This is a genomic window from Petralouisia muris, assembly GCF_004793545.1.
GTDB classification, from domain to species: domain Bacteria; phylum Bacillota; class Clostridia; order Lachnospirales; family Lachnospiraceae; genus Petralouisia; species Petralouisia muris.
The window spans coordinates 1-57671 of record NZ_SRYA01000028.1 but is presented as its reverse complement, the minus strand read 5'-3'; the positions used below and the strand labels follow the sequence as shown (position 1 = coordinate 57671).

Genomic DNA, 57671 nt, shown 5'->3' with positions numbered 1-57671 from the left:
TCGAAATGCGAACAAAATTCACAAATGTGAATTTTACTCCGAACACAGGAAATACAAGGGGTTCCAGTCCCCGCCGCAGTCCTCTGCAGGAGAATAAGACGTCCTCCTGACAGGAAGGCAGCAAGGCCGCTGATTACTGCCATCCGCCGTCTAAGGTTATCACCTGGCCGGTCAGATAAGAGGGGGCGCTGACAATGGACAAAGCAAGCTCTGCCGCTTCTTCTGGGGAACCGAATCTCCCTGCTGGAATTTCATCGGCAAGCTGCCTTTGTTCTTCTTTGGAAAAACATTGGTTCATACTGGTGTCAATGACTCCGCAGGCAATGGCATTGACGGAGATGCCGCTGGGAGCAAGCTCTTTTGCCAGAGCCTTGGTAAAAGAATTCACGCCCCCCTTAGAAGCAGAATAGGCAACCTCGCAGGAGGCCCCCACAGCTCCCCATACAGAGGAGATATTTAAAATAGAACCTGATTGGTCCTGAACCATGGCAGGAATGGCGTATTTGCAGCAGCAGAATAAGGAGGTAAGGTTAACCTGTATCACCCGGTTCCATTCTTCCAGGCTCATGTCAGTAAGCAGACCGATATGAGAAATGCCTGCATTGTTGATCAGAACGTCTGCTTTTCCAAATTCCTGCTGTATGGTCTGAAACGCCTGATTTACAAAGGATTCGTCGCTGACGTCTCCGATTAAGGGCAGGCAGGGAACATGGAAGGTATTGTGAAGGCGGCAGGCAAGGCTGTCAAGCTCCTGGCGGGAAACGCGGCAGTTGAGGGCGAGGGAATAGCCTGCCTGGGCAAATTTTTCAGCGATTGCACGGCCGATGCCCCGGGAGGCACCGGTGATAAAGACAGTTTTTGGTTTCATAATAATAGGTAAATCCTTTCTGAGAAGCTTCCATTTTGACATGTTGTATAATTTATTACCATGGATTGAGCAAAGTGTCAAGAATTCCCAGAGATTTATTGTATTCAGATTGGGGGTGTGATATAATATACTTTACAGAGAGACTTCGAGAACTTTCTGAAACACCAAAATAAGCAGAAAAGGGGTTGGACACCATGCGTATTACAATCAGCGGTAAAAATATTGATATAACAGAAGGATTGAGAACAGCGGTAGAGGACAAGTTGTCGAAGCTGGAGCGGTACTTTACCCCTCAGACAGATATTGTTGTAACCTTAAGCGTGGAAAAAGAACGTCAAAAAATCGAGGTTACGATTCCGGTAAAGGGAAATATTATCCGTTCTGAGCAGGTCAGCAATGATATGTATGTTTCCATAGATTTAGTGGAAGAGGTTATTGAGAGGCAGCTGAAGAAGTACAAGAATAAGATTGTAGACCAGCAGCAGGCGCCGGGGAATTTTCAGCAGGAATTTATCGAGAAAGAGGTAGAGGATGACGAAGAAATCAAGATCATCCGCACCAAACGTTTTGGAATGAAGCCTATGTATCCAGAGGACGCCTGCATCCAGATGGAACTTCTGGGACATAATTTCTTTGTTTTCCAGAATGCAGAAACAGAGGAAGTGAATGTGGTATATAAGAGAAAAGGGAATACATACGGCCTGATTGAGCCGGAGTTCTAGAATATTTTCAGGCATGCCCAAATCACAGCAAGAAGGCAGAGAACTGCTGCAAAGGAAAGAATTTTGCAGCAGTTCTTTTCGTATACCGGCAGCTTTCAGGGAGGAGGAAAGAGGGAAAAATGCTCTGTCCCTGGCAAAAAGTGCGGAAATAAGTGGAGGTTATTGCCAGTGGGAATAATATAGTATAAGATATCGGCAGGAGATTAATATGCAAGGAGGATTCTCAATATGAATATCGTAGTGTTGGCAGGCGGCTTAAGCGCCGAACGCGACGTATCATTTGTCACAGGAAAAAATGTGGCGGATGCGCTGAGAGAAAAAGGACATAAAGCAATTTTACTGGATGTATTTATGGGCTACAGTGACAAGCCGGAGGAATTAACCGGGATTTTTGAGCGTTCTGAAGAGGTCAGCGCAGCAGTATCCGGAATATCCCAGGAAGCGCCGGATTTAGAAACTGTGCGAAAGAGCAGAAAGGATCAGAGCAAAAGCTTATTCGGCCCCAATGTGATTGAATTGTGCCGGATGGCAGATATTGTGTTTATGGCCCTTCATGGAGCAAACGGGGAAGACGGCAGGATTCAGGCGGCATTTGATTTATACGGAATTAAATATACCGGAACCGGATATTTAAGCAGCGCAGTTGCCATGGATAAAGGATTGTCGAAGCGGCTGTTCCTTGCCAATCAGATTCCCACGCCAAAAAGCGTTTCCATGGACCGAACAGCCTGCCAGTGGGAGTTTTCAGAGACAGGGCTGACACTGCCCTGCGTGGTAAAACCCTGCTGCGGAGGTTCCAGTATCGGGGTATCCATCGTACGAGATGAGAAAGAATATCAGCAGGCGTTAAAAGAAGCGTTCCGGTGGGAAGAAAAAGTGATTATAGAAAGCTATGTGAAGGGAAGAGAGTTTTCCGTAGGGGTTATGGATTTTCAGGCATTGCCGGTAATAGAAATCGCCCCCCTGGAAGGATTCTACGATTATAAAAACAAATATGCGGCAGGAAGCGCAGTGGAAACCTGTCCTGCACAGCTGTCTCCTTCCATTACGGAGAAGATGCAGCATTATGCTGTGGAAGTGGCGAAGGCGCTGGGATTAGAAACCTATGCCCGCATGGATTTCCTTCTGGATGAGCAGGAGAATATTTACTGTCTGGAAGCAAATACGCTGCCGGGCATGACGCCGATGAGCCTGCTTCCTCAGGAAGCACAGGCCGTTGGTATGGATTTCCCAAAACTTTGTGAAGAAATTATTCGGATTTCTTTAAAGAAATATGCATAAATTGAGTAGGAAACACAACATAGAATCGTAAATCAAAATAGAAAACGGCGGAGGCAGCTATGAAAAATATGACTTTGGAAAACATTGCAGAAGCATGCGGCGGCAGTTATTTTGGGAAGGAACAGGAGAAACAGACTGAGATCCGGGGAGCGGTGACAGACAGCAGGCAGGTGGAAGAAGGTTTTTTGTTTATCCCCGTGAAGGGAGCCAGGGTGGACGGCCATGATTTTATTCCGCAGGTCTGTGAAAAGGGAGCGGCGGCAGTTCTTACCGAGAAAAAACTGGAGAATTGCGAGAAGCCTTATATCCTGGTGCAATCCTGTCTGAGGGCGTTGAAGGATATTGCAGGATTTTACCGCAGCCAGCTTAATATTCCCATTGTGGGAATTACCGGCAGTGTGGGAAAAACCAGCACCAAAGAGATGATAGCATCTGTTTTATCAGAAAAGTATCATGTATTGAAAACGGCAGGGAATTTTAACAACGAAATCGGCCTGCCCCTGACATTGCTTCGGATTCAGGAAGAACACGAAGCGGCGGTGGTGGAAATGGGAATTTCTGATTTTGGGGAAATGCATCGTCTGGCCAAAATGGCGCAGCCGGATATCTGCGTGATTACGAATATCGGAATCTGCCATCTGGAAAATTTGAAGACCAGGGATGGAATTTTGAAAGCAAAAAGTGAAATATTTGATTATCTGAAGCCAGAAGGGCATATTATCCTAAACGGTGAGGATGATAAACTGTCCACACTGACAGAAGTGAAGGGAATCCGGCCGGTGTTTTATGGATTCGGTGAGATGCAGCCGGATATCTGCAGAAGCGGCGAAGAAGGGAAAGAAGGCAGGAAGCCTGGAATGCAGAAAGTACAGCAGGATATTTACGCGGATCATATCCAAAACTGCGGTCTGAAGGGAATGGAAGCGGATATTCATACCCCGGCAGGCACAATATCCGTCCATATCCCGATTCCGGGCCGGCATAATATTTATAACGCTATGGCAGCCGCAGGAGCGGCGCTTGCCCTGAATATGGAGTTGGAAGATATTAAGTCAGGCATAGAGAAGGCGGAAGCGATAGGCGGGCGCACCAACCTGATAGAAACCGGCGGCCTGATGTTGATTGATGACTGCTACAATGCCAATCCCGTATCCATGCGGGCTTCCCTTGACGTGCTCAGCAACGGCCTTGCCCGGACAGTGGCGGTATTGGGCGATATGGGAGAGTTGGGAGAACACGAGAAGAGGCTTCATTATGAAATAGGTGTTTATGCTGCCGAAAAGCAGATAGACACGTTGTTTTGTGCCGGAGTTCTGTCAAAAGAAATGGCAGAAGGCGCTTGTGATACCAATGACTGGTGTGAAGTGTTCCATTTTGACACAAAAGATGAGATGCTTCCCCAGTTGTTAGAGTATCTGCAGGAAGGAGATACCGTGCTGGTGAAAGCATCCCATTTCATGGATTATCCCAAGATCGTAGAGGCTGTCAGAGAGAAGTTTCATTCTGCATCATAGCCTTATGCTTTTCTAACATTTCTTCAATCTTGGACTGGGTATAGGCGCCGGAGAATTTCCGCTGCTCCTTATCCAGTTCTTTGATTAGAATCGGTTCCCCGTATTCCACAATTACATGGCATTTTTTGATCCAGGGTATATGGCTTTCAAAGATATTGTTGGTATTTGTAATGGCGATGGGAATAATGGGGCATCCGGTTTTTTCAGCCATTTTCAGGCTTCCTTCTTTAAAAGGCAGCATTCCGTTCTCCGGATGGGGATTTCTTGTGCCCTCCGGAAAAATACATACAGAAATGCCGCGCTTAATCTGATCAATTCCCGTTAAAACCATTTTCAGCCCTGCCTTCATATCATCCCGAACCAAAAACAGGCAGTACAGCCGTTTCATCCAGTTGGAAAGCAGAGGATAACGTATCATCTTGTCTTTGGCGATGTAGCCGGTAAGGCCGGGACATCTGGAATAAGTAATGACAATGTCAAAATAGCTCAGATGATTGGGAATGTAGAGGACGGCCTGATCCTTCGGCACATGCTCTTCCCCGAGCACAGTGATCTTGGTGCCGGCCAGAAAGAGAACCACCCGGAAAGCCCATTGGACAATTCGCAGGCTGCTGATATCTGCAGCATAGGGATTAAATTTTTTTACAATCCATTCTATTATCAGAATCGGAATCGAAAGAACCAGAAAAGAAATTAAAAAAACTGCAACCAAAATTATTCGTATCATAGTATCGTACCTTTTCCTTAAAAATAAATATTTATTTGTTATATTATACAGACTGAACTGGGGAAATACAATCATAATTAGAAGAAATTTTTCATAGAATTCAGGAAGAATGTAAAAAAATCAGGAAACGTGAGTATGAAAAAACAGAAGCAATGGTATCATGGTATTGTTATGTATGGGCTGGCTCTGATTACGGTAATTGCCGCATGCGTTGTCCAGGGATGCGGGCTGGAGGAGACGGACACAAAAAAATTAAAAGATTTATCCTATGAAATACTGGAGGAAAAAGAGATCCCAGAAGAGTTTCTGACGGTTATTGAGGAGAAGAAAGAGACGATTTTCAAGCTGACTTATACAGATAAAGAATATCTCTACATTGCTGCAGGTTATGGGGTACAGGAAACCGGCGGTTATAGTATCGCTGTCAATGACTGTTATCTGACGAAAAATGCGGTGTATTTTGACACTACATTGATTGGTCCTTCCAAGGGAGAAAAAATAAATCAGGTCAAGTCCTATCCCTATATCGTAATTCGGACAAAATATTTGGAGAAAAATGTGGTATTTGAGTAACGGAGCCCTGCTTTAGAACAGGAAAATCTGAAGGACAGAATAAAAAACAGTAGGAATTTTGAAGTGAATGTGGTAAGATAAGAAACAGAAATTATTTTCCGGCTTTGGAACGATGATATTGTAAAGCGGAAGTGATTTCTGTTTCCTTTTGCAGAAATCCGGCTGTTTTGCCTGGCTTTGGACAGGCTGTAGGTTGGAAAAAGAAATCTCCTGTGGCTTGCAGCGAATAATTGAAAAATAATGGATCAGTGAAAAGAACGAATGATTTTTTCCGGAATCGTCCATACTACAAACAGAGACTATCAGACAGAAAAGAGAAGGCTATTTGTAAGGGTTTTTATAGCATTTGCACAAAATTCTTTTTCAGGGTCATGCACGGATTATGTAATCCGACATAAAATAAGATAGACTGAATTACTGAAACTGCCCAGGGGAGAAGATACGGAAAGCAGGAGACTTTCATAGTATAGATTTACAAATCGACAAAGTGTGTTATAATAGTACATAAAGATTTTTTAAACTTGACAAAGAGAAAAGAATGTTACTATAATAACTTCTTGTACAAATATATAGCATAGAGGTGCGATATGGAACAGTATGTAATCAGAGGAGGGAATCCGTTAGTTGGCGAAGTGGAAATCAGCGGAGCCAAGAATGCGGCGCTGGCAATTCTGGCAGCAGCCATTATGACGGATGAAACCGTAACAATAGATAATTTACCCGATGTCAGAGATATCAATGCGTTGCTTCAGGCCATGGGAGACATAGGAGCCAGAATTGACAGAGTAGACGCTCACACTGTTAAGATCAACGGTTCTTTTGTAAAGGATATTCCGGTGGACTATGATTCTATGAAGAAAATAAGAGCTTCTTATTATCTTCTGGGAGCAATGCTTGGAAAATATAAAAGGGCGGAAGTAACTCTTCCCGGCGGATGCAACATTGGAAGCCGCCCGATGGATTTGCATATCAAGGGTTTTCGCGCTTTGGGAGCCCATGTGGAGATCCGAAACGGAGCAGTTGCGGCAGAAGCAGAGAGGCTGAAGGGAAGCCATATTTATCTGGATAAGGTATCCGTAGGCGCTACCATTAATATTATGATGGCGGCAGCCATGGCAGAAGGGAAAACAACCATAGAAAATTCGGCGAAGGAGCCCCATGTGGTGGACGTAGCCAATTTTCTCAACAGTATGGGAGCAAATATCCGCGGCGCCGGAACTGATGTGATCCGGATTGTAGGGGTGGAGAAGCTTCACAAAACTGAGTATTCCGTAATTCCGGATCAGATTGAGGCAGGAACCTTTATGTTTGCGGCGGCGGCTACCAAAGGGGATGTTACGGTCAAAAACGTGATTCCGAAGCATTTGGAAGCTACCACTGCCAAGCTTTTGGAGGCCGGCTGTGAAGTGGAAGAATTTGACGATGCTGTCCGTGTGGTAGCGTCGAAACCGCTGCGCCATACACAGGTTACCACACTGCCCTATCCGGGATTTCCCACCGATATGCAGCCTCAGATGTCTGTGGTACTGGGAATTGCCCAGGGAACCAGTACCGTGACAGAGAGTATCTTTGAGAACAGGTTTAAATATGTGGATGAATTGACCCGCATGGGAGCGGATATTAAGGTAGAGAGCAATATTGCCATTATTAATGGCGTGAAAGGATATACCGGGGCAAGAGTCAGTGCACCGGATTTGAGGGCAGGAGCGGCGTTGGTGATTGCCGGGCTTTCTGCAGAGGGAATCACCATTGTGGATGATATTCACTATATCCAGCGGGGATATGAAGCCTTTGAAGATAAGCTGGAATGTTTGGGGGCCCAGATCGCGCGGGTCAGCTCTGAAAAAGAGATACAGAAGTTCCAGTTTAAAGTAAGCTGATATGACAGAAAAGCTGTTTTCCATAATTTTACTCATTTGTTAAGAAAGAAATACTTGACAGAACAGCAAAAAGAGAGTATCTTATTGGATGAAAGAAGATTGAAAAACCAAATATTGTTGTACTGGTGAAACCCCTTGATGTTTCATCAGCTATTAATTTCTCTTATTCAGAGTGGTGGAGGTACATAGGACCTGTGAAGCCACGGCAACCCCTCTACGGAAGGTGCCAACCTGAGCGAGTAATCGAACAATAAGAGGATTTGATAATCTTTTTTTGGAATCAGGTCCGCTTATTTTTGAATAAGCGGATTTTTTACGTTAATAATATTCGAACAACCAGGAGGAGAAAAATGGAAAAAAGATTATTTACTTCAGAATCAGTAACCGAAGGGCATCCCGATAAGGTTTGTGATGCAGTGTCTGACGCAATTTTAGACGCATTGATGGCTCAGGACCCCATGAGCCGGGTGGCATGCGAGACAGCGGCGTGTACGGGATTTGTACTTGTAACTGGAGAAATTACAACTAAGGCAAATATAGATATTCCGCAGATTGTAAGAGATACTGTCAATGAAATTGGTTATGATGACGCAGCCACCGGATTTGATGGAAATACCTGCGCCGTGATGGTAGCATTGGATCAGCAGTCTGCCGACATTGCAATGGGTGTGGACAAGGCATTGGAGGCAAAAGAGAACAAAATGTCCGAAGAAGAGCTGGAGGCAATCGGAGCCGGAGATCAGGGCATGATGTTCGGATATGCAACCAATGAAACGCCGGAACTGATGCCCTATCCCATTTCACTGGCTCATAAGCTGGCGCTGCAGCTGACAAAGGTCCGCAAAGACGGCACATTAAAATACCTGCGCCCGGACGGAAAGACACAGGTTTCTGTGGAATATGATGAGGAGGGCAGGCCCAGAAGGCTGGAAGCAGTGGTGTTATCCACCCAGCATGATGCGGATGTGACCCAGGAGCAGATCCATGCTGATATCAAACAGTATGTGTTTGAGCCGATTCTGCCTCAGGAAATGGTAGACAAAGAGACGAAATTTTTCATCAATCCCACCGGACGTTTTGTAATCGGCGGGCCCCATGGAGATGCAGGGCTCACCGGCAGAAAGATTATTGTGGATACATACGGCGGATACGCACGTCACGGCGGCGGCGCTTTTTCCGGAAAAGACTGCACTAAAGTAGACCGCTCCGCAGCCTATGCAGCACGCTACGTTGCCAAAAATATTGTAGCGGCGGGCCTTGCGGATAAATGTGAGATTCAATTATCCTATGCCATCGGAGTAGCGCAGCCCACCTCCATTATGGTGGATACCTTTGGCACCGGCAAAATTTCCGACGAGAAGCTGGTGGAGATGATTCGGGAGAACTTCGATCTGCGTCCGGCAGGAATCATTAAGATGCTGGATCTAAGACGTCCCATCTACAAGCAGACAGCAGCTTACGGACATTTTGGCCGGGATGATTTGAATCTGCCCTGGGAAGCAACAGATAAAGTAGAGATTTTAAAGAAATATTTATAATTGCAAGGATATATTATAAGGGTATTTTAAGTAGAAGAAGGCCGCTGCTTCGGTTGAAAAGGAACCGGGCAGCGGTTTATTCTCTTATGAAAAATTTCGTGATGCACTTGACATTTACGATGCAATGGCTGCTCCGGGAGTTTCTGTAGATGAAATATTAGAGTGGCAGGAGATAGCATACGATGCATTTTTAAAACAGGCATTGAAAGAAGAGTGGAACAGGATGAATCAGAAAACGTTAATCGTTTATAAAAGCACAACAGGCTTTACCAGAAAATATGCAAAGTTGGCAGGAAAGGAAACCGGAAGCAAGGTGATAGAATATCAGAAGGCGACAGCAAAACTTGTGTCGGGATATGATACAGCGGTTTTTGGCAGCCGGGCCCATGCCGGCAGGATGAACGGATATCATAGAATAAAGAAAATGTTCCAAAAAAGCGGGGCAAAGCAGATGGTTTTTCCTTAGGGAGCGTTTATGAACCTGGAAGATATGCAGAGGTGAAATAGAAGGAATGATTGTATCAGACATACTTGTATCAAATCGAAAGAAACATCAGGAAACAAAAAAGCCTGCCGTGTACGAATATGAGTCAATGGTCTGTCCGGCAGAGCAAAAGGGCGGCGCTTATGTGATTTTCCCCTGGGATATCAGGGAGGAATTCGGAAAAGGACGGGTGAAAGTTCATGTCACCTTTGACGGGGAACCTTATGAGGGAAGCATTGTAAATATGGGAGTGAAAAACGAGGACGGCGGCATTTGCTATATTATCGGACTGCGAAAGGATATCCGCAGTAAAATAGGCAGGCAGCCTGGGGATTGGGTGCAGGTGACAGTGCAGGAACGTGAAAGTCCGCAGCAAGGAACTGTTCGAAAATAACTTTTTAAAAGTTATTTCTGAACAGTTCCTAAAAGTGTTTTACATATTTTTATAAGAAAAAATATTTTTCTTCCTCCCTTTTCATGCTATAATAAGAAAAAAGTACGTGCAGAATTAACAGAAACAGCTTTGGCCTGAAAGGGGAGACTGCCTTGATCTATACACCATTGACAAAGAAAGCCATGAAAATTGCCTATGACGCCCACCATGGGCAGGAGGATGCCGGCGGGGTTCCCTATGTGCTCCACGCAGTCCATCTTGCGGAGCAAATGAAAGAGGAAACTACAACATGCGCAGCGCTGCTGCATGATGTGGTGGAGGATACTGATATTACGATGGAACTGCTGGAAAAAGAATTTCCCCCGGAGGTCACGGAACTGGTGGCGCTTTTGACTCACGATCCCGGGGAAGATTATTTCGATTATATCCGCAGAATACGAGGGAACTATGGAGCAAAAATCATAAAGCTGGCAGATTTAGAGCATAATTCAGATGAAAGCAGATTATCAGGATTTGCTTCTGTAACAGAGGCCAAGAAGGAATACTGGCGCAAAAAGTACGCAAAGGCACGGAAAATACTAATGGAAAACTAATGAAAGCATGGATGTGACTGTAATTTCAATCACAGTTTTTTATACAAATTTTATAAAAATTTAGAAAATTTCCATATGTTTTTATAAGAAAACTGTTATAATAGAATTTGTCGGAGGTTGTAGCAGTTTATGAAGTTGAGAACCAGATTAATAGTATCATTCTGCCTTATTATTTTTGTGCCGGTATTGCTGGCAGTGGCAACCGTGTGGGGATTTGGGCAGTATCAGATGAAAGCAGTGCGCCAGATTTATAATATGGACGGAAGCGCTTATGACTATTTTATCAATTCTTTTAAAGTACTCAGTCATTTTACCAAAAAAGATTATGAAAAACTGCAGAAAGTTGCGGCAGAGACGCCGGAAAAGCTGGAAGATGCAGCATATCTGGATCAAATCAATCTTGAACTGGAAGAAAAATATTCTTATTTAATTCTGCGTAGGGACAAAGAATTGATTTATATAGGCAAAGAGAAGGAAACCTTTCCGGAAGAAAATCTGCCGGAATATGACAGCGACGCCATTCAAAGCGCAGGTTCCGGATTCTATATTGAAGGGGACGAGCAGGCGTTGGTGAAACAGATTGATTTTACTTTTCCAGGAGGGGAGCCAGGGAGCGCATTTATTATTACGGCTATGGAACAGATTTTGCCGGATGTGAAAGGCGTGCTTTTGGATTTGATGATTTCTGTGGTTTTGATCTTGATTTTTACGGCGGGAATGCTGACTGTCTGGATTTATCAGGGAATTATCAATCCTATCCGCAAGTTGGAAGCGGCGGCCCAGAATATTAAGGCTGGAAATCTGGATTTTACCATAGAGGCGGACGGCCGGGATGAGATAGGAGAACTATGCCGGAGTTTTGAAGAGATGCGTTATCGTCTGAAAGAATCAGCAGAAGAGAAGGTATCCGGAGAAAAGGAGAATAAAGTTCTGATCAGCAATATTTCCCATGATTTGAAGACCCCCATCACAGCCATTAAGGGATATGTGGAAGGGATTATGGATGGCGTGGCAGATACGCCGGAAAAGCATGACAAATATATCCGGACCATTTATAACAAGGCAAATGAGATGGATATGCTGATTAATGAACTGACCTTATATTCTAAGATTGACACGAATCGAATTCCTTATAATTTCAACCGTATCAATGTAGCGGATTATTTTGATGATTGTGTGGAGGAGGTTGGCCTGGATCTGGAGGCCAAAAATATTAAGCTTACTTATATCAATTATGCAGATAAGGATGTGCTGATTATTGCAGATCCGGAGCAGCTTCGGCGCGTGATTAACAATATTATCGGGAATTCCGTCAAATACCTGGACAAAGAACAGGGATTTATCAATATCCGTATCCGGGATGTAGGGGATTTCATTCAGGTGGAAATTGAAGATAACGGAAGGGGAATTGCGGCCAGAGATCTGCCATATATTTTTGACCGTTTTTACCGTACCGATGCATCCAGGAATTCAGCCACTGGAGGCAGCGGAATAGGTTTGTCCATTGTGAAGAAGATTATCGAGGATCATGGAGGACAGATTTGGGCGAACAGCAAAGAAGAAACCGGAACCATTATGTATTTTGTGATCCGGAAATATCAGGAGGTAATAAGTTGAGCAAAGTATTGATTATCGAGGATGAAGTGGCAATTGCTGATTTGGAGAAGGACTATCTGGAATTAAGCGGCTTCCATGTGGAAATTGAAAATAATGGCAATCAGGGGCTGGCAAGGGCCCTGAGCGAGGAATTTGATATGTTCATCCTGGATTTGATGCTGCCAGGGGTGGACGGATTTGAGATCTGCAAGAAAATCAGGGAGAATAAGAACACCCCCATATTGATGGTGTCGGCCAAAAAAGATGACATTGATAAAATCCGAGGGCTGGGGCTTGGAGCGGACGACTATATTACGAAGCCTTTTTCCCCAAGCGAGCTTGTGGCAAGGGTGAAAGCGCATCTTTCCCGTTACGAGCGTCTGATCAACAGCAGTGTTCAGGAAAATGACGTGATTGAGATCCGCGGACTGAAAATAGATAAAACGGCAAGGCGTGTATGGGTAAATGAAGAAGAGAAGCAGTTTACCACGAAGGAATTTGATTTGCTGACTTTTCTTGCCCAGAATCCCAACCATGTGTTTTCTAAGGAAGAGCTCTTCAGCCAGATTTGGGACTTGGAATCGGTAGGCGATATTGCAACCGTTACGGTTCACATTAAGAAAATACGTGAGAAAATTGAGTTCAGCACTACCAAACCGCAGTATATAGAGACAATCTGGGGCGTAGGATATCGCTTTAAGGTTTGATGGGTTTTACAGGATGAAAATTATTTACGAGGACAATGAAATCATCATCTGCCATAAAATGCCGGGCGTTCCCGTACAGACAGCAAGAACAGGACAACAGGATATGGTGAGTATGCTGCGCAATTACTTTGCGGACAAAGGAGAATCCACGGAAATTTTTTTAATCCGGCGCCTGGATCAGCCAGTGGAAGGAATTATGGTATTTGCAAGGAGTTCGAAAGCAGCAGCGATATTAAGCCGGCAAGTTCAGGAAAAGAGCGTGGAGAAACAGTATCTTGCTCTGGCAGAAGGGCAGTTCAAAGAAAAAACAGGCGAATTGGAGGATTATCTTTTAAAGGATGGAAAGAATAATACTTCTCAAGTTGTTCCAAAAGGAACCAAAGGCGCCAAGCCAGCCCGACTTTTTTATGAAGTAAAAAAAGTATTTTCAAAATCAGAACAATCTGCAGGTATTTTGGCAGCCGCTTGTCAGAGCGAGACAGTCAGTCTGGTAAAGATCCGGCTGGATACCGGACGGCATCATCAGATTCGTGTGCAGATGGCTCATGCAGGCCATCCTCTTGTGGGAGATAAGAAATATAACATAAATTGTCCATCAGGTTATCTGCCGGTGGGTTTGTGCTCGGTTCAGACATCCTTCTGTCATCCTCGGACCGGAGAGCGAATGGAATTTACAGTAGAACCTATGGGCAGATTATTTACAGAATTGCTCTGATTATGGATGGCATAGCCCATAAGCGTTTTATGAAATGAACAGGCTGTCCTGCATCCATTTTAAATATTTGGCACATGAGGACAGACAGATTTTTCCGGCATAAAAAACAGAAAACACCGCATACTGATTTCATGAATAGAGAAGCGAAAGAAAGCATGCAAAGGATCGGGAGAATTCTGGGAATTACCATTGCAGTTTATATCAGTATCCGCTGGCTGTTCCCTTTGGTAATTCCTTTTTTAGCCGCATTTTTACTGGCAAAGCTCCTGAATCCAATTGTTGAAAAACTGGAGAATAAATTAAAACTGAAAAGAAGCATCTGGTCTTCGATACTGGTAGGCTTGCTGCTGCTGCTTTTGGGTCTGGCAATATTCTTTTTTCTGAAAACCCTGATAGAGCAGATGAAAAATGTCATAGACAATCTGGAACTGTATAAAAGGCAGGCAGGGGAATTTTGGGAGGAATGCTGCTGTCAGATTGAGAATATTACCGGAATAGAAGCTAAGGTTATTCAGGATGGAGTGCAAAAGCAGATACCGGAAATGATGAAGCAGATGAAAACAAACGCATTTCCAACAGTAATGAGTGGGACAATTGTGTATGCAAAAAACATGTTTGTGTTTTTGGGCGTTTGTTTTGTGGTGGTAATCAGTACAATTCTTATTTTGAAGGATTATAAGAAAATGCGTGAGACCCTGGAGCGGCACCCCATTGGAAATATGGCGCTGAAAATTTGCCGAAGAACTTATGAAGCAGGCGGAGCTTATATAAAATCTCAGATCATTATTATGGTTATCATTACGATTATCTGTGTGGCAGGACTGTTTTTTTCCGGCAATGAATATGCGCTGCTGACAGGATGCGGAATAGGCATTTGCGATGCGATGCCTTTCCTGGGAACCGGAACTATTTTTGTGCCCTGGGCTGTGATTGAATTGATTCAGGGAAGGTACATGTTGGCAGCCATATATACTATCATCTACACCATATGCAGCCTGATGCGCGAAATTTTAGAACCGAAGCTGTTGGGAAATAAACTGGGAATGCATCCTCTGGCGGTGATTGTAAGTATGTACGTGGGTTTAAAAATCTATGGCCTGTGGGGATTTGCCCTTGGTCCCCTTTCTTATATTCTGATCAAAGAAATCTATTATGAAACTTTGCTTGACAATCAGGAGGAATTGTCTTAGAATAGCCATTAGCAACGTATTACCTGAATGCAGGAGTTTATATGGGAATTGGAGCAGAATAGGATCGGCGCACAAGTCCCAGAAGAAAGAAGCATACATGAAAATCAGCGAGGAAGAGGAACAGTACAGACAGGAAGATGCACAGAGAAGAAATCATTGGTGAGAGATTTCCCATATGAATATCTGGAACCCGCCTTGGAGCTGCGTACGAAAGTACGACGTGAAGCCGCGTTAAGGCAATTGAGAGAATAGCGTAAAGTTATTAATCAGGGTGGTACCGCCGGATGTCCGGTCCCTATCGGGATTCGGAGATCCGGCTTTTTGATGTCTCAAAAGGAAGAACAGCTTTAGTAAAGGAGGAAGAAATTATGGCAAAGGACAAAAAGTTAGTGGAAGCCATAACGTCCATGGAAGTGGATTTTGCCCAGTGGTACACAGATGTGGTGAAAAAAGCGGAATTAATTGATTATTCCAGTGTAAAAGGATGTATGGTAATTAAGCCGGCAGGTTATGCTATTTGGGAAAATATTCAAAAAGAGCTGGATCGCAGGTTTAAAGAAACAGGGGTAGAGAATGTATACATGCCGATGTTTATTCCGGAAAGTTTGCTGCAGAAGGAAAAAGATCATGTAGAAGGATTTGCACCGGAGGTAGCCTGGGTCACTCATGGCGGATTAAATCCCCTGCAGGAGAGAATGTGTATCAGACCTACCTCAGAAACGCTGTTTTGTGATTTTTACGCCAATGATATTCAGTCCTATCGTGATTTGCCTAAATGTTATAATCAGTGGTGTTCAGTGGTGCGGTGGGAGAAAGAAACCAGACCATTTTTGCGATCCAGAGAATTCTTATGGCAGGAAGGGCACACCGCTCATGCAACGGCAGAGGAGGCAGAGGAGCGGACCCTTCAGATGCTGCGGCTGTATGCTGATTTCTGTGAGGAAGTACTGGCAATGCCGGTGATCCGGGGAAGAAAAACAGAGAAAGAGAAATTTGCGGGAGCAGAGGCGACTTATACCATTGAAGCGCTGATGCATGACGGAAAGGCATTGCAGTCCGGCACCAGTCACAATTTCGGGGATGGTTTTGCAAAGGCTTTTGGAATCCAGTATACCGATAAAGATAATAAGCTTCAGTATGTTCATCAGACTTCCTGGGGAATGACAACCCGTCTGATTGGGGCAATTATTATGGTGCATGGAGATGATTCCGGATTGGTTCTTCCTCCTGAGATTGCACCAGTTCAGGTTATGGTAATTCCTATTCAGCAGCACAAGGACGGCATCCTGAACAAAGCGTGCGAAGTGAAGGAATTGCTGGCTCAGGCAGGAATCCGGGTGAAAATGGATGACAGTGAAAAGAGCCCTGGATGGAAATTTTCAGAACAGGAAATGCGGGGAATTCCAATTCGTGTGGAACTTGGGCCAAAGGACATGGAAGCGGGAAAATGTGTGTTGGTGCGCAGAGATACCAGAGAAAAAACAGAGTGTCCACTGGAAGAAGCGGCAGCGGCAGCGGTAGAATTATTAAAGACGATCCAGAAGGATATGTTTGAACGGGCAAAGAAGCATCAGGAATCTCATGTCACAGAAGTGAAATCTTATGATGAGTTTAAGGATGCAGTGGAACATAAGCCTGGATTTATACGTGCTATGTGGTGCGGGGATGTGGAATGTGAGAATAAGATCAAAGAGGACACCACGGCGACTTCCAGATGTATGCCCTTAGAAGCTCAAAAAGCAGTTTCTGATGTGTGTGTGTGCTGCGGAAAACCTGCCCATAAACTGGTTTATTGGGGAAAAGCATATTAAACTGTTTTTGCCTTGAAATAGTGAAAACTTGTTGGCAAATCATTTAGCTCACGGGTATAATCGGCAGATTTGGCAGAATAGAAATTTATGCAATTAAAAGGCTGCACCGATATCAACTTCATCTGATGCAGCCTTCTATACTATGCTGTCCATGGGACTTTTACCTCATTCTTTCTGAAATCCTGATTCATTTCTCTGGAAATTTTGCCACCTCTGAATATGATGGTATGTATCCATATAATGAACGTATCCTACTGGAATATCATACACTGTTTTCTTTTGATTGCTGATTCAGGGCTTCTTTTGAAACTCCTCTTGATTTCTGTCTAATCTTAAACTTCTTTGTTCTGAACTTATCAAGTGGTTCATCCCTTGACTGAATTCCTTGTAAAAAAACTTAATATCTGCTACTGGAGTTCTTTCATCTTCCCATTCCGAAAATATAAGGTCGGATATTATTACGTCTGTTAATATAATTCAAATGCTATCAAGTTGAACAATAACCTTATTATAATTTCCCATTCCGAAAATGTAATTTTCCACCTAAGCATCTAAAAAAATTCTTCTGTTTTAAAATTCAGCTTCCGTTCTCTGCACTCTCAAAACTCTTCACTAAGAAAGTTTAATTCTGATGTTAAGTTCTGTACCTGGTGTCATTTGAGAGTAGTTCACTTAATATTTTGGTGGTCCGTACCTCGCTTTCTTAAATTAAGAGATATTTCATGTCGTTCCCAATGGTCTGTACCTCCTTTTCTGAAGTTGTGTTTCTTTTGTTTTGTTGAGTTTATTATATCTAATAAAAAGAAAAATGTCAACAATTATTTTTAAAAAAATATATTAAAGCTTCTTATAATTGGAATAATATAAATAAGTTATAAAATATTCTGAAAATTCAAAGAAAAATGCAAAAGGATGCGAACAGAAACCAGGAAAAACAGGACAGAAACAGAAAAGCTGCCCATTCGCTGGAAAAACAGCGCAATAGTCAGCTCTTTGGTTCTGCCGCTATGCAATTATACTTCAGCAAGATAATTTGCTGGTTTTCTTAAAGTAATTTGAATATGTTGGCAAATAATTTGACTCATGGGCGTATTTTCCAAGAGCAAATTATTTAACTCTGGGAAGCTTCCAAAGCTGCACGGCAGGCTTTGGCAAGCTGGTCTCCGCAGGAGGTGGGTCTGCCGTTGCAGGAAATGCCGCCTATTTTTTCTTCTACCTGTTCTACGGTAAGGCCTTCCACCAGCTTGGGAATTGCTTTCAGATTGCCATTGCATCCTCCGGTAAACTTTACATATTTCACAACGTTGCCTTCTAATTCAACTTCAATCAATGTGGAGCAGGTTCCTCTGGTTTTATAAACATAGCTCATGTGATTCATCTCCTTTTGCAGTAAATATAGAAATTAATTTTGAAAATCCGTAAAGAATACAGAAAGTATAGCATAAAAGGGGCTGCAGGGAAAGGGAATTTCATAAAAAATTCATAAATCGTTCATGGGATTAAGTATTGTGAATCAAATCATTCAGTGGTACAATATAAGAAGTTGTCCGCGTAGGCGGAATAGAATCGACGGCGGTTTTTCTGCTGAAATGAAAACAGGAGCATAGTATATGGGTATTATTAATAAAGTATTCGGGACTCACAGTGAACGGGAGCTGAAGAGGATTAATTCAATCATAGATAAGATCGAATCCTATCGTCCGTCATTGATGGAGCTGCCCGAGGAAGAATTGAAAGGTAAGACGAAAGAGTTCAAGAAGCGGCTGGAGGAAGGGGAGACTTTAGATGGAATTCTTCCGGAAGCTTATGCAGTGGTGCGGGAAGCGGCAAGGCGTACCCTTGGAATGGAGCATTACCGCGTGCAGTTGATCGGCGGCGTGATTCTGCATCAGGGCCGTATTGCAGAAATGAAGACTGGTGAAGGAAAAACGTTGGTATCCACCCTGCCGGCTTATCTGAATGCACTGGAAGGAAAGGGCGTCCACGTTGTTACGGTGAATGATTATCTGGCGCACCGTGATGCGGAGTGGATGGGAAAAGTGCATGAATTTCTCGGTTTGACAGTAGGCGTCGTACTGAATTCTATGGATAATGATGAACGGCGGGAAGCCTATAGCTGTGATATTACTTATGTCACCAACAACGAATTGGGGTTTGATTACCTTCGTGACAATATGGTGATTTATAAGGAACAGCTGGTGCAGCGTGATTTGAATTATGCGATTATTGACGAGGTTGACTCCGTATTAATTGATGAGGCCCGGACCCCATTGATTATTTCTGGTCAGAGCGGGAAGTCTACCAGTCTCTATGAAGCCTGCGATATTCTTGCAAGACAGCTGGTCCGCGGAGAGGATATGCCTGAATTTTCCAAGATGGACGCTCTAATGGGAGTGGAGCAGGAGGAAACCGGCGACTTTATTGTGAGTGAAAAAGATAAAGTAGTGAATCTGACTGCAGAAGGCGTGAAGAAGGTAGAGAATTTTTTCCATATTGAAAATCTTGCTGATGCGGAAAATCTGGAGATTCAGCATAATGTAATTCTTGCTCTTCGCGCCCATAATCTGATGTTCCGGGATCAGGATTATGTAGTGCAGGACGAGAAAGTGCTGATTGTAGATGAATTTACCGGACGTATTATGCCGGGCAGACGATATTCCGATGGTCTTCATCAGGCGATTGAGGCAAAAGAGCATGTTAAGGTAAAACGGGAAAGCCGGACTCTTGCCAATATCACGTTCCAGAATTTCTTTAATAAATATGCTAAGAAAGCAGGTATGACTGGTACTGCCTTGACAGAAGAGAAAGAGTTTAGGGATATTTACGGAATGGACGTTATTGAGATTCCCACTAATATGCCGGTCATCCGGAAAGATTTGCAGGATGCGGTGTATAAGACCAAAAAGGAGAAATTCCATGCAGTTGTGGAAGAAATTGAGAAAGCCCATGCCAAGGGACAGCCGGTTCTGGTGGGAACGATTACCATTGAAACGTCTGAATTAATCAGCGGAATGCTGAAGCGCCGGGGAATCCAGCATAAAGTACTGAATGCGAAGTTCCATGAACTGGAAGCTGAGATCGTGGCAGAGGCAGGGCAGCACGGAGCCGTTACTATCGCCACCAATATGGCAGGTCGCGGTACGGATATTAAGCTGGATGAGGACGCCAAGGCAGCCGGGGGGCTGAAAATTATCGGTACGGAGCGTCATGAATCCAGACGTATTGACAATCAGCTCCGGGGGCGTTCCGGTCGTCAGGGCGATCCGGGAGAATCTCAGTTTTTCATTTCTCTGGAGGATGATCTGATGCGCCTGTTTGGTTCGGAGAAGCTGATGGGTATGTTTAATGCTTTGGGCGTGCCGGAGAATGAGCAGATTCAGCATAAGATGCTTACCAGCGCTATTGAGAAGGCCCAGATGAAGATTGAGAGCAATAACTTTGGAATCCGTAAGAATTTGCTGGAATATGATCAGGTAATGAACGAACAGAGAGAAATTATTTACGCAGAACGCCGCCGTGTGCTGGATGGAGAAAGTATGCGTGATGTCATTTATAAAATGATTACAGATCGGGTAGAGAATACGGTGGATACCTGTATTTCAGCAGATCAGGACAGCGGAGAATGGGATTTGAAAGAACTGAACCAGCTTTTGATTCCGATTATCCCGTTAAAGCCGGTTGCACCGCAGGACGTGAAAGGAATTTCATCCAATGAACTAAAGCATAGCCTGAAGGAACAGGCAGTGAAAGCCTATGAGATGAAGGAAGCGGAATTTCCGGAGCCTGAGGCAGTGCGGGAGCTGGAGCGCATGGTGCTTTTGAAAGTAATTGACCGAAAATGGATGGATCATATTGACGATATGGACCAGCTGCGGCAGGGAATCGGCCTGCAGGCTTATGGACAGAGAGATCCTCTGGTGGAGTATAAGATGAGCGGTTATGATATGTTTGACGGCATGATTGCTAATATTCAGGAGGATACGGTGCGATTGCTGTTCCATGTAAGAATTGAGCAGAAGGTAGAGCGTGAACAGGTGGCGAAGGTAACGGGAACCAACCGTGATGATTCTTTACAGAAAGGCCCTAAGAAACGTGCCTCCGCCAAAGTGTACCCCAATGATCCCTGTCCATGCGGAAGTGGTAAGAAATATAAGCAATGCTGTGGCAGAAAATAGAAATCTAAGGGATACTCAAATGATTTGCCGTTCCTCTTAAATCTTATAGTGAGAACGACGAATCATTTGGCTCACGGAGATTACAAAACGGCTGCTGTATTAAGGCAAATGGATACAGGATATGGTAGGAACGAAAAGGAATTTCTTCATATCCTGCCATACATTTCCTTAATACGGCAGCCATTTCATATTTGTATAGAAGTTCATAAAGAGAAATTCTTGATTTGTTCCAGTAATTCCAGATCTGACTGGGAAATCTTCAGATTAGAACAATAAGTTTTTCCTTCCGGCGTGGTGACGCTGATTTCTATAATGGTATTCTCTTTCACGCCTTCAGCGGTAACTGCCTTCATGAATTTGGGAAGCTTGGGGTGGTTCGCGGTGAATTTCTGCCATGCTCCCATGAACTGAAAAATTTGCGTGGGATTCATTCCTGCCATAATAATTTGTCCTTTCTGAAATTAATTTTGAAATGTTTTTGGGCATTGGCGTTCTTTCCGGTTTGTTTTCTTTTCGGCCAGTCTGGTATATGGGCAGACCTGACCAAACAGTAAACACATTATAGCACACTTTCCAGGAAAAAGAACAGATTCTTTTCATTTCTCTGTCAGGTATGGTATAATAGCAATGATCATCTTAAAAAGTCGGCGGGGTTACGGAAAGGAGAATAAATATGTATAAATTTACAGAGGATTGTCTGACGGGAATAGAGCAGATTGATAAAGAACATGAAAAGCTCTTTGAATTGATTAACAGGACCATGCAGCTGCTGAACAATAAGTTGATGGAGGACAAATATCATCAGGTGCGGGAGGTAATGGAAGAGCTGAAGAGGTATGCAGACACTCATTTTGCCAATGAGGAGGCGTATATGGCGGCTATCAACGATCCGGAGCTGGAGCTGCAGAAGAAACAGCACGCTGCATTTCGGGAGAAGATTAATGTGATGGATTTTTCTAATATTGATGAACTAACAAACCAGCATGAGATGCTGGAGGAATTGCTGCAGTATCTGGTGCGCTGGCTGTATCAGCACATTTTGAGCAGCGATATTCTGATTGGGAAAATGCCTTCTTTGGAAGAGTGGAAAGAGAACGGAAATCCCTGTGCGTTTACAGAAAAATATATGACAGGAATTCCTTTGATTGACGGAGAGCATGAGACATTGTTTGAAATTATCGGGGATGCAGACAAGCTGGTGAAGGCGGAGCTTCTGCATGATAAGTATGATGAGATCGTGGGAATTTTGGAGAAACTGAAAAATTATACCAGTGAACATTTTCAGGATGAAGAAGAGTTTATGGAAAGTATTCAGTATTCGGGGATTGGAGCGCAGAAGATGGCCCATCAGGCATTTATATCCAAGCTGGAAGAGATAGATTTAGATCAGGTTGATCAAAATCAGCAGGAATATCTGGAAGAACTGGTAGAATTTCTGTTTGGCTGGCTTTCTAACCATATTCTGAAATCAGATAAACTGATTGCAGAATCTTTGTATATAGATATAGAACGGAATGCGTAAATTTTAATTCAGGGAGCATTTCTGCCGGACGGCGGATAGAGGATAAGAATTTTAAGAAGGAGGAAAGAGTTATGCAGACAGTAGCATTTGGGCAGAATCAAAAGGGGGAGGAAACATCACTGTACATATTTGAGAATGCAAATCATGGAGTGATGAAAGTGTCAGATCATGGCGCAACCTTGGTATCTTTATTGGTGCCGGATAAAGAGGGGACGATACGGGATGTGGTGCTGGGATATGACGAGGCGTCAGAATATGAGAAACATACTTGCTATTTCGGCGCGACTGTGGGAAGAAACGGTAACCGTATTGATAACGCCAGATTTGTGATAGAAGGGAAAGAGTACAAGCTGACTCCCAATGAAAGTGAACACAATCTGCACAGCGGCCCCAATGGCTTTGAAAGAGTTTTATGGGAAGTTAAGGGACATACGGAAAACAGCATTACATTTTATCATTTAAGCAAAGAGGAAGAGCAGGGATTTCCAGGTGATTTGGAAGTGGAGGTTACCTATACCCTGACAGAGGATAATGCAGTGGAAATTTCTTATCAGGGAAAAGCGGATAAGACAACGGTTATGAATTTTACCAATCATTCCTACTTTAATCTGGGCGGCCATGACAGCGGAACGGTTGAGAAACAGAAGCTGCAGATTCTGGCTGACAGCTATAATCCGGTAAAAGATCGGAAATCCATTCCTACCGGGGAAATTGCGCCGGTAGAGGGAACGCCGATGGACTTCCGAAAGATGAAAGCAATTGGACAGGATATAGAGGCGGATTTTGAACAGCTGAAATTTACCGGCGGATATGATCACAATTATGTGCTCAGTGAAACGTCAGGAGAGATGAAGGTAATGGCAAGGGCTTTCTGTGAAGAGACCGGAATTGCCATGGAAGCTTCTACGGAGTGCTGCGGCGTACAGCTTTATGCAGGAAACTTTATTGGAGATCAGACCGGAAAGGGAGGGGCAGCTTACTGCAGCAGATGCGGATTCTGTCTGGAATCCCAGTTCTATCCCAATGCGGTGAATCAGGAGAATTTTCCCTCTCCGGTTGTGAAGGCGGGAGAGATTTTCACAACGAAAACGGTTTATCGTTTTTATACGGAATAGAAGGAAACAGTTATGAAAGAGAATCAATTGTCTGATGATTTTACTCAGGGAAATATTGCAGGAAAGCTATTGAAATTCATGATTCCCATTCTGGGAGCCCTGATTTTGCAGGCAATGTACGGAGCGGTAGACCTTCTGGTGGTGGGACAGTTTGGAACCGACGCCGGTATTTCGGCAGTGTCCACAGGAAGCAATATTATTAATCTTGTCACATTTGTGATTGCCGGATTGACCATGGGGGTGACGGTTTTAATCAGCCGCTATCTGGGAGAGCAGGCCATGGAGAAAATTGGAAAAGTAATTGGCGGAGCCATTGCCTTCTTTTTTCTGCTGACGGCGGTTCTGATGGCGCTGCTGTTGCTGTTTGCGCCCAATTTTGCCGGATGGCTGAATGCTCCTCAGGAGGCATATGATTTAACCGTAACTTATGTGCGTATTTGCGGAGCAGGGCTGGCGTTTGTAGTAGCCTACAATGTAATCAGTGGGATTTTTCGGGGACTTGGCAATTCAAGACTGCCGCTGATTTTCGTTGCCATTGCCTGTGGGGTGAATATTCTGGGAGATTTGCTGTTTGTGGCAGTTCTTGGGATGAATGTGGCGGGGGCTGCCCTTGCCACGATCCTTGCCCAGTTTGTCAGTGTGGTAATGTCCCTGGTGATTATCCGGCGTCAGCAGCTTCCTTTTTCTGTGTCGGGAAAAGATATTGGGTTTCATCCTGAAATTAAAACATTCCTGAGGCTGGGATTTCCAATTGCGCTGCAGGATATGCTGGTGAATATTTCCTTCCTGATTTTGTGTGCTATAGTAAACGGAATTGGTCTGGAGGCTTCTTCCGGATATGGAATTGCTCAGAAAGTGACGGCCTTTGTTATGCTGATCCCATCTTCTCTGATGCAGTCTATGTCGGCGTTTGTAGCTCAGAATGTAGGAGCCGGCAAAGAGGAACGGGCGAAAAAAGCAATGCTGGCAGGAATGGCGATTGGCGCATGCATCGGCGTTTTTATTTTCGCATTCAGCTTCTTCCGGGGCGATTTGCCTTCGGCTTTGTTTACATCAGATTCAGGCTATATTGCCAAATCTGCAGAATATCTGAAGGGATTCAGTCCGGAAGCAATTCTGACCTGTCTGGTATTCAGCTATATTGGATATTTTAACGGCCATGGGAAAACCATGCCGGTGATGGTGCAGGGAATTACTTCATCCTTTCTGGTGCGTGTGCCCTTGTCCTATCTGTTCAGCATTCAGCCAGGAGCAAATCTGGTTACCATAGGGCTTGCAGTGCCCATTACCTCTGTCTATGGCATTTTGTTTTTCACGGTGTGTTATGTGAAATTCCAACGGGAACTGAGTGGATAGCCATGTGATAGCCGACAGATTTTCATGATTCAGGAAGAATGGCAGAGGATTTGCCGAATAAGTATGTTCTTTCGAAATAAGTGCAAATTTTATTTTGGCAGAAAAGGAGCGGGACTAATCTCTGAATGTTCAGAGGGGTCCCGCTCCTTTTCTGCGTCCTTTCTTTTCAGGGAAAAGATCCTTTATTTATTGCTTCTTCTCCAGATATGCATTTTCTCAGCCTCTTCAATCAGTTCATCCCTGAAGTCAGGATGTGCCACCGAGATGATCGCTTCGCATTTCTGCCAGGTGGATAGTCCTTTCAGATTTACCTTCCCGTATTCGGTTACAAGATAATGGATGTTGGCGCGGGTATCTGTCACGACAGAGCCCGGATGCAGGGTGGGAAGGATTCTGGATTTTAATTGGCCGTCCTTTGTTTTGAAAGTGGAGGAACAGCAGATAAAGCTCTTGCCGCCGTTGGAAAGGTATGCGCCCAGCACAAAGTCCAGTTGTCCGCCTGCGCCGCTGATATGCTTAATGCCGGAGGACTCAGAGCTTACCTGTCCGAACAGGTCAATGTCTACCGCATTGTTGATGGACATAAAATTATCCAGTGCGGAGATGGAACGGATATCGTTGGTGTAGCTTACCGGGGCGCTTAACAGTTCTGGATTGTCGTCCAGATAGTCATACATTTTTTTGGTTCCTGCGCCGAAAGCGTAAGCCTGGCGGTAACGGTCGATATTCTTTTTGGAACCGTTGATTTTGCCAGCTTTTGCAATATCCACAAAAGCGTCTACATACATTTCTGTGTGAACGCCCAGATCCTTCAAATCAGACTCTGCGATCAGGGAACCTACTGCATTGGGCATACCGCCGATTCCCAGCTGCAGGCAGGCGCCGTTTGGAATTTCTTCTACGATGAGCTTGGCTACGGCTTTGTCCACGTCTGTGGCTGGTCCGCCGGCTCCCAGTTCACCAATAGGCGGATTCTCGCCTTCCACGATGAAATCCACATCGGAAATGTGTACGCCGTTTTCAAATCCGCCCAGGCAGCGAGGCATATTTTCATTGACTTCCACGATAATCTTTGCAGATGTTTCGCAGACTGCAGCCAGATGGGAAGCGTTTGGCCCAAAGTTGAAGAATCCGTGCTTGTCCATTGGTGCAACCTGGAGCATGGCAACATTATTTTTATCTGACAAATCTCTGTAATAGCGGGGCAGTTCCGAATAACGGATAGGCGTATAGTAAGCGCATCCTCTGTTGATCATTTTGCGTTCGATTCCGGACATATGCCAGGAATTCCAGGTGAAATGTTCCCCGGCGTCTTCACGTTCAAAAATTGCCAGGGGTTTTAGGAGAATTCCGCCGCGAAGATTGATATCCTTCAGCTCATCTGTGCGTTCTGCCAGCGCCCGATCCAGCGCATCCACCGTGCCGTTGCACCATCCGTAATCTATCCAGTCACCGGATTTGACAATTTTAACAGCTTCTTCAGCGGTTACAAGCTTCTGCTCATATTCCTGTGTGTAATCCATGGTTAAAACCTCCCTGAGATAATAGTGAATAAATGAATTGATAAGTAGTAAAGATTGAATTGTTATACCTGTAAGTATAAAATTTTAACATATGTTCATCTTAGCATTTTTCCTGACAGGGGTCAATACATGGCTGCACATATTATAGGCTGCTTTTAAAAAATAAATTATTGTGAAAATAGTTATGGCTGAATTGATGTTTTTGTATTATAATTAAAAATAAATCGGTTTGTAGATGGAGGATGAGCGGATGGGAGAGGAAAGATACAAGTACAGAAATAAAGACGAACGGTATAAGAAAATGAACCGTTTTAACCTGATAACAATCACGGCCGCTTTAGTGATAATTCTGTCGTATCTTTGGATGAAATTATTGGCAGGCAATATCAGCAGGTCAACGGTGCTGGGCAATACGGTGGTGATTTTTCTTTCAGTGATTGCAAATCTGGTGATTTACAGCAGAAATCAGGCGGGAACGCAGCTGAGACTGATGATTACCATTGAAATCGGTTTTGAATTTCTGATGCTGGCAGCCCAGACAGACGCCAAATTTATTGATGTTACTTTAATTGGCATGCTTGCCATTGCAATACCTTATTATGATAAGAGGTTCTGTAAGAGACTTGCGGTTACTTACGCAGTCCTCTATGCGCTGGAGGGGACAATCCGGGCAGTAAAAGGCATTTTGGTATTGGATGTGGATTCCGTATGCATGACGGTGATTTGTTACAGCATTTTCATTATCCTGGCGAGAGTGGGAAGCATTTCTCAGGATTTCAGTGATCACGCCCAGGGAGCCATTGCGGAACAGAGCGGGAAACAGGCGGGAATGCTTGAGGATATCATATCCATTTCCAGGACGGTGAAGGAGGAGTCAGATAAGAGCACGGGACTGGTGAATGAACTGGTGGATTCTACCCGGACCGTTTCCCGCAGTATGCAGGAAATTTCGGACGCCGCCAATACAACGGCAGAGAATATATCGGAACAGAGCATTATGACCCAGAGCATTCAGGAATCTATTGAAGAAACCAGAAGCCGTTCCGGACAGATGGTGGATATTGCCAGGGAGTCTAATGTCAGCATTCAGGAAAACATGCAGATTATGGAGAAGCTGAAGGTGCATTCTGCCCAGATTGCAGCCACCAATGAGCAGGTGACGGATTCCATGGGCAAGCTGCAGAATAAGACCAGGTCTGTGGAAGAAATTGCTGGAATGATTCTGGATATCTCTGGCCAGACGAACCTGCTGGCGCTGAATGCATCCATCGAAAGCGCCCGGGCAGGAGAAGCAGGACGCGGATTTGCAGTGGTGGCGGAACAGATCCGGCAGCTTTCAGAGCAGACCAAGGCTTCCATGGAAGATATTACCAGAATTGTAAATGAACTGAACGAGAACGCTGATGAAGTGGTGCGTTCTGTGAAAAGCTCTGTTGGGGCCACAGCCAATCAGAATGAGATGATCCGCACTGCAGCAGACAGCTTTGAAAAGCTGGATCATAATATTGCGGAATTGATTACGGATATCCGGGAAATTGATGACAGAATTGGCAATCTTTCAGACTCCAACAATAGAATCGTAGAGAATATTGCCCATTTGTCAGCGACTACCGAAGAGGTAACGGCCAGTGCGGAGCAGGCAAATCTGCTGAGTGAAAAGAATATGGAATATGCCCAGCAGACCAAAGAGACTATCGGCCTGATTAAAGACACTACGGCAGGAATGGAACAGTACATATAGAAGGTCACTATCCGGTGAAACGGATTGACATACATCTTAAATTATAAACACATAAAGGAGAAGAAGTTATGAGATATCAGGTAATTGGCGACACTATGCCGGCAGTAGAAGTTGTATTTGATGCAGCAGGAGAGACCATGTATACCCAGTCCGGCGGAATGGCATGGATGTCAGAAGGGGTGTCTATGGACTCTAATATGAGGGGAGGCCTTGGGAAAAGCATTGGAAGAATGTTTTCCGGAGAATCCTTGTTTATGGCTACTTATAAAGCAGAACGTCCCGGCAGTATGATTGCTTTTGCCTCTACTGTGGCAGGAGAAGTTCTTCCTGTGGACGTGGGAGTAAGCGGAGGCATTATTTGCCAGAAAGGCGCTTTTCTGTGCGCAGAAGAAACCGTGAACCTGAGCGTTGCCCTTACAAAGAAGATGTCAGCAGGTTTCTTTGGCGGTGAAGGATTTATCCTGCAGGATATTTCCGGCAAGGGAATGGTTTTTCTGGAAATTGATGGAAATAAAGTGGAAAAACAGCTTGCGCCGGGAGAAGTAATTAAAGTGGACACAGGAAATGTGGTTGCTTTCGAGAAAACCGTAAAATATGAAGTGGAGACAGTAAAAGGTTTAAAGAATATTTTCTTCGGCGGTGAGGGATTGTTCCTGACAAAGCTGACTGGTCCGGGCAGAGTGGTGCTGCAGACTCAGAACTTTAACGAATTTGCCGGAAGGATTGCCCGTATGATCCCGGGAAAATAACAGAATTATACAGTGACAGCCCTCCTGTTTTCCCTTCTCTGCTGGATAAAAACAGAGAAAGGAAAACAGGAGACAAAAATTGACAAAATATATTGAATAAAAAAATTAAAAAAGGGTATTGACATTTTTTTGATTTTCAGGTAGAATAATATCGTTGTTGGAAAACAGCAGGCCCAGTTAGCTCAGTTGGTAGAGCAGAGGACTGAAAATCCTCGTGTCTCTGGTTCGATTCCGGAACTGGGCATTGTGACTGACAGATTGAGTGTGCGGGTGTAGTTCAATGGTAGAACACTAGCCTTCCAAGCTAGATACGTGGGTTCGATTCCCATCACCCGCTTCTGCGATAGTGGCGTAGTTGGTAACGCGCGACCTTGCCAAGGTCGAGACCGCGGGTTCGAGCCCCGTCTATCGCTCTGAGAGAAGCTTTCGGTAATCCGAAAGCTTTTTTTGATTAATAAAGATACAAATGCGTTTCACTATTCCACTTTTCCCGGAAATATGATAAAATATGGCCTGAGGGCTAGAGCGTTTTGAAAAATACTCTTGCAGAAGGGGACCTGTTGGGGACGGAAGGAGAAGTAGATGAAGCTTTTAAGGTTGCATTTAGCAGAAGTGACAGTTGCAGTTCTCTTTGTGATATTAGTGCTCTGCTTTTTTAGAATAGAGGAAGAAGGGAAAGAAAATACTGGAAATATTCCCTATAATGATAATTGGATCTGTATGATAGAAGAAGAAAGCAGAGTATATCAGCAGCTTCCGGAGCGGATTGAAATGCCGGAAGGCAAAGAAGAGATTGTGCTGAGGAAGGAGTTGGGGGAAGAAGTTTACAATATCAGCTCTGTTGGCTTTTATACTTCTCATCAGGAAGTGGTTGTATTTGTGGGGGAAGAGCTGATTTACAGAAAGGAAATCCCTGAGCTTGTAAAAAGTAAAACGCCGGGGAACTGCTGGAATTTTATTCCGATACAGGAAAGCTATCGGGGGAAAACGCTGGAAATTCACATCAGGAACTGTTATGATTACAATTATGTAAAAATACCGAATTTCCTGTACGGCCATCAGTCTTCGATTGCAGTGCAGCAATTGGAAGCAAATGCATTGTCCCTGCTGGCTGGAATCAGTATGTTGGTGGTGGGACTGCTGCTTGTAATCAGTTGGGGAGCAATTGGAAAGAAAATGCATTTTCATGAAGGAATTCTGTGGCTGGGGCTTTTTACCGTGTATTTTGCAATATGGTCTACCATGGAGACCCAGATGCCGGCGCTGATATTTGGACGGGAGCTTTTGTGCAGCCAGATAACCTTTATGAGTTTGAAGCTGATGGCGCTGCCTGTGGTATCTTTTATACAGGTGGTATATCAGATGAAGGGCAATCGGTTGTGGACGCTGTTTGCCTGGTTGGGAATTCTGGATTTTACAGTAAGCTTCACGGGGCAGTTTTTTGGCTGGTTTGATTACCGGGAGAGTATTTGGTTTACGCATTTTCTGGGAGTTGCCATAATTCTTGCAGCGCTGGTATACGGCGGTAAGAATTTTATTGAAAAAAGGCGGGAGATTTTTAGCCAGGGGCGCAAGGTATATCGGAATGTCATTGGCGTCTGCCTGTTGGCTGTATGTCTGCTGATGGATGCGATAAATTATTACCACGGATTTTATGAGGATGTGGCGACCTTGTCCAGAATCGGCTGCCTGCTGTTTATTCTTATTCTGACAGCAGATTTTCTGGAAGATTCCATGGAGTTGATTGAGGCGGGAAAACAGGCGGAAACATTGAAGGAGGAAGCGGAGCGGGATGGGCTTACCATGCTGAAAAACCGCAGGATTTTTGAAATTGATTTAATCGGGGTTCCCGAAGAACAATTAAAAAAATATGCAATTGTCATGTTTGATTTGAATAACCTGAAACGAATGAACGATGAGTACGGACACCATATGGGAGACTATTATATTATTTCGGCAAGTGAAATTATTCAGGATGTATTCGGCTCCCGGGGTGAGATATATCGGATTGGCGGAGATGAGTTCTGCCTGATCTCTGCCGGGCTTACCAAACAGGATTATGCAGAAGGGGCAGAGCGGATGAGCAGCTGGATGGCAAGCCTGAAGGGCGCTCATGTGGATGGGCTGATGCAGATTGCTTCCGGCTTTGCAGCGTTTAACCGGAATACAGACAGGAATTTGCTGGATACTATGGAACGGGCCGATCAGGAAATGTATCAATGCAAAAGGAAACAGAAAGCACAGAACATGTAGGGAGGAGGTTATTAGAGAATGCGTTATGTACCTATCACAAAGGTAGAAGAAGGAATGAGCCTGGGGCAGAACATATACAATGGAGAAGGCAAGGTTTTGCTGGAGCAGGGGACAATACTGTCTAAGGAAGATGTGCGGCAGCTGTTTGCCCTGGGAATGTCGGGAATTTATGCGGAGGACGACATTAGCTGGGATTTGAAGGTTCCCAGGCTGATTAGCCCGGATCTGGAGCGGGAGGCGCTGGAACTGGTGCATAGCCTGTTTCAGCAAGAAAGCATTCGGGAGATAGCGCAGGAGGATATTCAGGAAACAGTAAAGAAGATTACCCGTCAGGTTCTTGCAGGCAGAGATAAGATGCATCATATGATTAATGTAAGGGCGGCGGATGACTATACTTTTTTCCACTCGGTAAATGTGGCGGTGCTGTCTGTCATGCTGGGAGTGAAAACCGGGAATCTGGATCTGGAACAGTTGAATCAGTTGGCGGCTTCGGCTCTTTTGCATGATGTGGGAAAATGCTATGTGGAAGCGGATGTGCTGAATGCAAAGCGCACACTGACAGAGGAAGAGCGGATTCTTGTGGTGCAGCATCCGAAGCTGAGCTATGATTTTCTAATGGAGCATTATGATTTTTCACCGGAAATCTGTGACGGGGTTTTGGAACATCATGAATGGTATAATGGATGCGGGTATCCCATGCGTAAGTCAGGGTATGAGATTTCTTATTTTGCCAGAATTATCAAGGTGGCAGATGTATTTGACGCATTGACCTCTAAATTGCCTTATCATGATCCCATTTCTCCTTCTGGCGCGGTGGATTACATTTTGGCCAATATTGGTTCAGAGTTTGATCCGGATCTGGCGGAATTGTTTACCGGGAAAATCGCAATTTATCCGGCAGGGTGTGAAGTGACCCTTTCTGATGGCAGAAATGCCCTGGTGGTGGAGAGCGATCCGGAATCCGTGCTTCGGCCAAAGGTTATGACGCTTCCCGATGGAGAGATGCTTGATTTGAAATCCGAAAAAGATCTGGCGGTATTGGAATTATTTGTATAACAGGAAGTGAGAGTGTGACAGGACAGAAGGAAACGATAGATCTTCTGCTGGCAGAAAGTTTTAAGGAACTTGCATGCCGGCAGCCCATTGAGAAAATTACAATTAAGGCTATAACAGATAAAGCGGGCGTGATACGTCCGACCTTTTATAACCATTTTCAGGATAAATATGAATTGTTAGAGTGGATTATCCGGGTTCAGATTTTAGAACCAACCAAGCCGCTGATTCAGGCGGGGATGGTGGATGAGGCTTTTCTGCTGGTTTTTACATCGGTGAAAAAGGAAAAAGAATTCTATGAGAAAGCGGTTCGGCTGGAAGGGCAGAATTCCTTTGAGAATATTATCAGAAACTGTATCGGGGATGCCTTTCTGGAAGTGATCCAGAGCAGGAAGCCTACCCTTCATAAACGGCATCCCTGGCTGACGCCGGAGCATATTGCCCTGTTTTACGCTCAGGCCATGTCTTTTGTGGTGATACACTGGATCAAAAGCGGTATGGAGGTGGAACCCAGGGAGATTACAGATATTTATAATTATATGATTACACGCTCCATGACTCAGGTGATTGAGGAATTATAATTTCGATACAAAAAACTGCATTTGTTTTTCAAAAACTACAGATCCGCCAAAATGTATATTTGAAAAATACAGAGGGAAAAGATTGAATATGTATTTATTCAGTCTTTTTTTTTATACTCTTAGTGAAGTTAAATATGTGAAACAACAATGTAAGAAAGAGGAGCGCGAGGGAAAATATGATTAAATTTGGAAAAGGAGTCGTAAAGTTAAGAGTACCGATTTTTATTATCAGCTTACTGCTTTTGATTCCGGCAGCAATCGGTATGATAACCACCAGAGTAAATTATGATATTCTGACGTATCTGCCCGGGGACATTGAAACCATGATCGGGCAGGATATCCTGGTAGAGGATTTTGGAACCGGAGCCTTTTCTATGTGCGTGATAGAAGGCATGGAAAATAAGGATGTGTCAGAACTGAAAAAAAAGATTGAGGAAGTGGAGCATGTCAAAGCGGTTGTTTGGTATGATTCCATTGCAGACCTGTCAATGCCCATGGAATTTCTTCCGGAAAATCTGGTAGATCAATTCAATTCCGGCGACAGTACACTGATGGCTGTTTTGTTTCGGACTTCCATGTCTTCCGATGAAACGATGGACGCCATAGAAGAAATTCGCAGCCTTGCCGATAAACAGTGCTTTGTCAGCGGCATGTCAGCCATTGTAACGGATACCAAGAACCTGTCGAATCAGGAGACGCCGATTTATGTATTGATTGCAGTTGCGCTGTCTTCTCTGGTATTGGCGTTAACCATGGATTCTTTTTTGGCTCCGGTGTTCTTCCTGTTAAGTATCGGAATGGCGATTCTTTACAATCTTGGAAGCAATATTTTTCTGGGTGAGATATCTTATGTGACAAAAGCCCTGAGCGCGGTGCTTCAGCTGGGCGTCACCATGGACTATTCTATTTTCTTGTGGCACAGCTATGAGGAAAACCAGGAGCGGTATCCGCAGGATAAGAACCGGGCCATGGCCTATGCAGTATCCAATACCCTGACCTCTGTAGTGGCAAGTTCCATTACAACAGTGGCGGGATTTGTGGCATTGTGCTTTATGAGTTTTACACTGGGGATGGACCTTGGCGTTGTGATGGCAAAGGGTGTGGTATTCGGAGTAATTGGATGTGTTACCATATTGCCTTCTATGATATTGATTTTTGATAAAGCCATTGAAAAGACAAAGCACAGGCCGGTGATACCGGATTTGGGAGGCATCGGTAATTTCGTCACAAAGCGTTTTCCCATATTTATTGCAGTGTTTTTGTTAGTTCTGGGGCCTGCAATTTACGGGTATACCCATACAAGCGTGTACTATGACCTGGCAGGAACATTGCCGAAAAATTTGCTGAGCGTGCAGGCCAATGCCAAACTGGAGGAAAATTACAACATGAATTCCACCCATATGGTGCTGGCGGACAGCAATTTGTCCAGCAAAGACGCTTCTGCAATGATTAAAGAAATGAAAGAGACAGACGGAGTAAAAACCGTTATGGGTCTGGACTCCATTGTGGGCTCCGCTGTTCCTAAGGAAATGATACCGGACGATATCAAGGAAGCGCTGATGAACGACGACTATCAGCTGATGCTGGTAAGTTCTGAGTATTCTGTGGCGTCAGATGAAGTAAACGCCCAGATAGATGCGTTAAACAGGATTATCAAAAAGTATGATAAAAACGCCATGCTGATCGGCGAGGCGCCCTGCACGAAAGATTTGATTACCATTACAGATAAGGATTTTAAGACGGTAAGCGTGGTTTCCATCGGAGCAATTTTTCTGATTATCCTGTTGGTATTTAAATCAATTTCATTGCCGGTGATTCTAGTGGCGGTGATTGAATTTGCAATTTTCATCAATATGGGAATTCCGGCCTATACGGGAACAACGCTTCCCTTTATTGCATCTATTGTAATCGGAACCATTCAGTTAGGGGCAACGGTAGACTATGCAATTTTAATGACAAACCGGTACAAAAAGGAAAGAAACCGAGGGGAAGATAAGAAAACATCCGTTACAATTGCCCTTTCCACATCGGTGCAGTCTGTGTTTGTCAGCGCATTAAGTTTCTTTGCAGCCACTTTTGGAGTTGGCATGTACTCCAACATTGACATGATCAGTTCGCTGTGTATCTTAATGGCGCGAGGAGCTTTGATTAGTATGTTTGTGGTAATCTTTATTTTACCGGCTATGTTCATGGTATTTGACAGGGTTATCTGCAAAACCAGCATGGGATTCGGCTTAAAGAAAAAAGAATCTGCAGCAGCCGTAAAAACAGTATAATAACAGGATTGGAAAATACAGGAGGCAGGAAAAGCATGAAAAATCTGGAATTAAAAAAAGTATTTAAAAATAAATATATCATCCGTGTGGCAGCAGGCGCAGTTACCATTGCAGTGCTGGGCACCAGCGCAGGCGTCAGTTCATACACTGTAAAGGCGGAAAAGAGCTCTTCTGTTCAGGAATCTCAGAAGGAAGATTCCGAAGTGGAAGAAGCCAAAGAGACACTGGAAAAAGCATTAACTTCCGGTACAGAGGATCGGGAAGCCGGAAAGGAAGAAACGGTGTATATTGTGGCAAATCCTGACGGCAGCGCTAAGAATGTGATTGTCAGCGAATGGTTGAAAAATGAAGACGGGGCAGCCGTCATTGAGGACGCTTCTGATTTGAAGGACATTGAAAATGTAAAAGGCGATGAAACCTTTACCCAAAACGGTGATCAGCTTACCTGGCAGGCGGAAGGCAAAGATATTTATTATCAGGGAACTACAGACAGGGAGCTTCCGGTTACGGAAAAAGTAACGTATTTCATGGACGGCAAAGAACTGACGCCGGAGGAAATGGCAGGAAAGAGCGGAAAAGCAACCATCCGTTTTGACTATACCAATCATGAAAAGACCACGCAGGTAATAGACGGCAAAGAGCATGAGGTTTATGTGCCTTTTACTGTGATGACAGGCATGATTCTGCCGGAGGATTACACTAATGTGGAGGTTGCCAATGGAAAAGTAATTTCCGATGGAGATAAAAAAATTGTTGTAGGCATGGCGATGCCTGGCCTGAAAGAGAGCCTTGGAATTGAAGAGGGAGATTTGGAGGAAGATCTGGAAATTCCGGAGTATGTGGAAGTGACTGCAGATGTGGAGAATTTTTCGCTGGAAATGAGTATGTCCATTATTATGAACGACTTGGTAAGCGAAGCAAATCTGGCAGACAGCTTTGATTTGAGCAGTCTGGATGAGGAGATGGATACGCTGACGGATGCATCGGAGCAGTTGTTAGACGGCACAGAAGAATTGTCAAAGGGGCTGGGAACCTTAAAGGACAGCATGAAAGAATTTGCTTCTGGCGTAGGAACCTTGAAGGACGGCATTACAAATTATACCAACGGCGCATCCCAGTTAAATGATGGAATCAGCACATTGGCAAATTCTTCCGGCGCATTGACGGAAGGAGTGGGAACATTAAATGACAGTGCGGCAACTTTGAATCAGGGCGTGGCAGAACTGGATAAAACACTGAAAGCCAAAATGACAAAAGAAGAGAAAAATTCTCTGATCAAGCAGGCAGACGACGCCATTGACAGTACCTTTAACAATGCCGAGAGCGGAACGGAGGCTATTAAGAACCAGGCGTCCGCAGTATTTTACAACAGTCTGGCAAACAATGACGGGGCTAAGGCCCAGGTAGCGGCAGGGCTGAACGCTTATACGGAAGGAGTTCTGAATCAGGTATTAAGCCAGGCGTTCGCTGCGGCAGTGCCGGAGATGGCGAAAAACCAGAAGATGGTGGAGAATGCTCCTGCAGCAATTCAGCAGGCGCTGGGCCAGGTGGCGGAAGGAGTGGAAGCCGGAACCCAGAGTGCAACGGCAGACGCAGCGGCTTTGGCTATCTCAGCCGCATTGTCGGAAAACCTGGTTCCGACTCTGAATGCGTTGGCTGCAGCGGGTCAGCCTTTGAATGAAGAGGTGATCAATGGGGTGATTCAGGAGGTTTGCGCCCAGGTAGCTGCAGGCGTAAAACAGAATCAGCAGATACATGACGGGGTTTTAGGCCAGGTGGACACTCAGGGAGCGGCAGCCCAGACTATGGCTCAGTTAGAAAGCGCTGTCAATGCCGGATTACAGTCAGAGGAAGGCAAAGCCCAGGTACAGCAGACGATAAATGCCCAGGTACAGCAGGCAGTTGCCGCAGCTATGGGCAATGAAGCTCTCAAGGCAAGCATGAATGACGTAGCATCCCAGATTGTGGCAGGCATTGCTGACGGAGCTAAGGATACCGTAGGCGCAGCCGTTGCAGATACTGCGAAAACCGCAGCTAAGACAGCGGCGGAATCGGCAACTTTAACTGCAGTTTCTGCTACAAAATCACAGATTTCCCAGGCAATCAATGCCAAAAGTGAAAGCGGCCACAGCCTGGTATCCGGGATGCAGGCGCTGAGCGATGGGACACGGACCATGAACAACAGTATTCCGGCGCTGACCGCAGGAATTTCACAGTTAACCAATGGAGCGGCAACGCTTGTTTCCAATAATGGCGCGCTGGTAGAGGGCGCAGGCAAGCTTTCCGGCGCAACCACGCAGCTTGAGGAAGGCGTAGATAAGCTGGCAGAAGGCTCTGTGAAACTGATGGATGGCATGGTTCAGTTTGATGAGGAAGGGATTCAGAAATTACTGGATGCTTATAATGGTGATATCAAGGAACTTTTAAGTAAATTGGAAGCCGTGGTAGAGGCAGGAAAGGAATACCAGACATTTACCAGGGTTGCAGAAGGAACGAAAGGCTCGGTAAAATTCATTCTCCGTACAGAAGCAATCAAAGCTGAGGATACGGAAGAAGAATAACGAGTTAAGCTAAAGGCGCAGGGGTAACGTTATGAATATTGCGGAAGAATTGATGATTATATTAGGCATATCTTTGGATATCTTTGCAGTGATGGAGTGTCAGGGCTCACTGGTTGCCAAAATAGAGAGGAAACAATTGCTGACGTTTTGCGGTATTCTGGCGGCCGGTCAGGGATTGGCTTTGGGAATCGGCAAATTCATTTCTACACTTCTGCGCCAAAGCGTGGCAGAGGGGGATGAAATTTTTCTGGGGCAGGTGGTTGCAGCGGCAATTTTTCTGTGCCAGGGCATGCGCTTCTTTCTGAAAGCATGGCAGAATGAGCGGATTGTGGAACGCCGGGAGGAAAAGGTTGATGTGGCAGAATTTATAAAACTCTATGCTAGAACCAGCATTTTTACATTGCTGACCGGAATTGCCTTTGGTTTTCTGGAAAGCAGTATGTGGATGCTTCTGGCCTTGATTATGGTTCTGACGGTTCTGGTTACGGTCTTTGGGATGTACACCGGCTATCGGCTGGGATTTGAGCATAAGATGAAAGCATATCTGGCGGGAGGGGCGCTGCTGGTGGCAGGAGGGATAGACGTTATCTGTATTCATATAGGGAAGTTTATTTTCTGATAATTATTTGCAATTTATTGTAATCTAACCGGGTATCATATATAATGAAAGAAGAGAAAGAAAGTGGAAAGCGTGAATTCACAAGAGAATATGTAGGATCAGCAATCGCCAGAGAGGACCAAAGAGTTAGATTATGAATAAAAATATTGCATACGTAAGTATAACGGAATGGAACCAAAAAGTCATGCGTTGGATCTGGATCAGCATAGGGCTTGTTATTTTTATACAACTCCTGTTGTATCTGTTTTATCAGCCAGTTCCGGAATGCAGCAAAAGAGAATATCTGGATATTTTTGTTTTAAGGCCCAGTATTATGATTGTGATGTATGCAGGCTGTATGGAACTGATTTTCCGTTTCTTTGGAGAGGCGTTGGGGGAATATGTGACGACTATCCTGTTTCTCCTGATTCAGTTTCTGTTGTTGGGAACCGTGGTGGCAGTGCACAGCTCGGTTCCCTTTATGTGTATGATATTGACTTATCCGGTGATTTTTGCCAATGTCTACCGGGAGAAAATATTCCGTTATGCGGCGCTTATCATCTGCATTCTGGTGTATGCAGGCATTCGATACGGCGTCATTCCCTCTACGGAATTTTACCCTGATAACAGCAGGGAAGTGTATCTGGTGATTTTTGTGGGATTTACAATCGCTGCATTTTCTTTCAGCAAAGTACTGACTTCGGTAGTTGTAAATTTTGAAAAAGAAAATCAGAAGATTTATGAGGAAAACAAGAAGGTTCATGAGGAAAATCAAAAGATTTATGAAGAAAAGGAAAAGATACTGGAAATTTCTCAGAGAGATTCTATGACAGGACTGTACAATCACAAAATCTTTTACGACAAGCTGGAGGAGTATCTGCAGCTGTGCAGTGAGGAATATCATCTGTCCCTGATTATTATAGATATTGATAATTTTAAACGGATCAACGATACCTTCGGACATGCGATGGGGGATAATGTCATTTTGAAAATTGTGTCTGTTATCAGGAACAATGTAGATGACAAAGATATTGCAGCCCGGTACGGCGGAGAGGAATTCGGCCTGATTCTGGTGGGGAAAACGGAGATGGAAGCCTATAATGTGGCAGAGAGAATACGGCGGGAGGTGGAAGCGGCATCAGTAGAAGGGGTTACGGGGAATATTACTATTTCTCTGGGTATGCTGGAAGTAAAGCCGGGGGATAAAAATGGAATTCTGCTGTTTAAGGAGGTGGATTCTGCTTTGTATGAGGCAAAGCGGACAGGGAAAAATAAAACCGTCTGCCGGGGCTGGAGAAAAGGAGACGACAATGAGTACAGTTACCAGAATTTCAGCAGCAGCCAGTAATGTGAAGGGCCTGTAAGGGACTGCCTGGCCTACGGAACCGTTCTGAAAGCGCCGCATGCTGCAGGCGGGATTGGTTATTCCCGAATATGCTCCAGGCCCTGAGCGATAATGGTAAGCACGTGGGAATCCAAAAGAGAATAGTAAATGGTTTTTCCATCCCTGCGGTTTTTCACCAGCCGGCTCTGCTTTAAGATGCTGAGCTGGTGGGAAATGGCACTTTGGGACATTCCCAGTTCATCTGCAATATCATACACGCATTTTTCTTTGTCCACCAGAGCGTACATAATCTGAAGCCGGGTGGGAGTTCCGAATATCTTAAATAATTCTGCAAGCTTTTCAAATTCATTCTGATTCATGGAAATTCCTTCTTTTTGTCCTTATTTTATTGAGGTTAATATGGAAATTCGTATATAAAAAAAAATAACATAGAAGAGGAAGGCTGTCAAAAGAATTATGAAAAACTTTAAATTAGACAGTTTGGCATTTTTGTTGGATTGCGGATTGTATCATGGATGTGATATAATCTAAAAAGAGATATTGGAGAAAAACAGAGGTTATGGTGAAATTTTCAAACAGATATTTTACCGGGAATGAGACAGGAGGATTTATATGGCAAGCAAAATATATCAATGTATGCAGAAAATCGGGGAGGATATCATTGCAAACAAGGAGTTTTTAACAGATTTGGATTCTGCAATCGGAGACGCTGATCACGGCATTAATATGGCAAGAGGATTTACAGAAGTGCTGCAGCAGCTTCCGCAGGAGGAAGAGGATATCAGTGTGATTTTGAAGAAAACGGGAATGGTGCTGCTGTCAAAGGTAGGCGGCGCTTCCGGGCCTCTATACGGAACGGCTTATATGAAAGCAGCCGGCGCCGTAACAGGCAAGAAGGAAATTACTCTGGAAGATGGCAAGAATATAATGGAAGCCGTAATCGGGGGCATTAAGATGCGCGGTAAGGCGGAACGCGGAGAGAAAACCATGCTGGATGCATTAGAGCCGGCAATGGAAGCGCTGAACAAAGGCGTAGAGGCAGGAGAAAGTGTGGAAGACTGCCTGACCCATATGTGCGAGGCGGCAAAGGAAGGGGTGGAATATACCAAGACCATCCGGGCAACCAAGGGACGCGCCAGCTATCTGGGAGAACGCAGTATCGGTCATCAGGACCCGGGCGCAACATCTTCTCTCATTACAATGGAAGCAATTCGCGCATTTTATCTGGAAAATATAAAGTGAGGAAATTATGGTAGGGTTATTGATTGTATCCCACAGTAAGAAAGCGGCGGAAGGAATTTTCGAGCTGGCAGTTCAGATGGCGGGAAAGGACCACCGGGTAGTTGCAGTGGGAGGTATGGAAGACGGAAGTATCGGAACAGACGCTATGCGTATCCGTCAGGGAATTATGGATGCCAATGACGGGGAGGGCGTTGTGATTCTGGCAGATTTGGGAAGCGGCATTTTAAGTTCCCAGGTGGCAATTGATTTGCTGGAGGAAGAGATTGAAGTGGTAATTGCAGATGCACCGATTCTGGAAGGGGCGGTTGGCGCAGCCGTACAGGCGGCAATCGGCGGAACTCTGGCAGAAGTGGCAGAGGCGGCAGAAGAGGCAAAACAGCTTTCCAAGCTGATATAGTTAGGGATGTCAGAGGTAAAGCCTGACAGGGATTTTGCTTATTACACATAAATGAAGCATATGGAGAAGGAGGAATTTACTTTGAAAAAAATGATCAACAAACCAGATGATGTAGTGGAAGAAATGTTACAGGGGATGGTAGCGGCACATCCGGAATATGTGAAAAGAGTAGATGGATGCGATGTGGTGGTAAGAGCAGGCGGCTCACAGGGGAAGGTTGCACTGGTCAGCGGCGGCGGAAGCGGACATGAACCGGCTCACGGCGGATATGTTGGCAAAGGCATGCTGGATGCAGCAGTAGCAGGAGCTATGTTTACCTCACCCACGCCGGATCAGGTATATGAAGCAATCAAGGCATGCGACGGCGGCAAGGGCGTTCTTCTGGTAATCAAGAATTATACCGGTGATGTTATGAACTTCGAGATGGCAGCAGATATGGCAGCGGACGAGGGCATTGAAGTAGAGAAAGTGGTAGTGAATGATGATGTTGCAGTGGAGAACAGCACATGGACTACCGGAAGAAGAGGAATTGCAGGCACTATTTTTGTACATAAGATTGCAGGCGCATGTGCAGAAGCAGGAGGAGATTTACAAGCTGTTAAGGCTGTTGCAGAGAAGGTAATTGCCAATGTGCGCACTATGGGTATGGCAATCGCACCCTGCACCGTTCCGGCAGCTGGCAAACCAAGCTTTGAACTGGGCGAGAATGAAGTGGAAATCGGAATGGGAATCCATGGAGAGCCGGGAACGCACAGAGAAGAAATCCACACAGTCAGCGAGACAACGGATACACTGTTAGAGAAGATTTTTGCAGAAGATCTCTATCATGAAGGCGATGAAGTTGCAGTTATGGTGAATGGACTTGGCGGAACGCCTCTGCAGGAATTGTATCTTGCGAATCTGAGAGTATCCCAGGTATTGGCAGAGAAGAAGATCAATGTTGCAAAGACATTGGTAGGCAACTTCATGACTTCCATTGACATGGCAGGATATTCTGTAACCTTATTGAAACTGGATGATGAATTGAAGAAATATCTGGCTGCTCCGGCAGACACGCCTGCATTTGTACAGGTATAAACAGAGCAGGTTGAGCGGGAGCTTGAAAGAACTGTTTTGTTGAGAAAATATCATACAGGATATGGGAGGTTTTTCGTCTGGAAACTGCCATATCCTGTATTTTTATCTTATAGGAAAGACCGTGTTCGGCGCACAAAGTGTTCAACCCCTGGGAATTGAGGGGAAGGGGAGGTGATGTGGGCTTGCCCTGCAGCAGAATTGGCGTTATAGTAGAGAACATCAAAAGTCATACCGGAGGACAGCCGTGAACATCTTATTAGTTGCCATCAATGCGAAATACATTCATTCCAATCTTGCTGTGTACAGTCTGAAGTCTTATGCAGGAGAATATCAGGAACAGATTCATATTGCAGAATATACGGTGAATCACCGTTTGGAATATATTTTACAGGAAATTTATAAACAGAAGCCGGACGTATTGTGTTTTTCCTGCTATATCTGGAATTACCGGTATGTGCGGGAATTGATTGCAGAATTGCACAAGTTAATGCCGCATGTGCCCATTTGGGCAGGAGGACCGGAGGTTTCCTATGAATCAGAATATTTTCTGGAGGAGAATCCAGGAGCGGCAGGCGTGATGCAGGGGGAAGGCGAGGGAACGTTTCGGGAATTGTGCAGGTATTACCTTAAGGAGGAGATTCAGCCTTTGGAGCAGATTCCGGGACTGGTAGTTCGGAGTGCAGAAAATACTCTGGTGCGGACAGGAAGCCGGGAAACGCTGCCTATGGATGAGCTTCCCTTTTGTTATGGAGAACTGGAAGAGTTTCAAAACAGGATTATTTATTACGAGACAAGCAGAGGCTGCCCCTTTTCCTGTAGCTATTGTCTTTCTTCCATTGAGAAAAGCCTGCGGTTCCGTTCCTTTTCCCTTGTAGAGAAGGAACTGCAGTTTTTCCTGGATCATTCTGTATCCCAGGTGAAATTTGTAGATCGGACCTTTAACTGCAATCATAAACATGCCATGGACATCTGGCGGTATCTTAAGGAGCATGACAACGGAATTACAAATTTTCATTTTGAGATTTCCGCAGATTTGCTGACAGAAGAGGAACTGGAGCTGATTAATTCTCTGAGGCCCGGATTGATTCAGTTGGAAATCGGGGTGCAGTCCACCCACAAGCCAACGCTCGAGGCAATTTGCCGAACCATGAATCTGAACCGGCTGGAGCAGTCAGTAAAAAGAGTGCAGCAGGCGGGAAATGTGCATCAGCATCTGGATTTGATTGCAGGACTCCCAGAAGAAGATTTTGACGCTTTTGTAAGGTCATTCGGGCAGGTATATGAGTGGAAGCCAGAGCAGCTGCAGCTTGGATTTTTGAAAGTGCTGAAAGGTTCTCAGATGTATGAGCAGAGAAAGACCTGGGGCCTGATTTATCGGGATCAGCCTCCTTATGAGGTACTGGCCACCAACTGGTTGTCTTATGAGGAAATGCTGGATATCAAGCTTGCAGAGGAAATGCTGGAGGTATATTATAACAGCGGCCAGTTTGGAATGACGGTAAAGGTTCTGGAGCTTATCACAGAGGAGCCCTTTCACCTGTATCTGGAACTGGGGAAATTTTATGAAAAGCGGGGACTGTTGGCTATGAGCCATTCCCGCATGAGAAGATGTGAGATTTTGCTGGACTTTGCAGCCCAAAAGGATATAGAACATCTGGAACTTTATCAGGAAACGCTGACCTTTGATTTGTATGCAAGGGAAAATATGAAGACACGCCCAAAATGGGCGCCGGATATGGCAGAATATAAGGAACTTGCCAGAACATACTGCAGGAATGGGAAGCTTTCACATCTGGAACCTTTCTGGTACGATATGAGAGAGCTGGTAGAACAGAAGACACTGGTTTCCTATCCTGAAAAGCAGACAGAACGGCAGTTTTATCTGTTTTCTTATGAAAAGCGGAATCCCCTTACGGGGCAGGCGAAGCTCAAGGGGCTGAATTACGGGAATCAAAGGAAGGAACTAAGATGAAAAAGAGAACGAAAGAGATTTTAAGTAGGCTGGATGAAGCTTACGGCAAAGAATACCGCTGCTATCTGAATCATGAAAACGCCTGGCAGCTTTTGATTGCAGTTATTATGAGCGCACAGTGCACCGATGCCAGAGTGAATCTTGTAACCAAAGATTTATTTCGGAAGTATGATACTTTGGAAAAATTTGCATATGCTGAGATAGAGGAACTGGAACAGGATATTCATTCCATTGGATTTTATCATAATAAGGCCAGAAATATTATCCTCTGCGCTAGAAAACTGGTGGAGGAATTCGGCGGTGAGACGCCAAGAAGCCTGGAGGATTTGATTTCCCTGCCGGGGGTAGGCAGGAAAACCGCCAATGTGATACGGGGAAATATTTATCATGAGCCAAGCGTGGTGGTGGATACCCATGTAAAACGGATATCTAAGCGTCTGGGGCTGACCAAGGAAGAAGATCCGGTGAAGGTGGAATATGATTTGATGAAAGCTTTGCCCAAGGATCATTGGATTTTGTACAATATTCAGATTATCACATTGGGAAGAAGTATCTGCACTGCCCGTAATCCCAAATGCAGCGAATGCTTTTTAAGTGATTTATGCCGGGCAGAGGAAAACAGAAAGGCGGAGAACTATGCTGGAACGCTATGTGGCGGTGGATTTGGAAATGACCGGACTGCACCCAAAGACTGACCGGATTCTGGAAATCGGTGCGGTGAAAGTGGAGGATGGGAAGCAGGAAATCTTTCATAGGATGGTGAATCCCAGGATGGAAATTTCCAGAAAAGTGACAGAACTTACAGGGATTACGGATGAAATGGTAAAAGATGGCTGTGAACCGGAAAGGGCTGCGGCGGAATTCAGGGAGTTTGCAGAAGGGTTTCCGTTGGTGGGCCATAACCTTATCTATGATTACAGCTTTCTGAAGCAATGTCTGGTAAATCATGGAGAAACCTTTGAAAAAGATGGAGTTGACACGCTGAAGCTGGCGCGGAAATTTCTGCCGGAAGCGGAGAAGAAAACGCTGGATTATCTGTGCAGCTATTTCCAGATTTCAAGAAAAGAAAATCACCGTGCCCTGGAGGACGCAAAAGCGGAGAAGCTTTTGTTTCAGTATTTGCAGGAACAGTTTGAAGCTCAGGAGCCGGAAGCATTTTTGCCGAAGCCGCTGCTGTACAGGGCTAAAAAACAAGGCCCTGCAACGGCAAAGCAAAAAAAGTACTTGAAAGAACTGACCGACTGGCATAAAATAGATTTAAATGTGGATTTAGACAGTCTTACCAGAAATGAGGCTTCCAGAATGACAGATAAGATTCTGGCGGCTTACGGAAAACTCTCTTCCCGAGGAGGAGCGTAGACCGTTATCCAAGACAGCATGGCTGGAAAATAAATCGAAGGCTGTCAGAAGAGACAGTGCAGCAGGAAATCAGCCGGAGGCTGTCAGAAGAGACAGCGCAGCAGGAAATCAGTCAGAGGCTGTCAGAAGAGACAGCATAGTCAGGATTGGTTCTTTCATCAGGGAATTCAGGTTAGAAGCACTGGCTTTTAAGGCTTCCAGCTTGTCTGGCTGTCCGGTCTGAAGATAGAGCTCTGCCAGAAGCTGATAGGTGCTTTTGATATCGCTTTCAATGGATACCGCAAACGCCAGCACCTGGATTGCTTCTTCCGGATGGGACAGCTCATGCAGGCGCTGTCCCCAGGAGTTCAGAGTTCGGACCAGCAGTGTGAAATTCTGATCATACTGGGTCAGAAGGGGCAGATTGGCGGCCCCGTAGTTTAATTTTAAATCGGTGTTGGTGATGCCGGTAAGGTTCAGGATTTTTTCCTCCTTCAGCTTTAGAATCTGTTCTTCGCACTGGTGCAGGAAATCATCGGAGAATCTGGCAAAGGGCAGGGATACTCCTGTGAAATCCACATAATTCAGATTGGAAATGTCTTGTTTTCTGGTGGCGTTGGCGTTGTTTTCCCGCTCCCAGAAATCACGTTCCGTATTCTTGCGTATGCGGTCGGCTTTTCGGCGTTTGTAAGAGACTACCACAACAAAAATCATAACCCATCCAAAGAGTACAGGGACTTTCATAACATTCATCTTCCTTTCTTTTGCAATGTAATTAGATATGTTTTTATTTCGTATGGAGGTGAGTCCGATGATTAATTTTAATAATCCGAAAACAAAAAAGACAATTGCGGCGGTAATTGCGGTGGTTTTGGTTGCATCCATGGTTGTGTCCGTATTTTTATCGGCATTTGTATAAGCAATAAATGCATCTGTTCATAATATACAGAAAGTGTATCATTATGTCAACGAAATTCGTGGTTTCGTATCTTGAAAAATTGCTTTTTTATGATAAAATTAGGTAAGTAGGTAATAAACGAAGCGTATTGATAGGAGAATAGATATGAAGAGAAAGTGGAAAATGTATGTTTCAATTGCCGGCGCAGTTCTGACGCTGGCGCTGGCAGCAGTAATAGCCATTCCGGTAGATGCGGAGACAAAAGAGACAGATACGATTCCCCAGCGGGTGTATTTCGGCGATATTTCTGTGGGCGGAATGACACAGGAAGAAGCGAAAGAAGCAGTAAAAGAACACGTAGAGAAATTGCAGAGCGAGACGATTACCCTTCAGGCGGGTAAAAATACAGTTCAGATTCCGGTTTCTCAGATGGGGCTTTCCTGGGGGAATGAAGAGATTGTGGAAGAGGCTGTCGGACTTGGAAAAAGCGGAAACCTGATTACCCGTTACAAAGCCATGAAGGATCTGGAGAATGAAGATAAGGTTTATGAACTGGCGTTTCAGGTAGATAAGCAGATGGTAACCAGAGTTCTGGAGAATAATGCGGAGGTTCTGAACACAGAAGCGGTAAACGCAGGACTTACCAGGGAAAACGGAAGCTTTACGGTGATTCCGGGAAGTCAGGGCGTTACTGTGAATGTAGAGGAATCGGTAGATATTCTTGAGAAATATTTTTCTCTTGAATGGGAAGAAGGAGCCGGAACGGTGGAGATTGCAGCGGATGTGGTAGATCCCAAAGGAACGGAAGAAGAGCTTGGTAAGGTGAAGGATCTTCTGGGCGGATTTAATACCTCTTATGCGTCCTCCGGTGCAGGCCGTTCCAAGAATGTAGAAAACGGAGCCAGCAAAATCAACGGTTCGGTGATTTATCCCGGGGACAGCTTTTCTGTTTATGAAGCGGTAAGCCCCTTTGAGCCGGAAAATGGATATGAGCTTGCAGGTTCTTATGAAAACGGAACTACGGTAGAGACATACGGCGGAGGAATCTGTCAGGTGTCCACAACTTTATACAATGCGGTAATACGCGCAGAGCTGGAGGTTACGGAGCGTTTCAACCATTCCATGATTGTAAGCTATGTAGATCCATCTGCAGATGCGGCCATTGCAGGAACCTATAAAGATTTAAAATTTGTTAATAACACCGATGCTCCTATTTATATCGAGGGATATACTTCCGGACGTTCCCTGTATTTTAACATATTCGGCGAGGAAACCAGAGAAGCGGGCAGAGAGGTAAGCTTTGTCAGCGAGACGCTGTCCACCACGGAGCCAGGCACTCAGTATCAGGCGGCGCCGGGCCAGCCCATTGGATACATGAGCCAGACACAGTCCTCCCATACCGGTTATACCGCCCAGTTGTGGAAAGTGGTAACGGTAAATGGCGTAGAACAGAGTCGGGAAATATTTAATAAGAGTACTTATAAAGCGTCTCCGAGAATTGTGGCAGTGGGAACTGCTTCCGGCAATCCGGATGCAGTAAACGCCATGAACGCAGCAATCGGTTCCCAGAGTGAAGGAGCCATCAGTGCAGCGGCAGCCCAGTGGAATGATGAGGCGTTGGCAGCCCAGCAGCAGGCGGCAGCAGATGCAGCGGCAGCAGCGGCGGCAGCTCAGCAGCAGCAACAGCAACAGCAGCAGGATGACGACAAAAAGAATAACGACAAGAAAGATAATAAAGACGACAAGGACAACAAGGACGACGGCAAGCAGGATGACGATCAGAAAGAAGATGACGGCGGCGGCGACGCACCGGAAGATGGCGGTGAAAGTGATGGTTCCGAAAACGAAGGCGAAGAATAAATAGCGAAAGAATCATAAGGGATAAGGCTGTTTCAGTAGTGAGACAGCCTTATCCTGTCCATTTTTATAAATTAGAATCATAAATCGGCCTGAGAGGATTGGAGAATGAAAACAGGAAAAGTTCCGGAGAGCGTACTGAAACGTTCCGTATTAAGACAAATACATACCAGACGGGAAGAAGTTCTGCTAGGAGCGGGGGTAGGGGAAGACTGCGCTGCATTGAAGCTGGCAGAGGATGAAATATTTGTGATTTCTACTGATCCGATTACCGGCACGGCTACAGATATCGGCAACCTGGCCATTCATATTACCATGAATGATCTGGCCTCTGCAGGCGCAGAGCCGGTGGGAGTTATGCTGACGATTCTTTTGCCGGAGGGGGCTGAGGAATCGGATTTAAAAGAAATTATGAGACAGATTGAAACTGCCTGCGCCCAGGGAAAGGTGCAGATTATTGGAGGCCATACCGAGGTAACCAGAGCGGTGAATCAGCCTTTGGTAAATGTCTGCGGAGTGGGGAAGGCCAAAGAAGGAAAGCTGGTATCCACAGCGGGGGCAAGGCCAGGAGACGATATTCTGGTAAGCAAGTGGATTGGACTGGAAGGGACGTCTATTATAGCAAAGGAAAAAGAGAAAGAGCTGGCAGGCAGGTATCCCATGCAATTGATAAAAGCAGCCCGGGAATTCGACAAATATCTGTCTGTGCTGCCGGAGGCTGCAGTCGCCGTCCGGTCCAATGTCAGTGCGATGCATGATGTGACGGAGGGCGGGATTTTCGGAGCTCTCTGGGAACTGGCGGAAAGCTCTGGGATTGGACTTGAAATAGATTTGAAAAAAATACCTGTAAAGCAGGAAACCATAGAGGTGTGTGAATTTTTTGGGATTAATCCCTATGAGCTGATTTCCAGCGGATGTATGCTGATGGCAGCGCCGGACGGGAACCAGCTGGTGCGGGAGTTAGAGAAAGAAGGAATTCATGCAGTGGTAATCGGGAAGGCAATGGAAGGAAATGACCGTGTGCTTCTGAATGAAGATGAGAGAAGATTTTTGGAACCGCCGAAGACAGATGAGCTTTATAAAGTAGTATAATCTGCAAGGTGATTTCTCCTGATGAAAAACAAGCCAGGAGGAAATGCCTGGCGGCAGAAAGGGTGAAGGAATGGAAATGAGAGAGAAGATTTTAACCTTTATAGAGAAGAACAGCAGAGTGGATTTGAAAGAGCTGGCAATTATGCTTGGCGTAGAGGAAGCAGCAGTGGCAAACGAAATGGCAGCCATGGAGGAAGAACATATTATCTGCGGGTACCATACGCTGATAGACTGGGACAAAACCAGTATTGAGAAAGTGAATGCATTGATTGAAGTCCGCGTAACCCCTCAGAGGGGAAGAGGATTTGACAGTATTGCAGAACGGGTTTACAACTATCCGGAGGTGAACGCCGTTTATCTGATTTCCGGCGGCTATGATCTGCTGGTGACGCTGGAGGGGAAAACCCTGCGGGAAGTGGCGCAGTTTGTTTCCGATAAACTTTCTCCGCTGGAATCGGTGTTAAGCACCAAGACGAATTTTATTCTGAAAAAATATAAAGACCATGGAACGGTAATTGCCAAGCCAAAAGAAGATGAAAGGATGTTGGTGAGCTAATGAGAAATCCACTGTCAGAGCGCATTACAGAGGTTCCCTTTTCTGGAATCCGGAAATTTTTTGATATTGCAGCGGAGATGAAGGACGTCATTTCTCTGGGGGTGGGAGAGCCAGATTTTGACACTCCCTGGCATATCAGGGATGAGGGGATTTATTCTCTAGAAAAAGGCAGGACTGCTTATACTTCTAATGCGGGATTGAAAGAACTGAAGATAGAGATTGCAAAATATCTGAACCGGCGGTTTCAGGTATCCTATGATTATAACACGGAAATGATGATTACGGTAGGAGGCAGCGAAGCTATTGATATCGCTATGCGGGCCATGTTAGATCCCGGGGATGAGGTCCTGATTCCCCAGCCCAGTTATGTTTCTTATATGCCGTGCGCGGTGCTGGCAAACGGGGCGCCGGTGATTATTAATTTGAAAGAAGAAAATGAATTCCGGCTGACGGCAGAAGAGCTGGAAGCATCCATTACTCCTAAAACAAAGCTTCTTGTGCTGCCTTTTCCCAATAATCCCACAGGCGCCGTGATGGAGCGGAAGGATTTGGAAGCCATCGCAGAGGTGATAAAAAAGCATGATTTATTTGTATTGAGCGATGAAATCTATGCGGAGCTTACATATCTGGAAGGGCAGGATCATGTGACGATCGCTTCTCTTCCGGGAATGAGGGAGCGGACGGTATTAATTAACGGATTTTCCAAGGCTTACGCCATGACGGGATGGCGGCTGGGATATGCCTGTGCGCCCAAGGTAATTTTAGAACAGATGTTAAAAATTCATCAATACGCGATTATGTGTGCGCCTACCACCAGCCAGTATGCAGCAGTGGAAGCGGTGCGCAGCGGCGATGCAGATGTGGCAGGGATGCGGGAAGAATATAACGGCAGACGGCGTTATCTGATGCACCGGTTCCATGAAATGAATCTGAAATGCTTTGAGCCTTTCGGGGCGTTTTACGCCTTTCCCTGCATTCAGGAATTCGGTATGACTTCTGAGGAATTTGCCACCCGAATGCTTCAGGAAGAAAAGGTGGTGGTAGTGCCGGGAACTGCCTTCGGAGACTGCGGAGAGGGCTTCCTTCGAATTTCCTATGCTTATTCCCTGGAAAGTCTGAAAGAGGCTCTGGACAGGCTGGAATCCTTCATCCGGAAATTGAGGAAATAAACATGGCAAATCTGAATATTGTGCTTTTTGAGCCGGAAATTCCGGCAAATACAGGAAATATCGGCCGTACCTGTAAGGCTACCGGAACCAGGCTCCATTTGATTGAGCCTTTGGGATTCCAGCTGAATGAAAGGGCAATTAAGCGCGCCGGCATGGATTACTGGAAAGATGTGGATGTGACAAGGTACATGAACTGGCAGGATTTTCTGGAAAAGAATCCCAGGGCCAACATTTATATGGCAACTACCAAGGGAAGGAAGATTTATACAGAGGTTCAGTATGAGCCGGATTGTTATCTGATGTTTGGGAAGGAGAGCGGCGGGATTCCGGAAGAGATATTAAAAGAATATCCGGACGCCTGTGTGCGGATTCCCATGGTAGGGGAAACACGTTCGCTGAATCTTTCTAATTCTGCCGCCATTGTCTTGTATGAAGCACTGCGGCAGAATCAGTTTGGAGGACTGAAGCTGGAGGGACAGCTTCATCGGTTAAGCTGGGAGGACTGAAGCCATGAATTTGATAGAAGCCAGAAAGCTGGTGCATGAATATATCAGACGGGATGAAGAAGGAAATGTAGAGGGAATCCTTGCAGCTTTGGATGGCGTGGATCTGGAGGTGAAGGCAGGGGAGTTTGTGGCAATTTTGGGCCATAATGGTTCCGGCAAATCCACGCTTGCCAAACATCTGAATGTGCTTTTAAAGGCCAGTGAAGGCACCCTCTGGGTAGATGGAAAAGATACGCTGGACGACAATTATCAATGGGATATCCGCAAAAGTGCCGGAATGGTATTTCAGAATCCGGATAATCAGATTATTGCAGGAGTGGTAGAAGAGGATGTGGCCTTCGGCCCGGAAAATATCGGGGTGCCCACAGATGAAATCTGGAACCGGGTGGAAAAGAGCTTGAAATCTGTGGGGATGCTTGGGTATCGGGAACATTCTCCCAATAAGCTTTCCGGGGGCCAGAAACAGCGGGTTGCGATCGCCGGCGTTATGGCTATGGAGCCTAAATGCATTGTATTGGATGAGCCTACCGCCATGCTGGATCCTCAGGGACGCAGAGAGGTTCTGGAAGCGGTAGGAGCTTTAAACAGGGAGAAAGGCATTACCGTCATCTTAATCACCCATTATATGGAAGAAGCGGTGCAGGCAGATAAGGTTTATGTGATGGATCATGGAAAAGTTGTAATGCAGGGAAAACCCCGGGAGATTTTTTCTCAGGTGGATCGGTTGAAATCTTATCGCCTGGATGTACCTCAGATTACCCTTCTGGCCCATGAGCTGCGGAAAGAAGGGCTGCAGATACCAGAGGGGATTCTCACAAGACAGGAGCTGGCGGAGGCATTATGTCAATTATATTAGATAAAGTGAATTATGTGTACAGTGAAGAAACGGCTTACGAAAAACAAGCACTGAATCAAGTCAGCCTTAAAATTGAAGACGGCGAATTTATCGGTATTATCGGCCATACAGGTTCCGGCAAATCTACATTAATTCAGCATTTGAACGGTTTACTGAAAGCAACCTCAGGCGGCATTTACTATAACGGCAGAGATATATACGAAGAGGATTATGATCGCAAAGAACTGCGTAGCAAGGTGGGGCTTGTGTTTCAATATCCGGAACACCAATTATTTGAGACTACGGTTTTTGCAGATGTATGTTTCGGCCCTAAGAATCTGGGACTTTCCAGAAAAGAAGCAGAGCTTCGGGCGTTCAGTGCGCTGAAAAGTGCAGGGCTGCCGGAAGAATATTGGTACCGCTCTCCCTTTGAATTGTCCGGGGGTCAGAAACGGCGGGCGGCTATTGCAGGAGTCCTCGCCATGAAACCGGAGGTTTTAATTCTGGATGAGCCTACCGCCGGATTAGATCCCTGGGGCAGAGAGGAGATTTTGAATCAGATAGCATCTATGCATCAGGAATTAAATATGACGATTCTTCTGGTGTCCCACAGTATGGAAGACGTGGCGGAATATGTGAAGCGGATTATAGTAATGAATCAGGGCAGCATCTTGTTAGACGGCGCTCCGAAGGAGGTCTTTCTTCATCAGCAGAAATTGGAAGCGGCGGGCCTTTTGGTTCCTCAGGTTACTTATTTGATGCAGGAATTAAAAGGCAGGGGGATTCCTGTTTCTGTGGAGGTTACTACACTTAAGGAAGCCAAGGAAGCTGTTTTACAGGCGTTTTCAAACCGCAGGCTGGGATAAAGGGAGCGGAAACTATTATGTTAAGAGATATTACAATCGGACAATATTATCCTTCAGATTCAATTTTGCATAAGTTGGACCCGAGAGTAAAGCTGCTGGGAACGCTGGTTTATGTATTGTCCCTGTTTTTCTTTCGGGGTGCGGCGGGATTTGCGGCAGTTACCCTGGGGCTGGCCGCTTTGATTTGGCTGTCTAAAGTGCCCCTTCGCTATATGGTAAAGGGACTTAAGGCCATTGGGGTAATTCTTGTGCTTACCGGAATGTTCAATCTGTTTTTGACGCCGGGAGAACCGCTGGCGTCCTTTGGAATCTTTAAAATTACAGAGGAAGGCTTAAAAAATGCAGGATTTATGGTGATCCGGCTGACCTATCTGATTCTTGGCAGCTCTGTGCTGACCTTGACAACCACCCCCAATCGACTGACCGATGGTTTAGAGAAGGCATTAAGGCCCTTAAACAAAATCGGGGTTCCGGTACATGAGATTTCCATGATTATGTCTATTGCCCTCCGATTTATTCCTATCTTAGTGGAGGAAACCGATAAAATCATGAAAGCTCAGCTTGCAAGAGGAGCAGATTTTGAAAGCGGAAATCTGATAAAAAAAGCAAAGGCCATGGCGCCTCTTTTAGTGCCCCTGTTTATTTCTGCTTTCCGCCGCGCCAATGATCTTGCTATGGCGATGGAGGCAAGATGCTATAACGGCGGAGAGGGAAGGACGAAGATGAAGCCTTTAAAATATACAGGAAAGGACGGATGGGCCTATTTGATTATGGCGGGATATTTTGCAGGAATCATAGTATGCGTCTGGATGTCAAGGAATGGGAGAAATAGTTGAAACGAGTAAAGCTGATCGTTGCCTATGAGGGTACAAATTACTGCGGCTGGCAGGTGCAGCCGAATGGGATTACAATTGAAGAAGTGTTGAACCGGACATTGTCGGAACTGTTGGGAGAGGAAATTCAGGTAATCGGTGCAAGCCGGACAGATGCAGGGGTGCATTCTCTGGGAAATGTAGCGGTTTTTGATACGCAAACCAGAATTCCGGCTGAGAAAATCTGTTATGCCCTGAATCAGTGGCTGCCCGAGGATATTGCGGTGCAAAGTTCCTGTCAGGTGGAAGCGGATTTTCATCCCCGCCGATGCTACAGTGAAAAGACTTATGAATACCGTATCCTGAACCGGAAAATTCCCATTCCTACCCTGAGACGGGATACCTATTTTTATTACAGAGCTTTGGATGTGGAAAATATGCAAAAAGCAGCGGCTTTTCTGGTGGGAGAGCATGATTTCAGGAGCTTTTGTTCGGTAAGGACAAGCGCAGAAGATACCGTACGGAAGATTTTATCCTGTACGGTAACAAAATCCCAGGAAGACATTATCACCATACGGGTGACTGGGACAGGATTTTTATATAATATGGTAAGGATTATTGCCGGAACGCTGATTTCAGCAGGCGTGGGGGAATTTGCTCCAGAATCCATACCGGAAATTCTGCAGAAAAAAGACCGAGGCGCGGCCGGACCTACTGCGCCGGCTCACGGGCTTACCATGATTGGAATTAATTACGGAGGAGGGAATGGATGAAATGTTAAAGAAAATGGATCAGATGAAAATGAAGGAGAAGCTTCAGTTTGGCTATGGTCTGGTGATTGGACTGATGATTGTAATTACCATATTTGCCATGATAGGCTTATTTCTGGTGCAGGGAAAAATGAATTCTTATATCAATGGCGCCCTGGCAGCCGATACCGCATTAAAAACCTGCAGGATTGAATCTAATATTGCGGCAAGGATGATACGGGAGCTTGCCCTGAATGATGATAAGGACATGCTGACAGAATATAAGGGAAATATTGAAGAAAGCATGGCTGCCATTGAGAAAGCCCTTGCAGAATTGAAAGATGCAGGCGTAATTGAGGATGAACTGAACCAGAAATATGAGACGGCGTTAGTGAACTGGATGGAAGTTGGATACCGTATTGTAGAGGATTTAGAAGCCGGAAATCGTGCAGAGGGAATTACTTTGATTATCACGGAATGTTCTCCGGCACTGGAAGAAGCTGTGGGAATTGCAAAGGAAATCAATAATGTTACAGATGCAATAAAAAAATCATCCCTGCGGATCAATCAGCAAACAGTAGTTGTTGTAATTGCCTTTATGATTTTTGTGCTGGGACTTGCAATATTCACAGCTATAAAAGTAGGAAACAGGATTGTGGAAAGTATTTTAGGGCCGTTAAATGAGATTGAGAATGCGGCTGTGGAGCTGTCCAGAGGAAATCTTCACACCAATGTTACATATCACAGCGAAGATGAAATCGGGAAACTGGCTCATGCGCTGCGCAGTTCCATCGAAAGGCTAAGTTCCTATGTGGCGGATATTGATCGCGCCATGCATGAGTTTGCGGAAGGGAATTTTGACGTTCAGGCTGAAGTGGAATACAGAGGGGATTTCATGGGCATTGAAGAGTCATTGATGCATTTTGAGAAAAATATGTCAGATATGGTAAAGAATGTCCAGACTGTGGCAAATCAAGTGACCAAAGCATCCGAGCAGATTGCCGCAAATTCCACAGAGCTGGCAGAGGGGGCGTCTGAGCAGGCAGGAGTAACCCAGGAGCTTTCAGTTACCATTGAGAATGTTTCCGGGCAGATTGACCGGAATGCGAAAGAAGCGGTTGATATCAGCAAGGAAATACAGCAGGTGGGACGGGATCTGGAGTACAGCAATGGGAAAATGCGGGAGATGGTGGAATCTATGAACAGAATCAGTCAGTCCTCCAATGAAATCAGTAAGATTATCGCTGCCATCAATGAGATTGCTTCTCAGACAAACCTGTTGGCGTTAAATGCTTCTATAGAAGCAGCCAGGGCAGGAGAAGCCGGAAGAGGCTTTGCGGTAGTTGCAGATCAGGTTTCCCTGCTTGCTTCCCAGAGTGCGGAAGCAGCAACGGAATCTACAGCCTTGATTGAAGAATCTGTCAGTGCTGTGGAGAAAGGAATGGTAATTGCCAATGAAACAGCCAGCCAGCTGCAGGAGGTAGTAAAGGGCGCGCTGACGATTATTGACAAAATCAATCTGATTGCAGAGGCCTCCAGGGAACAGGCCCAGGCGGTGAATCAAATCAATCAGGGCGTAGAGCAGATCAACCATGTAGTGCAGACCAATACAGGAACTTCTGAGGCATGCGCTGCCTCCAGTGAGGAAATGACTGCACAGGCAGAGACGCTGCGGGGAATGATACAGCAGTTTAAGGTTGGAAAGTTTTAAAAATAATTGACAGGGAACAATCTATGTAATATAATGGTCAGGTATGGCGAGTTAGAAATGCAAGCCTTTCTCCGGCGAAGCGTTTTTACTTTGATGTACAAAGAAAAATGTAAATGGTGTGAAAATGATAGAACGGATGAATTCATAGAATCAGGACGGCATTCGGATATCAGAGTAACATTGTAAAATTCAAGGAGGTAACATTTGATGAAAACTTTTATGGCCAGCACAGCGGCAGTGGAAAGAAAATGGTATGTAGTTGATGCTGAAGGAAAGACATTGGGACGTTTGGCGTCAGAAGTGGCAAAAGTATTAAGAGGAAAGCATAAGCCGATTTTTACTCCTCATATTGATACAGGCGATTATGTGATTGTTGTCAATGCTGAGAAGGTGAAAGTAACCGGTAAGAAATTGAATCAGAAGATTTATTATCATCATTCCGGATATGTAGGGGGAATGAAAGAAACCACATTAAAAAATATGTTGGCAGATAAACCGGAAAGAGTTGTGGAACTTGCTGTGAAAGGCATGCTTCCGAAGGGACCTTTGGGAAGACAGATGTATAAGAAATTATTCGTATATGCAGGACCGGAACACAAGCATGCAGCTCAGAAACCAGAAGCTTTCACATTTTAATCAGGAGGTAAAATAAAATGGCAGATGCAAGATATTATGGAACAGGCAGAAGGAAAAAATCAATCGCCAGAGTATATTTAATGCCAGGAACTGGCAAGATTACAATTAATAAAAGAGATATTGATGATTATCTGGGACTGGAAACTCTGAAGGTTATCGTACGTCAGCCGTTGGTGGCAACAGATACGGTAGATAAGTTCGATGTCCTGGTAAATGTAAAGGGCGGCGGTTATACCGGACAGGCAGGCGCTATCCGTCACGGGATTGCCAGAGCATTGCTGGAAGCCGATGCTGATTACAGACCCGTACTTAAGACTGCAGGTTACCTGACACGTGACCCGAGAATGAAAGAAAGAAAGAAATACGGTCTCAAAGCAGCTCGTCGCGCTCCGCAGTTCAGCAAGCGATAATTACAAGCAGAATAAGAGATTTAGTGAAACCCTTGAAAGTCCAGTATTTTCACAATGTCATTAACTTAAGGAAAAGAACAATACCGGATGTCTTTACACCCATTCAT

The 57671-nt window shown here is 45.0% G+C and carries 52 protein-coding genes, 3 tRNA genes, 1 riboswitch and 1 other annotated feature; of the genes, 48 read left to right on the top strand and 7 right to left on the bottom strand.

Annotation, left to right across the window (positions count from 1 at the left end):
* Positions 1 to 133: 133 nt before the first annotated feature.
* Entirely contained in the window at positions 134 to 868 is a 735-nt protein-coding gene (gene ymfI / locus E5329_RS14640; RefSeq protein WP_135990251.1) for an elongation factor P 5-aminopentanone reductase, read from the bottom strand.
* A 194-nt stretch (positions 869 to 1062) separates the two neighbouring features.
* Here ymfI and hpf point away from each other — a divergent pair, with 194 nt between their 5' ends.
* The 3 genes from hpf to E5329_RS14625 all read left to right on the top strand — a co-directional run bounded on the left by hpf (position 1063) and on the right by E5329_RS14625 (position 4385).
* Entirely contained in the window at positions 1063 to 1590 is a 528-nt protein-coding gene (hpf, locus tag E5329_RS14635) for a ribosome hibernation-promoting factor, HPF/YfiA family (protein WP_135990250.1), read from the top strand.
* 228 nt (positions 1591 to 1818) lie between these two features.
* Positions 1819 to 2871, top strand: coding sequence for a D-alanine--D-alanine ligase family protein (locus tag E5329_RS14630; RefSeq protein ID WP_135990249.1), 1053 nt, complete (start codon positions 1819 to 1821; stop codon positions 2869 to 2871).
* 59 nt (positions 2872 to 2930) lie between these two features.
* Positions 2931 to 4385 (top strand): UDP-N-acetylmuramoyl-tripeptide--D-alanyl-D-alanine ligase, encoded by a 1455-nt coding sequence (locus tag E5329_RS14625; protein ID WP_135990248.1) that lies wholly within the window; start codon positions 2931 to 2933, stop codon positions 4383 to 4385.
* On the opposite strand, the gene E5329_RS14620 is transcribed toward E5329_RS14625, so the two are convergent.
* A complete protein-coding gene (locus E5329_RS14620) occupies positions 4357 to 5112 on the bottom strand; it encodes a lysophospholipid acyltransferase family protein (RefSeq protein ID WP_135990247.1) in 756 nt (251 codons plus the stop codon). The two genes, E5329_RS14625 and E5329_RS14620, sit on opposite strands and share 29 nt — an antisense overlap.
* A gap of 135 nt (positions 5113 to 5247) precedes the next feature.
* Here E5329_RS14620 and E5329_RS14615 point away from each other — a divergent pair, with 135 nt between their 5' ends.
* The 11 genes from E5329_RS14615 to proS all read left to right on the top strand — a co-directional run bounded on the left by E5329_RS14615 (position 5248) and on the right by proS (position 16593).
* Positions 5248 to 5685, top strand: coding sequence for a protease complex subunit PrcB family protein (locus tag E5329_RS14615; protein WP_135990246.1), 438 nt, complete (start codon positions 5248 to 5250; stop codon positions 5683 to 5685).
* Positions 5686 to 6272: 587 nt separating this feature from the next.
* Positions 6273 to 7565, top strand: a complete 1293-nt coding sequence (locus E5329_RS14610; RefSeq protein ID WP_135990245.1) for a UDP-N-acetylglucosamine 1-carboxyvinyltransferase — start codon at positions 6273 to 6275, stop codon at positions 7563 to 7565.
* Positions 7566 to 7725: 160 nt separating this feature from the next.
* A riboswitch (SAM riboswitch) is annotated at positions 7726 to 7822 on the top strand.
* 93 nt (positions 7823 to 7915) lie between these two features.
* Positions 7916 to 9103: a methionine adenosyltransferase gene (gene metK / locus E5329_RS14605; RefSeq protein WP_135990244.1), complete on the top strand. Its 1188-nt coding sequence runs from the start codon at positions 7916 to 7918 to the stop codon at positions 9101 to 9103.
* A gap of 124 nt (positions 9104 to 9227) precedes the next feature.
* Positions 9228 to 9569, top strand: a complete 342-nt coding sequence (locus E5329_RS14600; protein ID WP_135990243.1) for a flavodoxin family protein — start codon at positions 9228 to 9230, stop codon at positions 9567 to 9569.
* Between the two features lie 127 nt (positions 9570 to 9696).
* Positions 9697 to 9981, top strand: coding sequence for a DUF1905 domain-containing protein (locus E5329_RS14595; protein ID WP_135990264.1), 285 nt, complete (start codon positions 9697 to 9699; stop codon positions 9979 to 9981).
* A 152-nt stretch (positions 9982 to 10133) separates the two neighbouring features.
* The gene (locus E5329_RS14590) at positions 10134 to 10574 is read left to right on the top strand and encodes an HD domain-containing protein (RefSeq protein ID WP_135990242.1); all 441 of its coding nucleotides are present in this window, start codon (positions 10134 to 10136) and stop codon (positions 10572 to 10574) included.
* A 129-nt stretch (positions 10575 to 10703) separates the two neighbouring features.
* Positions 10704 to 12191 carry a sensor histidine kinase gene (locus E5329_RS14585; protein ID WP_135990241.1) on the top strand — a complete coding sequence of 496 codons (1488 nt, stop codon included), beginning with the start codon at positions 10704 to 10706 and terminating at the stop codon, positions 12189 to 12191.
* Positions 12188 to 12877 carry a response regulator transcription factor gene (locus E5329_RS14580; RefSeq protein WP_135990240.1) on the top strand — a complete coding sequence of 230 codons (690 nt, stop codon included), beginning with the start codon at positions 12188 to 12190 and terminating at the stop codon, positions 12875 to 12877. The genes E5329_RS14585 and E5329_RS14580 overlap by 4 nt, the downstream gene beginning before the upstream one ends.
* A gap of 13 nt (positions 12878 to 12890) precedes the next feature.
* Positions 12891 to 13592 (top strand): RluA family pseudouridine synthase, encoded by a 702-nt coding sequence (locus tag E5329_RS14575; RefSeq protein WP_135990239.1) that lies wholly within the window; start codon positions 12891 to 12893, stop codon positions 13590 to 13592.
* Positions 13593 to 13723: 131 nt separating this feature from the next.
* Positions 13724 to 14782 (top strand): sporulation integral membrane protein YtvI, encoded by a 1059-nt coding sequence (gene ytvI / locus E5329_RS14570; protein ID WP_168356637.1) that lies wholly within the window; start codon positions 13724 to 13726, stop codon positions 14780 to 14782.
* A 101-nt stretch (positions 14783 to 14883) separates the two neighbouring features.
* Positions 14884 to 15082 (top strand) — a binding site (T-box leader).
* 68 nt (positions 15083 to 15150) lie between these two features.
* Complete coding sequence (proS, locus tag E5329_RS14565; protein WP_135990237.1) at positions 15151 to 16593, top strand: proline--tRNA ligase; 1443 nt, start codon at positions 15151 to 15153, stop codon at positions 16591 to 16593.
* Between the two features lie 1111 nt (positions 16594 to 17704).
* On the opposite strand, the gene E5329_RS14560 is transcribed toward proS, so the two are convergent.
* Entirely contained in the window at positions 17705 to 17962 is a 258-nt protein-coding gene (locus E5329_RS14560; RefSeq protein ID WP_135990236.1) for a TIGR03905 family TSCPD domain-containing protein, read from the bottom strand.
* Positions 17963 to 18203: 241 nt separating this feature from the next.
* Between E5329_RS14560 and secA the strand changes: the two genes are divergently transcribed.
* Positions 18204 to 20768 carry a preprotein translocase subunit SecA gene (secA, locus tag E5329_RS14555; RefSeq protein WP_135990235.1) on the top strand — a complete coding sequence of 855 codons (2565 nt, stop codon included), beginning with the start codon at positions 18204 to 18206 and terminating at the stop codon, positions 20766 to 20768.
* Positions 20769 to 20971: 203 nt separating this feature from the next.
* On the opposite strand, the gene E5329_RS14550 is transcribed toward secA, so the two are convergent.
* Positions 20972 to 21208, bottom strand: coding sequence for a hypothetical protein (locus tag E5329_RS14550; protein ID WP_135990234.1), 237 nt, complete (start codon positions 21206 to 21208; stop codon positions 20972 to 20974).
* A 233-nt stretch (positions 21209 to 21441) separates the two neighbouring features.
* Here E5329_RS14550 and E5329_RS14545 point away from each other — a divergent pair, with 233 nt between their 5' ends.
* The 3 genes from E5329_RS14545 (at position 21442) to E5329_RS14535 (ending at position 24761) form a co-directional block, all read left to right on the top strand.
* On the top strand, positions 21442 to 22290 hold the full coding sequence (locus E5329_RS14545) for a hemerythrin family protein (protein ID WP_135990233.1): 849 nt from the start codon (positions 21442 to 21444) through the stop codon (positions 22288 to 22290).
* A gap of 71 nt (positions 22291 to 22361) precedes the next feature.
* Positions 22362 to 23405 (top strand): aldose epimerase family protein, encoded by a 1044-nt coding sequence (locus E5329_RS14540; protein ID WP_135990232.1) that lies wholly within the window; start codon positions 22362 to 22364, stop codon positions 23403 to 23405.
* A gap of 12 nt (positions 23406 to 23417) precedes the next feature.
* On the top strand, positions 23418 to 24761 hold the full coding sequence (locus E5329_RS14535; RefSeq protein ID WP_135990231.1) for an MATE family efflux transporter: 1344 nt from the start codon (positions 23418 to 23420) through the stop codon (positions 24759 to 24761).
* 182 nt (positions 24762 to 24943) lie between these two features.
* Here the strand turns inward: E5329_RS14535 and E5329_RS14530 are convergent, their stop codons facing one another.
* Positions 24944 to 26284 (bottom strand): butyryl-CoA:acetate CoA-transferase, encoded by a 1341-nt coding sequence (locus E5329_RS14530; RefSeq protein ID WP_135990230.1) that lies wholly within the window; start codon positions 26282 to 26284, stop codon positions 24944 to 24946.
* Between the two features lie 250 nt (positions 26285 to 26534).
* Between E5329_RS14530 and E5329_RS14525 the strand changes: the two genes are divergently transcribed.
* From E5329_RS14525 to E5329_RS14470, 12 genes are all read left to right on the top strand, one after another.
* The gene (locus E5329_RS14525) at positions 26535 to 28025 is read left to right on the top strand and encodes a methyl-accepting chemotaxis protein (protein ID WP_275443297.1); all 1491 of its coding nucleotides are present in this window, start codon (positions 26535 to 26537) and stop codon (positions 28023 to 28025) included.
* Positions 28026 to 28093: 68 nt separating this feature from the next.
* Positions 28094 to 28774: a TIGR00266 family protein gene (locus tag E5329_RS14520; RefSeq protein WP_135990228.1), complete on the top strand. Its 681-nt coding sequence runs from the start codon at positions 28094 to 28096 to the stop codon at positions 28772 to 28774.
* Positions 28775 to 28945: 171 nt separating this feature from the next.
* Positions 28946 to 29018, top strand: a tRNA-Phe gene (locus E5329_RS14515).
* A 22-nt stretch (positions 29019 to 29040) separates the two neighbouring features.
* A tRNA-Gly gene (locus tag E5329_RS14510) sits at positions 29041 to 29111 on the top strand.
* A 3-nt stretch (positions 29112 to 29114) separates the two neighbouring features.
* Positions 29115 to 29187, top strand: a tRNA-Gly gene (locus E5329_RS14505).
* Between the two features lie 169 nt (positions 29188 to 29356).
* The gene (locus tag E5329_RS14500) at positions 29357 to 31027 is read left to right on the top strand and encodes a GGDEF domain-containing protein (protein ID WP_135990227.1); all 1671 of its coding nucleotides are present in this window, start codon (positions 29357 to 29359) and stop codon (positions 31025 to 31027) included.
* A gap of 18 nt (positions 31028 to 31045) precedes the next feature.
* A complete protein-coding gene (locus E5329_RS14495; RefSeq protein WP_135990226.1) occupies positions 31046 to 32083 on the top strand; it encodes an HD-GYP domain-containing protein in 1038 nt (345 codons plus the stop codon).
* 14 nt (positions 32084 to 32097) lie between these two features.
* Positions 32098 to 32661: a TetR/AcrR family transcriptional regulator C-terminal domain-containing protein gene (locus E5329_RS14490; RefSeq protein WP_135990225.1), complete on the top strand. Its 564-nt coding sequence runs from the start codon at positions 32098 to 32100 to the stop codon at positions 32659 to 32661.
* Positions 32662 to 32837: 176 nt separating this feature from the next.
* A complete protein-coding gene (locus tag E5329_RS14485) occupies positions 32838 to 34937 on the top strand; it encodes an efflux RND transporter permease subunit (RefSeq protein WP_135990224.1) in 2100 nt (699 codons plus the stop codon).
* A gap of 35 nt (positions 34938 to 34972) precedes the next feature.
* Positions 34973 to 37498 (top strand): lipocalin/fatty-acid binding family protein, encoded by a 2526-nt coding sequence (locus E5329_RS14480; protein WP_135990223.1) that lies wholly within the window; start codon positions 34973 to 34975, stop codon positions 37496 to 37498.
* 31 nt (positions 37499 to 37529) lie between these two features.
* Positions 37530 to 38117: a manganese efflux pump MntP gene (locus E5329_RS14475; protein ID WP_135990222.1), complete on the top strand. Its 588-nt coding sequence runs from the start codon at positions 37530 to 37532 to the stop codon at positions 38115 to 38117.
* Between the two features lie 133 nt (positions 38118 to 38250).
* Entirely contained in the window at positions 38251 to 39444 is a 1194-nt protein-coding gene (locus tag E5329_RS14470; protein WP_135990221.1) for a GGDEF domain-containing protein, read from the top strand.
* A gap of 74 nt (positions 39445 to 39518) precedes the next feature.
* On the opposite strand, the gene E5329_RS14465 is transcribed toward E5329_RS14470, so the two are convergent.
* Complete coding sequence (locus E5329_RS14465; RefSeq protein WP_135990220.1) at positions 39519 to 39800, bottom strand: ArsR/SmtB family transcription factor; 282 nt, start codon at positions 39798 to 39800, stop codon at positions 39519 to 39521.
* 253 nt (positions 39801 to 40053) lie between these two features.
* Here E5329_RS14465 and dhaL point away from each other — a divergent pair, with 253 nt between their 5' ends.
* From dhaL to E5329_RS14435, 6 genes are all read left to right on the top strand, one after another.
* Entirely contained in the window at positions 40054 to 40683 is a 630-nt protein-coding gene (gene dhaL / locus E5329_RS14460; protein ID WP_135990219.1) for a dihydroxyacetone kinase subunit DhaL, read from the top strand.
* Between the two features lie 7 nt (positions 40684 to 40690).
* On the top strand, positions 40691 to 41080 hold the full coding sequence (gene dhaM / locus E5329_RS14455) for a dihydroxyacetone kinase phosphoryl donor subunit DhaM (protein ID WP_135990218.1): 390 nt from the start codon (positions 40691 to 40693) through the stop codon (positions 41078 to 41080).
* A gap of 81 nt (positions 41081 to 41161) precedes the next feature.
* Positions 41162 to 42157, top strand: a complete 996-nt coding sequence (gene dhaK / locus E5329_RS14450) for a dihydroxyacetone kinase subunit DhaK (RefSeq protein WP_135990217.1) — start codon at positions 41162 to 41164, stop codon at positions 42155 to 42157.
* A gap of 244 nt (positions 42158 to 42401) precedes the next feature.
* Complete coding sequence (locus E5329_RS14445; RefSeq protein ID WP_135990216.1) at positions 42402 to 44129, top strand: B12-binding domain-containing radical SAM protein; 1728 nt, start codon at positions 42402 to 42404, stop codon at positions 44127 to 44129.
* Positions 44126 to 44824 (top strand): endonuclease III, encoded by a 699-nt coding sequence (gene nth, locus E5329_RS14440; RefSeq protein ID WP_135990215.1) that lies wholly within the window; start codon positions 44126 to 44128, stop codon positions 44822 to 44824. The genes E5329_RS14445 and nth overlap by 4 nt, the downstream gene beginning before the upstream one ends.
* The gene (locus tag E5329_RS14435) at positions 44766 to 45488 is read left to right on the top strand and encodes a 3'-5' exonuclease (protein ID WP_135990214.1); all 723 of its coding nucleotides are present in this window, start codon (positions 44766 to 44768) and stop codon (positions 45486 to 45488) included. Before nth ends, E5329_RS14435 begins: the two co-directional genes overlap by 59 nt.
* Positions 45489 to 45596: 108 nt before the next feature.
* On the opposite strand, the gene E5329_RS14430 is transcribed toward E5329_RS14435, so the two are convergent.
* Entirely contained in the window at positions 45597 to 46211 is a 615-nt protein-coding gene (locus tag E5329_RS14430) for a hypothetical protein (RefSeq protein ID WP_135990213.1), read from the bottom strand.
* A gap of 319 nt (positions 46212 to 46530) precedes the next feature.
* Between E5329_RS14430 and E5329_RS14425 the strand changes: the two genes are divergently transcribed.
* The 12 genes from E5329_RS14425 (at position 46531) to rpsI (ending at position 57564) form a co-directional block, all read left to right on the top strand.
* Positions 46531 to 48225 carry a VanW family protein gene (locus E5329_RS14425; protein WP_135990212.1) on the top strand — a complete coding sequence of 565 codons (1695 nt, stop codon included), beginning with the start codon at positions 46531 to 46533 and terminating at the stop codon, positions 48223 to 48225.
* A gap of 105 nt (positions 48226 to 48330) precedes the next feature.
* A complete protein-coding gene (locus E5329_RS14420; protein ID WP_135990211.1) occupies positions 48331 to 49314 on the top strand; it encodes an AIR synthase family protein in 984 nt (327 codons plus the stop codon).
* Positions 49315 to 49390: 76 nt separating this feature from the next.
* The gene (locus E5329_RS14415; RefSeq protein ID WP_135990263.1) at positions 49391 to 49870 is read left to right on the top strand and encodes an Lrp/AsnC family transcriptional regulator; all 480 of its coding nucleotides are present in this window, start codon (positions 49391 to 49393) and stop codon (positions 49868 to 49870) included.
* Positions 49870 to 51039, top strand: a complete 1170-nt coding sequence (locus E5329_RS14410; protein ID WP_135990210.1) for an aminotransferase class I/II-fold pyridoxal phosphate-dependent enzyme — start codon at positions 49870 to 49872, stop codon at positions 51037 to 51039. Before E5329_RS14415 ends, E5329_RS14410 begins: the two co-directional genes overlap by 1 nt.
* A gap of 2 nt (positions 51040 to 51041) precedes the next feature.
* Complete coding sequence (gene trmL / locus E5329_RS14405) at positions 51042 to 51545, top strand: tRNA (uridine(34)/cytosine(34)/5-carboxymethylaminomethyluridine(34)-2'-O)-methyltransferase TrmL (protein WP_135990209.1); 504 nt, start codon at positions 51042 to 51044, stop codon at positions 51543 to 51545.
* Positions 51546 to 51549: 4 nt separating this feature from the next.
* A complete protein-coding gene (locus tag E5329_RS14400; protein ID WP_135990208.1) occupies positions 51550 to 52401 on the top strand; it encodes an energy-coupling factor transporter ATPase in 852 nt (283 codons plus the stop codon).
* Positions 52386 to 53246 (top strand): energy-coupling factor transporter ATPase, encoded by an 861-nt coding sequence (locus E5329_RS14395; protein ID WP_135990207.1) that lies wholly within the window; start codon positions 52386 to 52388, stop codon positions 53244 to 53246. The genes E5329_RS14400 and E5329_RS14395 overlap by 16 nt, the downstream gene beginning before the upstream one ends.
* Positions 53247 to 53263: 17 nt before the next feature.
* Positions 53264 to 54082, top strand: coding sequence for an energy-coupling factor transporter transmembrane component T family protein (locus tag E5329_RS14390; protein ID WP_135990206.1), 819 nt, complete (start codon positions 53264 to 53266; stop codon positions 54080 to 54082).
* Entirely contained in the window at positions 54079 to 54831 is a 753-nt protein-coding gene (gene truA, locus E5329_RS14385) for a tRNA pseudouridine(38-40) synthase TruA (protein ID WP_135990205.1), read from the top strand. Before E5329_RS14390 ends, truA begins: the two co-directional genes overlap by 4 nt.
* Positions 54824 to 56518, top strand: coding sequence for a methyl-accepting chemotaxis protein (locus tag E5329_RS14380; RefSeq protein ID WP_275443290.1), 1695 nt, complete (start codon positions 54824 to 54826; stop codon positions 56516 to 56518). The genes truA and E5329_RS14380 overlap by 8 nt, the downstream gene beginning before the upstream one ends.
* A 207-nt stretch (positions 56519 to 56725) precedes the next feature.
* Complete coding sequence (gene rplM, locus E5329_RS14375) at positions 56726 to 57154, top strand: 50S ribosomal protein L13 (RefSeq protein WP_135990204.1); 429 nt, start codon at positions 56726 to 56728, stop codon at positions 57152 to 57154.
* A 17-nt stretch (positions 57155 to 57171) separates the two neighbouring features.
* Positions 57172 to 57564: a 30S ribosomal protein S9 gene (rpsI, locus tag E5329_RS14370; RefSeq protein ID WP_135990203.1), complete on the top strand. Its 393-nt coding sequence runs from the start codon at positions 57172 to 57174 to the stop codon at positions 57562 to 57564.
* The last annotated feature ends 107 nt before the right edge of the window (positions 57565 to 57671 follow it).

Coding starts and splice junctions, on each gene's coding strand:
- ymfI (WP_135990251.1), bottom strand. CDS start 868: ATGAAACCAAAAACTGTCTTTATCACCGGTGCCTCCCGGGGCATCGGC.
- hpf (WP_135990250.1), top strand. CDS start 1,063: ATGCGTATTACAATCAGCGGTAAAAATATTGATATAACAGAAGGATTG.
- E5329_RS14630 (WP_135990249.1), top strand. CDS start 1,819: ATGAATATCGTAGTGTTGGCAGGCGGCTTAAGCGCCGAACGCGACGTA.
- E5329_RS14625 (WP_135990248.1), top strand. CDS start 2,931: ATGAAAAATATGACTTTGGAAAACATTGCAGAAGCATGCGGCGGCAGT.
- E5329_RS14620 (WP_135990247.1), bottom strand. CDS start 5,112: ATGATACGAATAATTTTGGTTGCAGTTTTTTTAATTTCTTTTCTGGTT.
- E5329_RS14615 (WP_135990246.1), top strand. CDS start 5,248: ATGAAAAAACAGAAGCAATGGTATCATGGTATTGTTATGTATGGGCTG.
- E5329_RS14610 (WP_135990245.1), top strand. CDS start 6,273: ATGGAACAGTATGTAATCAGAGGAGGGAATCCGTTAGTTGGCGAAGTG.
- metK (WP_135990244.1), top strand. CDS start 7,916: ATGGAAAAAAGATTATTTACTTCAGAATCAGTAACCGAAGGGCATCCC.
- E5329_RS14600 (WP_135990243.1), top strand. CDS start 9,228: ATGGCTGCTCCGGGAGTTTCTGTAGATGAAATATTAGAGTGGCAGGAG.
- E5329_RS14595 (WP_135990264.1), top strand. CDS start 9,697: ATGGTCTGTCCGGCAGAGCAAAAGGGCGGCGCTTATGTGATTTTCCCC.
- E5329_RS14585 (WP_135990241.1), top strand. CDS start 10,704: ATGAAGTTGAGAACCAGATTAATAGTATCATTCTGCCTTATTATTTTT.
- E5329_RS14575 (WP_135990239.1), top strand. CDS start 12,891: ATGAAAATTATTTACGAGGACAATGAAATCATCATCTGCCATAAAATG.
- ytvI (WP_168356637.1), top strand. CDS start 13,724: ATGAATAGAGAAGCGAAAGAAAGCATGCAAAGGATCGGGAGAATTCTG.
- proS (WP_135990237.1), top strand. CDS start 15,151: ATGGCAAAGGACAAAAAGTTAGTGGAAGCCATAACGTCCATGGAAGTG.
- E5329_RS14560 (WP_135990236.1), bottom strand. CDS start 17,962: ATGAGCTATGTTTATAAAACCAGAGGAACCTGCTCCACATTGATTGAA.
- secA (WP_135990235.1), top strand. CDS start 18,204: ATGGGTATTATTAATAAAGTATTCGGGACTCACAGTGAACGGGAGCTG.
- E5329_RS14550 (WP_135990234.1), bottom strand. CDS start 21,208: ATGGCAGGAATGAATCCCACGCAAATTTTTCAGTTCATGGGAGCATGG.
- E5329_RS14545 (WP_135990233.1), top strand. CDS start 21,442: ATGTATAAATTTACAGAGGATTGTCTGACGGGAATAGAGCAGATTGAT.
- E5329_RS14540 (WP_135990232.1), top strand. CDS start 22,362: ATGCAGACAGTAGCATTTGGGCAGAATCAAAAGGGGGAGGAAACATCA.
- E5329_RS14535 (WP_135990231.1), top strand. CDS start 23,418: ATGAAAGAGAATCAATTGTCTGATGATTTTACTCAGGGAAATATTGCA.
- E5329_RS14530 (WP_135990230.1), bottom strand. CDS start 26,284: ATGGATTACACACAGGAATATGAGCAGAAGCTTGTAACCGCTGAAGAA.
- E5329_RS14525 (WP_275443297.1), top strand. CDS start 26,535: ATGGGAGAGGAAAGATACAAGTACAGAAATAAAGACGAACGGTATAAG.
- E5329_RS14520 (WP_135990228.1), top strand. CDS start 28,094: ATGAGATATCAGGTAATTGGCGACACTATGCCGGCAGTAGAAGTTGTA.
- E5329_RS14500 (WP_135990227.1), top strand. CDS start 29,357: ATGAAGCTTTTAAGGTTGCATTTAGCAGAAGTGACAGTTGCAGTTCTC.
- E5329_RS14495 (WP_135990226.1), top strand. CDS start 31,046: ATGCGTTATGTACCTATCACAAAGGTAGAAGAAGGAATGAGCCTGGGG.
- E5329_RS14485 (WP_135990224.1), top strand. CDS start 32,838: ATGATTAAATTTGGAAAAGGAGTCGTAAAGTTAAGAGTACCGATTTTT.
- E5329_RS14480 (WP_135990223.1), top strand. CDS start 34,973: ATGAAAAATCTGGAATTAAAAAAAGTATTTAAAAATAAATATATCATC.
- E5329_RS14475 (WP_135990222.1), top strand. CDS start 37,530: ATGAATATTGCGGAAGAATTGATGATTATATTAGGCATATCTTTGGAT.
- E5329_RS14470 (WP_135990221.1), top strand. CDS start 38,251: ATGAATAAAAATATTGCATACGTAAGTATAACGGAATGGAACCAAAAA.
- E5329_RS14465 (WP_135990220.1), bottom strand. CDS start 39,800: ATGAATCAGAATGAATTTGAAAAGCTTGCAGAATTATTTAAGATATTC.
- dhaL (WP_135990219.1), top strand. CDS start 40,054: ATGGCAAGCAAAATATATCAATGTATGCAGAAAATCGGGGAGGATATC.
- dhaM (WP_135990218.1), top strand. CDS start 40,691: ATGGTAGGGTTATTGATTGTATCCCACAGTAAGAAAGCGGCGGAAGGA.
- nth (WP_135990215.1), top strand. CDS start 44,126: ATGAAAAAGAGAACGAAAGAGATTTTAAGTAGGCTGGATGAAGCTTAC.
- E5329_RS14435 (WP_135990214.1), top strand. CDS start 44,766: ATGCTGGAACGCTATGTGGCGGTGGATTTGGAAATGACCGGACTGCAC.
- E5329_RS14430 (WP_135990213.1), bottom strand. CDS start 46,211: ATGAAAGTCCCTGTACTCTTTGGATGGGTTATGATTTTTGTTGTGGTA.
- E5329_RS14425 (WP_135990212.1), top strand. CDS start 46,531: ATGAAGAGAAAGTGGAAAATGTATGTTTCAATTGCCGGCGCAGTTCTG.
- E5329_RS14420 (WP_135990211.1), top strand. CDS start 48,331: ATGAAAACAGGAAAAGTTCCGGAGAGCGTACTGAAACGTTCCGTATTA.
- E5329_RS14415 (WP_135990263.1), top strand. CDS start 49,391: ATGAGAGAGAAGATTTTAACCTTTATAGAGAAGAACAGCAGAGTGGAT.
- E5329_RS14410 (WP_135990210.1), top strand. CDS start 49,870: ATGAGAAATCCACTGTCAGAGCGCATTACAGAGGTTCCCTTTTCTGGA.
- trmL (WP_135990209.1), top strand. CDS start 51,042: ATGGCAAATCTGAATATTGTGCTTTTTGAGCCGGAAATTCCGGCAAAT.
- E5329_RS14400 (WP_135990208.1), top strand. CDS start 51,550: ATGAATTTGATAGAAGCCAGAAAGCTGGTGCATGAATATATCAGACGG.
- E5329_RS14395 (WP_135990207.1), top strand. CDS start 52,386: ATGTCAATTATATTAGATAAAGTGAATTATGTGTACAGTGAAGAAACG.
- E5329_RS14390 (WP_135990206.1), top strand. CDS start 53,264: ATGTTAAGAGATATTACAATCGGACAATATTATCCTTCAGATTCAATT.
- E5329_RS14380 (WP_275443290.1), top strand. CDS start 54,824: ATGGATGAAATGTTAAAGAAAATGGATCAGATGAAAATGAAGGAGAAG.
- rplM (WP_135990204.1), top strand. CDS start 56,726: ATGAAAACTTTTATGGCCAGCACAGCGGCAGTGGAAAGAAAATGGTAT.
- rpsI (WP_135990203.1), top strand. CDS start 57,172: ATGGCAGATGCAAGATATTATGGAACAGGCAGAAGGAAAAAATCAATC.